The following is a 56,705-nucleotide window of genomic DNA, read 5'->3' on the forward strand; positions in this document are numbered from 1 at the left end:
CAAGGGGACATTTCTACTTTGCAGGAAAAGGGACATTTCTACTTAGCGTTGACAGCGTATTGCAGAAATTTGTCAATTCATCGAAAATCGACAAGCATTGCGTTGATTTTCCGCCAATTTGCCGCGATTCACGGTGATATCGGGTCGCGCTGCCACACAAGCGCAAACCGCAAAGCGCGGCGCGCGAACACAACGGGATTCACCCACTTGAGATTATGCAGTACTGCAGGGCTTCAAGAGTGACGCTCAGGCGGTGCCGCCGACTGTCACGCCATCGATCCGCAAGGTCGGCTGACCGACGCCGACCGGCACGCTCTGCCCTTCCTTGCCGCAGACGCCGACACCGGGATCGAGCCGCATGTCGTTGCCGATCATCGAGACCCGGTTCAGCACGTCGGGGCCATTGCCGATCAGGGTCGCGCCCTTGACCGGATAGCTGATCTTGCCGTCTTCGATCATGTAGGCCTCGCTGGCCGAGAACACGAATTTGCCATTCGTGATGTCGACCTGGCCGCCGCCGAAATTGACCGCGTACAACCCGTTCTTGACCGAGGCCAGGATCTCCCCCGGATCCTCTTTGCCGTCCAGCATGTAGGTATTGGTCATGCGCGGCATCGGCAGGTGCGCGAACGATTCGCGCCGGGCGTTGCCGGTGACCGGCATCTTCATTAGCCGTGCGTTGAGGGTGTCCTGCAGATAGCCTTTCAGAATGCCGTCCTCGATCAGCGTGGTGCACTGGCTCGGATTGCCTTCGTCGTCGATATTGAGCGAACCGCGGCGATCGGCGATGGTGCCGTCATCGACCACCGTCACGCCCTTGGCCGCCACCCGTTCGCCGATGCGACCGGCGAAGGTGCTGGAACCCTTGCGATTGAAATCGCCTTCCAGTCCGTGCCCGATCGCCTCGTGCAGCAGGATGCCGGGCCAACCCGGCGCCAGCACCACCGTCATCGGGCCGGCCGGTGCCGGCCGCGCCTCCAGATTGACCAGCGCGCCATTGACCGCATCGGTCGCGTATTTTTCCATGATCGCGTCAGTGAAATAGGCATAGCTGTAACGCCCGCCGCCACCGCTGGAACCCATTTCACGGCGTCCATTCTGCTCGGCGATCACAGTCACCGACAGCCGCACCAGGGGCCGGATGTCGGCTGCGATCACGCCGTCGCTGCGGGCCACCAGCACCACGTCGTATTCGGCGGCCAGGCCGGCCATGACCTGCACCACGCGCGGGTCTTTGGCACGCGCCATCTTTTCGACGCGCTCCAGCAATTTGACCTTGGCGGTGGCGTCGAGCGAGGCCAGCGGATCATTCGGCAGGTAGAGCGAGCGGCCGCCCACCTGCTGCATCGACGATGACACTTTCATCTTGCCCGCGCCTTGGCGTGCGATGGTGCGGGTGGCCGCGGCGGCCTCCAGTAGCGCACGTTCGGAGATTTCATCGGAATAGGAAAATGCCGTCTTGTCGCCCGACACCGCGCGCACGCCGACGCCTTGATCGATCGAAAAACTGCCGGTCTTGACGATCCCCTCTTCCAGACCCCAGCCTTCGCTCTTGGTGAACTGGAAATACATATCGGCATAATCGACGCGATGCGTAAACATCGCGCCGAGCGATTTGATCAGCTTGCTTTCATCCAGGCCGAACGGGGTAAGCAACACGTCGCGGGCAATCGCCAGCGTACTGAGATTCGGTTCAAATGGTTTCATGATGTGATTGGTTCGCGCCTCAGGGTCCAAGGTCGCCTATTTGTTTGGTGGATTATGGTGTGAATTACTGCGTCGATAGGGGATTGTAGAGCATTGGGACCGCGTCCGTGGCACCATAGCCGGTCGCCTCCCGCCGGCCGCGCGACGGCTGACCAAAACTTGCCGCCGGCGCCCCGCAAAAATCGCATTATGGGGGAGTATAGGCCGAAAACATGCATTAGCCGCTAGTAGAATAATGGTATCAAAAAATACTGCCGCCAGTATTTTTTGAGCGTCGATGACGGCTGTTGGCGGCGTCCAACCATCAGATTACAGCTTGCGATGCTGCAATGCTGGCAAACTCGCGCGCACATCGGCGATCTTGTGCGGGTCCAGTTCGCCGACCACCGCTCCCTCGCCTTCCGCCAGCATCGCCCTGACCTCGCCCCACGGATCGATCAGCATGCTGTGGCCCCAGGTGCGACGCCCGTTCTGATGCTTGCCGCCCTGCGCTGCCGCCAACACGTAGCACTGGTTCTCGATCGCGCGCGCGCGCAGCAGGATTTCCCAGTGTGCCTGCCCGGTCGTATAGGTAAAGGCTGCCGGCACCACGATCATCGCGCACTGGCCGAGCGCGCGATACAGTTCGGGAAAGCGCAGGTCGTAGCAAACCGATAGACCAACCCGGCCAAACGGCGCATCAAAGGCGACGACCTCGCTGCCACGCACAATCGTGCGCGCCTCGTCGTACGATTCCTCGCCCTTGGTGAAGCCGAACAGATGAATCTTGTCGTAGCGGCCGACGCGCTCGCCGCTGGGGTTGTAGACCAGCGTCGTATTGAGCACCTTGTCCGGTTCCGGCGCAACCAGCGGCAGCGTGCCGCCGATCAGCCAGATGCGGTGCTGTTGGGCGATACCGGCCATGAAATCCTGGATCGGCCCGCTGCCGAGCGCCTCCGCGTGCCCCACCTTGTCGGACTCGCTGTGACCCATGATGGCCCAGTATTCCGGCAGCAAGATCAGTTGCGCGCCCTGTGCCACCGCGTCGGCGATCAGCCTGCGGGCGCTGTCGATATTATCGGCCACCGACGGTGTCGACAGCATCTGGATCGCGGCCACCTTGAACCTGGCTTGGTCCGCATCGGTACGTTTATTTGGATTCATCTCAATTCACCTTTTTGATGTTGTCCGGGGCCCCGGAAGCGGCTCCATGGGTATTACCGGTCTTGCCGGCGAGCTTGGTGACGGTCGGATCTTTCCATGCGCCGGTAATCTGATATTCAAAAGTAAATGCCCGCATCAGCGGATCGCGCAAGAATAGTTGCGCCAGAAACGAGCCGAGCCCGATCACCGGGTTAATCGCCAGCGCATAGGCAACCGAGGCCGCGCCGACATTGATTTCCGGGATCACGACCACGTGCAGGTTCTGCGTTTCCTTCGCAATATCGGCGCTGCCATCCATCAGCACGGTGGCATTGATGCTGCGCATTTTCAGGTTGTCGGTCTTGACCAGGCCGTGCGCAATGTCGGCGCTGGCGGTCACCCCGTCGAACGCGAAACCTTCCGAAAACACGTCGCGAAAATCCAGTGTCAGGCGGCGCGGCAGTGATTGCAGGCTGAGCACGCCCAGCAGTTTGGCCGCGCCCGGATCGACCTTCAGGAATTGCCCGGCTGCCATGTCGAGCTGCATCTTGCCCGACAGCGTAGGAATATCGATCGAGAATGGCAAGCCGTTCCAGTTCAGCTCGCCATTCATCTTGCCCTGGCCACCGCGCAGGACACCGGCGAAGCCGAATCGATCGAGCAGCTTGCCGGCATCTGCCACCTCCAGCGTATATGCCAGGCTGGTGCTGCTGCTGTCGCCCTCCTTGCTGAGCCATTTGCCGGTACCCTTGAGCGCCGCATCGGAATTGGTCAGCGACAGCATGTTGATGCGCCATTCACGCCCTTCTGTCGCGCGCACATTATTGGCAAGCAATTCCAGCCGGCCCATTTTCTTGCCGAACAGTTCGAAGTTGTCCGCCACCACATCGAGCGCCGGAATCTGGGTCGCCGAGGATTTTCCTTCCAGTAAATCACCGACGCCGGATGCCGCCGATTTCGGAATGATCAGGGACGCCAGACGCGCTGTCACCTTGCCCAATCCCTGACCGGCGCGCCCTTCATTCCAGGTCAGGTAACCGGACGCCTGGCGCGAATCGATATTCGCCTGCCACACCCCTTTCTGATGCGACGCGCCGACCACCACATTGTCGAGCGCCTTGTCCATCAGCACCAGCTCGCTGGCGCGGGCCGCCATCGAATCCGGTTCCACGTATTGAGCGATATTGAGACTGCCGGCGTTCGCCAGCGTGGCGGGACTGACAGCACCGACATTCGCCACGACCACCCGCTTGGCACTGGCGTCTTCAGCATCGGCTTTCTCCTGGTCCGACGTATTGCCTGCGCTTGCGATCGCGGTCGCGACACTGCGCCACGCATCGAGATTGAGCGATTTCAGCTCGACGTTGGCGACCAGTCCGCTGTCCGGTTCAGGCGCCGGCACATTGACGCCAATGCCGCCGCGCACCACTCGCCAGGCGGTATTTTTTTCAACCGGTTTCTGTCGCAGATAATGGACCGCGATGGCCGATCCCAGCGAGATCCTGATTTCGTCGCGGACGCTCTGCGCATCGGCTGGCGCCAGCCCGCTCAGCTGAAATTTCAGCGGCATGCTGTCATTGGCGGCCTTGCGCAGCGGCGCCGGAAAATCCAGCGCGAGGCCTTGCAGGCTCGACTCCACCAGAATCTCGGGCTGATTATTCCTGACGTTGATGGTCGCCGCAAACGGCGTGCTGCCTCGCAAATGATCGGCCAGCTTTTGGATCGCCGGTACCGGGTAGGCCTTGCGCAACCCGTCGGCCGAGGCGCTGCCGCTGGCCTTGATGACGATCGCGCCGTCGGGCTGGCTGCCGCCGCTGACGGTGGCGGCGCCACCCAGGAAATTGGCGACGATGCCATTCAGGCTCACGCCTTTTTCATGGAATTCCAGCTTGCCGTTAGTCGCCACCAGCGGCGGCATCCCGCGCTGCAGGATCACGTCGTTATTGGCGAACTGCAATATGCCCTGCACCTTGGCGTCGTGCATATGCGCCAGCGGCAATTGCAGCTTCAGCGCCAGCTTTGCATTGCCGCTGCCCTTGCTCTCTTCGGTGAAATTGCTGATCCAGCCCGCCACCGGACTGACATTGGTATACCGCAAGAAATCCTGCAGCGCGCCGGCCGCACTGCCGTCGATCTCCAGCTGGCTATCGTTCGCCAGCAGATCGGGAATCACGGCGGTCACGTTCGACAGGGCGACGCCGCCGGTTTTGGCGCTGTCGGCCTTGACCTCGAGCCGGGTGCGATCGATCAGCAACGTGCCGTTGATCTGCTCGGCCTGGGGCCATAGCGGCGATTTGTCGTCCTTCGCGAAACTACCGGGCGTGTAATTCAGTTTGCCGTTGTTGATCTTGGCAATGACGCGAAATTCACCACTCGGCTTGTCGGTCGGCGCCTTGGTGTGAAACGGAAAATCGGCTAAATCACCCTTCAGCCGCAGCGCCACATCATCGGACTTGCCGTCTTCCAGCGCCCCGATCAGCCAGTGCTGCAGATGCTCCGGCGTCTGCAGCGGCAAATAGCGCTCGATTTTCTTCACGTCAAAACCGGAAAAATGTCCGGTCAAATCGACCTGGCTCAGCGATTTACCTTGCCGCGGCTTGAGCGGCACCAGATGCTTGCCGGACAGGCTACCGTGCAATCCGTCCTGCACGAAATCCATCCGGTCGATCTGGAACAATACCTGATCCTGTCCCTGAAATACCCAGTTTGCCTGCATGTTCAGGCTATCGAACGGCATTGCAGGTTCGGCGAAATAGCCCGGCATTTGCAGCACCAGCTTGGCGGACGCCAGGCTGAACTGACCGCCGCGATCGTTGGCATCGACCCGTCCGGTCAGATTATCGAAACCAGGAATCGCCGGCACCGCTGCCAGCGCCGGCGTGGAGGCGATTTTTGGCTGCGCCACGCGGGCTGGTTGCGCTGCCAGCGACAGGCCGCTGAACTGGCCCTTGACGTTGTAGGACACGATGTTCGGATAGCTGCCTTGCCATTGCGCCGAAAAATCCCGCAACTGGCCACGCGGCGCAAAATCGGCCAATAGCTGGCGCTGGGCCGCCGCCAGCGGCAGGTGTCCGGCAAAATTGGCTAACGTTTGCAGCTCCAGCACGCGCGCCCTGATCTCGGTTTTTTCCGGCACGCCCTTCTTGGCTGGCACAAAGCTGGTGTTGATGGTGGTGGTCGGCAGCACCAATCCGTCTTCGGTCTGCAAGGAAAAATCGGTCAATGCCAGCGCATAGCCGTGGGCACCGAAGGTTGGCATGCCACCGACCGCGTTCCGGTCGAATTTTTCCTGCGCCGAAATGCGACCGCCCACTTGGGCCAGATTCAACAGCGGCAAGTCCTTGCGCAGCCGCGCCGACACATTCGACAGCTTCAGGTCGGCGGTAAAATCGGCGACCTTGGACTGATCCAGATTGAGCCAGGCGCGCACCGATCCTTTGCCTTGCGGCACCTCGATCGGATAATCAACGTAGCGCTTCCAGACACTCAGGTCGGTCGCGCCGAGATCGAGATACAACTGCCCCTTCCACAAGCGGACATCGGAAATCCTGCGCGCAAACGCCGGATGAACGAAATTGGCGCGCACGTCGAGCGGTGCCGACAGGTCCGCCGGCGGTATCGCCTTCAGGCCGAACTGATGCCGCCGCCAGCGGTTGTGCAGCGCCAGGTTGACGCCCTCGAGCGCCAGTTCCGGCGCGTCACGTTTGGCGTCGGTCCAGCGCACGCGCCCTTCGCGGATCACTATTTCTCGCTGCGACAGCACCCAGTCAAAGCCCTTGCCGTCGCCGCCCTTGTTGGGATCGACGAACATGCCGGCCACGTACAGCTTGCCGTCGGCCTCGCGCCGGATATCGAGGTCGGGACGGATGATTTCGAGCGAATTAAAGCGCACATCGGCGGCGAACAGCGACCACCATGACAAGGTGGCTGACACGCTCGGCAACGTCAGCGCCTGGCGCCCGTCCTTGTCGCGCAGCACTACATCGCCCAGAAACAGGTTCGGCCGGATCCCGTGCCAGGACGCATAGATGCGGGCGATCGATACCGGCTGGCCGACGGCCTTGCTGGCGATCTGTTCGATATTGCCCTTGTAGCTGTCAATATTGGGCAGCACAAGATATCGCAGCGACAGGAATACGCCGCAAAACACGAAGTAGGCGACGATCAGCGACTTGAATACGAAGCCCAGCACGTGGTGACTCAGCAGATTCGCATAGCGATAGCCGTCGCGCAGCGTATGCCAGCCGATGACGAGGCGGCGGCTGGCGGACGCGGGTTGATGCGGTTCTGTGGTCATCTCTCGGGAGTGGGGTCGGACACGACGTAAAATAAAATTGCTGGGATAAAATCGATCTGGACTAACCGAGTACGGCATCGTCTTCCGACTACGCTTCAGACATATACTCATGCAATCAATGCTAAATACCGCAAATAATCACAGGCAAAGAAGTACATACTCCATAATCTGTGCATCAACGGATCGTACTTCAGCGTTTCATTGCACACGATCTGCGCCCGCCAACGTCCTTACTGCAAGCATCCAACTTAAATGATTCGATCCCTTTTGAGCAGTATTGTTGCTTCCCGATTCCAGGCCCGCTGGCTCAATGCCGATCCGGCGCGGGCCGATCAGCTGGCGACGCTTGCTGGATTATCCCTGAGCACGGTCGATTTTGCTGTTCTTTTACAAAAAGAAATAGATGCCGGCCTGCCCCAACCGCTACCGCTACAGCGCGCGATGCGTCGGCTGCGCAACCTGCTGGTGGCGAGCCTGATTGAACGTGATCTGGCCGGCCGCGCCGATCTGGCTGAAGTGGTCGATACGATGACCGGTTTCGCCGATTTTGCGATCCGCACCCATCTGGACGCCTTGCACGCCGAAATGACGGCCGCCCACGGCACGCCGATCGGCGAGGAATCCGGTCAGCCGCAACAGCTGATCGTGCTCGGCATGGGCAAACTCGGTGGCGGCGAACTGAACGTGTCGTCCGATATCGACCTGATCTTCGTGTATCCCGAAGACGGCGAGACCCGCACCGACAATCCGGAACAGCGACAATTGTCGAACCACGAATTCTTCGTGCGCCTGGGCAAGAAATTCATCGCGGCACTCTCGGAAATCACCGAAGACGGCTTCACCTTCCGCGTCGACATGGCGCTGCGGCCGAACGGCGCGTCGGGTCCGCTGGTGGCCAGCCTGAACATGGTGGAGGAGTACCTGATCGTGCAGGGGCGCGAATGGGAACGCTATGCCTGGTGCAAGGCACGCCCGGTCACCGGCAACCCGGCCGACATCGTCTTGCTGGAAGCGATCGTGCGGCCCTTCGTGTATCGCCGCTATCTCGATTTCGGTGCGATCGACGCAATCCGCAACATGCACGCGCAGATTCGCGCCGAGGTGGGACGCCAGGAACGGCTGCATCCGGATCGCAGCAACAACGTCAAACTCGGGCGCGGCGGCATCCGCGAGATCGAATTCCTGGCCCAGGTGTTCCAGTTGATCCGTGGCGGACGCGATGCCAGTCTGCGCGATCGCTCCACGCGCGCCATCCTGCGCGTCTTGGCCGACAAGCAATTGCTGGATGTCGATGTGGTGCAGCAGTTGCTCGGTTCATACACCTTTCTACGCAATCTGGAACACCGCCTGCAATACCTTGAAGATGCACAAACGCATGCATTGCCGGTCAGCGACAGCGACCGCCTGACCGTCGCGCAGATGATGGGCTTGGCCGATGTTGCGTCGCTGCTGACGGCGCTGGAAGCGCACCGGACCTTCGTTGCGGCACAATTCGATGCGATTTTCAGCGACAAGACTGCCGATGGCAGCTGCGGCAGAGGCGACGACCGGCGCCACGGCAACGAACGCGACAGCGATCGCGCCATCGATACGCATCACCACGACCAGGTGTCCGGCACCGACCAGCGCGAGGCGATCGAGGCCCGGCTAGGCGCGCTCGGATTCGACGAACCGCATGCCGCCGCGCAGCGCTTGCTGGCGACCTTGCAATCGCCACGACTGCAATCGTTGCCGGAGGCCAGCCGCAACCGCCTGGTTGCGCTGATCAATGCGGCGCTGCCGCAGATTGCCGGCAGCAGCAAGACCGGCCCGACGACACTGGCGCGCCTGTTGGATTTTCTGGAAGCGATCGCGCGCCGCTCGGCCTATCTGTCGCTGTTGACCGAATATCCGCATACGCTGGGGCGTGTCATTCGGATGATCAGTGCCAGCGGCTGGGCCGCAAAATACCTGACCAACCATCCGATCCTGCTAGATGAATTGCTGGATCACCGCACGCTGCAAGCGACGCCGGATTGGCCGGCCTTTGCGTGCGAGCTGCAGCAGCATCTGGACGCCGCCGCCGGCGACACCGAACGCCAGCTCGACATCTTGCGCGAAATGCATCACGCACAGCTATTCCGGCTGCTGGCGCAGGATCTGGAAGGCGGCTTGACGGTCGAGCGGCTGGCCGATTACCTGTCGGCGCTGGCCGACACCATGGTCGCCGCCACCGTGCAAGCGGCATGGCGGGCGATTCCGAATCACCACCGCGAGATTCCGCAATTTGCGGTAATTGCCTACGGCAAGCTGGGCGGCAAGGAACTCGGCTATGCGTCCGATCTCGACGTGATCTTTTTGTTCGATGATGATGATCCCGAAGCGCCGTTCCTGTATGCCAAGCTGGCGCAGCGCTTCATCACCTGGATGACCAGCCACACCTCGGCCGGCATCCTGTTCGACATCGACACGGCGCTGCGGCCGGACGGCGCCAGCGGCATGCTGGTGTCAAGCGTGACCGCATTCGAGCGTTACCAGACCACATCAGCCTGGGTCTGGGAACACCAGGCGCTGACCCGTGCCCGCTTCTGCAGCGGCGACGCCAGCATCGGCGCGCGTTTCGAACAGATCCGCGACACCGTGCTGCGCACGCCGCGCGACCCTGCCGAATTGAAACGGGACGTGCTGGCGATGCGCCGCAAGATGCGCGATGCCCACCCGAATCGCAGCACCCTGTTCGACCTGAAGCAGGATAGCGGCGGCATGATCGATATCGAATTCATCGTGCAGCTGCTGGTGCTGCAGCACGCGCCGCAGTATCCGGCACTGACCGCGAACATCGGCAATATTGCCCTGCTCAAGCTGTGCGGGGAACTGAGCCTGATCGATGCGGCACTGGCGGCCGAAGTGGCGGATGCGTATCGGGTATTTCGCAAACTGCAGCATCAGACGCGGCTGCAGGGAGCCGATCAGGCGCGGGTGGAGCTGGACCAGATTGGGCCGGAAGTCGCGGCGGTCGAGCGGCTGTGGGGTGCGATTTTTGGCGAGTAGCGCAGCGCATGGAGCACGGCGCGGCACTCGGACTGTTTGGCCCGTTGATCGATCCATCGGTTCGCCCCGTCGGAGGCCAGGCGGTTGCGATGGCCTGCCGCAGCGCGCATGGCGCTCAAAGAGGCGATCCAATGCGCGCCCTGCGCGATGTTTGCTCCCATGCCGTGCGCCGACCCGGTCGAATGATTCCCGACTACAGGAAGTAAACCACGCGCCCGGCCTGCGCCATTCAGGATGCTGTAGCGTTGATCGGTCGTACCGCCAGCAATTCATTGAACACCAACGCCGACAGCACCACGGCGCCACCGAGCAGCGCTTCGCGCGCCGGGACCTCGCCGGCACCGAGCCAGGCCCAGATTGGACCGAGCAACACCTCGAGCAAGGCCAGCAGCGAAATCTCGGGTGCCGATAGCGACTTCGACGCATGCACCATCAACATGCACGGAAACCCGAGCTGAAAGAAACCGAGTATCGCCAAAATCAGGACGTCGTGCAGCGAGGCGCGCATGGGCCACGCCAACGGCAGCATCAGCAGCGCCGAGAACACACCACCCAGCAGCACCGCCGGGATCAGGTCCACGCCGTGGCCAGCCTTTTTCAGCGTGATCACGTTGACCGACGCCGCCAGCGGCACACCAAATGCGATCGCCATGCCGGCCAGTTGCGCGCCGCCCGCTTGCGACATGCTGCCGGCAAACATCCAGACCATCCCGCCAAACGCAACCGCGATCGCGAGCCAGGTCCGCAGCGCGATCTGCTGGCGCAGGAACAGCCACGCAAACAACGCGGTCAGCAGCGGCGACACACTCATCACGATCAAGGTATTGGCCACCGTCGTCATCGTCAGCGCAATCATGAAACAGCAAAACATCACGGCCCACATCGCGCCCGACACCACGCCAAGGGCACCGCCGGAGCGCACCGCGGCCAGCGCGCGCGCACGTTTCTGCCACAGCAGCGCGGCAGCGACGAACAAGGCGGCAAAGCAGCTACGCCAGAACGTGACTTCAAATCCGCGCGCCGCATCAAGATGGCGCGTCAGCACGCCGGCAATACTCCATAGCGTAGCGGCGCAGACCATCAGGAACAAGGCATTGCGGTGCGAAGGTTTGGTAGGCATCTGTGGTGTCTGTCGATGAGAGGGGATGAGACGAAGGAGACGAATATGCGGCAACCACGCCGCAGACTGCAGGGTGTAGCTCGCAACAAAAAACCCGTTCTACTCAAGCCACTCACGGTGGCAGAGCAAAACGGGTTGTCTGGTGTCCCGCAATCTGAATAGTTCTAGGTCAGTCTGCGAAACGAAACGAAACGACGAGCGGCAATTATGCTGCTTCGCGCCCTGCCTTTTTACGCTCATGCTCTTTCAGGTAGCGCTTGCGCAGGCGAATGCTTTTCGGGGTGATTTCAACCAGTTCGTCGTCGTCGATGAACTCAACCGCATACTCGAGCGACATCTGGATCGGCGGCACCAGGCGCACTGCTTCGTCGGTACCGGACGACCGCACGTTGGTCAACTGCTTGCCCTTGATCGGATTGACGACCAGATCGTTGTCACGCGAGTGGATGCCGATGATCATGCCTTCGTACACCGGGTCGTTGTGGCTGACAAACATGCGGCCGCGATCCTGCAACTTCCAGATCGCATATGCCACCGCTGCGCCGTCGTCCTGTGAAATCAGCACGCCGTTGCGACGGCCGGCCATCTCGCCTCTGGTGTTATCAACCGCCGCGTATTCATCAAAAATGTGGCTCATCAAGCCGGTACCGCGAGTCAGCGTCATGAACTCGCCCTGGAAACCGATCAGGCCACGCGCCGGGATGCGGTATTCAAGACGCACACGGCCTTTGCCGTCCGGTTGCATGTCTTGCAGGTCGCCACGACGGCGGCCGAGTTCTTCCATGACCGCGCCCTGATTGACCTCTTCGACGTCGATCGACAGCATTTCAAAAGGCTCGTGGCGCACGCCGTCGACCATCTTGAACACGACGCGCGGACGCGATACCGCCAGCTCGTAACCTTCGCGGCGCATGTTTTCGATCAGGATAGTCAAATGTAATTCGCCGCGTCCGGATACTTCGAACGTGGTGTCGTCACCGGTATCGGTTACGCGCAGCGCAACGTTGGCTTTCAGTTCGCGGTCCAGACGGTCACGGATCTGACGGCTGGTGACAAACTTGCCTTCGCGCCCGGCCAATGGTGAATTGTTGACCATGAAGTTCATGTTCAGGGTCGGTTCGTCTACCTTCAGCATCGGCAACGCATCCGGCGTATCGACCGCACAGACGGTGGTACCAATGCCCAACTCGTCAATACCGTTGATCAGCACGATGTCGCCAGCGACCGCCTCGTCAACCAGTACGCGCTCCAGGCCCTTGAAATTGAGAACCTGGTTGATACGCGCCCGGCGTGGCGTGCTGTCTGGGCCGTCCATGATGATAACGTCTTGCAATGCCTTGACGCGACCGCGGGTGATGCGTCCGATGCCGATCTTGCCGACATAGGAGTTGTAATCCAGCGAGGAAATCTGCAGCTGCAGCGGGCCGTCCGGATCATCCTCACGCACCGGCACGTGTTGCAGCACCGCATCGAACAGCGGCGTCATGTCGCCGCCGCGTGCTTCAGGATCGAGGCTGGCGTAACCGTTCAACGCCGATGCATATACCACCGGGAAGTCGAGCTGCTCGTCAGTCGCGCCCAATTTGTCGAACAATTCAAAAGTCTGGTTGACCACCCACTCGGTACGCGCGCTCGGGCGGTCGACCTTGTTGACCACCACGATCGGCTTCAGTCCGAGAGCCAGCGCCTTGCGCGTCACGAAACGCGTCTGCGGCATCGGACCATCCACCGCATCGACCAGCAGCAACACGCTGTCTACCATCGACAGGACGCGCTCGACTTCACCGCCGAAATCCGCGTGGCCCGGGGTGTCGACGATATTGATGTGGGTGCCGTTGTATTCGACCGCGCAGTTCTTCGCCAGAATCGTGATTCCGCGTTCCTTCTCCAGGTCGTTGGAGTCCATTACGCGGGAGTCGACCTGCTGGTTTTCACGGAAAGTACCGGATTGACGCAGCAATTGATCAACCAGCGTGGTTTTGCCGTGATCAACGTGGGCGATGATGGCGATGTTGCGAATGGCGCGTTTTGTCGTGGACATGATTGTGCTTTTGCTTTGGGGTGATTCGGATAACCTGCGATTGTAGCATGATGCGATGCGAGAATCGGGCGGTCATGGAAAAACTCCTATTATTTCAAGGAGTTGCTACCAGCGTATGACAGCCCCATGTCAAATGGCTATCAGGAACAACAGTGTGTTGACGGTAGAGGCGCCACCATCTCTCTGATCCGTGGGGTTGGTCGGGTACCGCGCAATGCAGTTAGCCCGTTAGCTGGCAGCCGTCGCAATCAGCCGTTCCGGAGCCAGGATGCCGTATTCCTGCAAATGGGCGGAGCCTAGCAATTGACCATCCGACTCACGGTATACCCTGAAACGACCGAGGGTTTCTGGAAGGACAAGCTGTTCTTTGCCCAGCGCCAGACGCTGGCCATGCAGGAAACGTCTTGCCAGGTCATCATTCAAACTGATTGCCGGAAAGCTCGACAATAAAGCGTCGACCGGCGCCAACAAAGCCTGGCGCTGCTGCTCCGACAAGCCCTCCAGTGCTTCCATTGTGATCGATCTTGACAGGACCAGGTGTCCTACCTGGGTCCGCCGCAGCGCCTGCAAATGCGCGCCGCAACCCAGCGCCTCGCCTATTTCTTCACCGAGTACGCGGATATATGTGCCTTTGCTACAACTGACGCGCAGACGCAAATACGGAGCGTGATAATCAACAAACTCCAGCAGGTGGATCGTGACCGGTCGTGCTTCGCGCTCCAGCGTGATGCCGGCCCGCGCATATTCATACAAAGGCTTGCCATCACGCTTCAAGGCCGAATACATCGGCGGCACTTGCTGGATATCGCCGCGAAAGCGCGGCAGCACAGCCTCAATCTGCTCGCGCGTGACAGCCACCGCACGGGTGGCGATGATCGCGCCCTCGGTATCGCCAGTGGCCGTGGTCAGGCCCAGATGCAGCACCGTTTCGTAGGTCTTGTCGGCATCCAGCAAATCCTGCGAAAACTTGGTCGCCTCGCCGAAACACAAGGGCAGCAATCCGGTAGCGAAAGGATCGAGCGTGCCGGTATGCCCGGCTTTTTTGGCGCACAGCAAGCGCTTGGCGCGGATCAGCGCATCATTGCTGGAAAGCCCGACGGGCTTATCCAATAGCAATACGCCATCGATCGCGAGGCGCGGTTTTTTGTGGGGAATTTGCGCCATGGTGAATGCTTCGCGACCGTCGGCGCCAACCGGACCCGCTACAGCCGCAGTCGGCCGGAATGGGTCGGATCGCGCCGCTGATGAACGGTCGTTATTGCTCGTCAGAATCCTTGGCGCGCACCGAATTAGCCTGATCGATCAGCGCCGACAACTGCATGCCGCGCGCGGTCGAGTTATCGTGCACAAAGTGCAATTGGGGCAGTGTGTGGATCGTCAAGCGCCGGCCCAGTTGTCCGCGGATATAACCGGACGCCTTATCCAGTCCTTCCACCGTCTGCTTGATCGCGTCCTTGTCGTCGTTCAACATCGTGAAAAACACCTTGGCGTGCGCGTAGTCGGGCGTGACCTGCACTTCGGTGATCGTGATCATGCCGACCCGTGGGTCTTTCAACTCATACGCGATGATTTCGGCCAGATCGCGCTGGATCTGGTCGGCGACGCGCAGGCCGCGTCCGGGGATGGTTTTACTGTGTTTTGCCATAATTTTCACGTCGGTAGCAATTGCAATGGCGCTGTCGTTCCGGTTTTTGCCGGAACGACAAGCCTATGCTAACCGCCTTACAAGGTACGTGCGATTTCCTGTACCTCGAATACTTCCAGCTGATCGCCTTCCTTGACATCGTTGAAGTTTCTCAACGTCAGGCCGCATTCGAAGCCAACCTTGACTTCCTTCACGTCGTCCTTGAAGCGCTTGAGCGAATCGATTTCACCGGTCCAGACCACCACATGGTCGCGCAGCAAACGCACCGACGACCCGCGTTTCACCACGCCATCCAGCACGAAGCAACCGGCAATTGCACCAACCTTGCTGACCAGGATGACCTGGCGGATTTCGACCAGACCGAGCGCGTGTTCGCGTTTTTCCGGTGACAGCATGCCCGACATCGCCGCCTTGACCTCGTCGATCGCGTCGTAAATGATGTTGTAGTAGCGGATGTCGACGCCATTCGCCTCGGCCAGTTTGCGCGCCTGCGCATCGGCACGGGCATTGAAGCCGATGATGACCGCTTTCGATGCGACTGCCAGGTTGACGTCCGATTCGGTGATGCCACCGACACCGGCGTGCACCACTTGCACCCGCACTTCGCTGGTCGACAACTTGTTCATTGACTGCACCAGTGCTTCTTGCGAACCCTGAACGTCGGTCTTGATGATCATCGGCAGGTTCTTGACCTCGCCTTCGGCCATCTGTTCGAACATGTTTTCCAGTTTCGCAGCCTGCTGTCTGGCCAGTTTCACGTCGCGGAATTTGCCTTGACGGAACAGACCGATTTCGCGCGCCTTGCGTTCGTCTGCCATCACCATCACTTCTTCGCCGGCGATCGGTACTTCGGTCAAACCCTGGATCTCGACCGGGATCGACGGACCAGCTTCGGTAATGCTCTTGCCGTTCTCGTCCAGCATCGCGCGGACCCGGCCATAGGAGGAGCCCGCCAGCACCACGTCGCCGCGTTTCAGCGTACCCGATTGCACCAGGATGGTCGCGACCGGGCCGCGGCCCTTGTCGAGGCGCGCCTCGACCACCAGACCACGGGCCGGTGCTTCGGTTGGGGCATGCAGTTCCAGCACTTCGGCCTGCAGCAGCACGTTCTCCAGCAGCGCGTCGATGCCTTCGCCGGTCTTGGCCGATACCGGCACGAACGGTGATTCGCCGCCGTATTCTTCCGGCACCACCTGTTCGGCGATCAGTTCCTGCTTGACGCGGTCCAGATTGGCGCCCGGCTTGTCGATCTTGTTGATCGCCACCACCAGTGGCACGCCGGCAGCTTTCGCATGCGCAATCGCTTCCTTGGTCTGCGGCATGACGCCGTCGTCGGCTGCCACCACCAGAATCACGATGTCGGTTGCCTTGGCACCGCGTGCACGCATCGCGGTAAACGCTTCGTGACCCGGCGTATCTAGGAAGGTGATCGTGCCGCGCGGCGTTTCGACGTGATAGGCGCCGATATGCTGGGTAATGCCGCCAGCCTCGCCAGATGCCACCTTGGCGCGACGGATGTAGTCGAGCAGCGAGGTCTTGCCGTGGTCGACGTGACCCATCACGGTCACCACAGGAGCACGCGGCGACATCACGAAATCGGTCTGCTCGGTACCTTCGGCCAGAAGCGCCTCGGGATCGTCAAGCTTGGCGGCAAATGCCTTGTGCCCCATCTCTTCGACCAGGATCATTGCAGTTTCCTGATCCAATACCTGGTTGATGGTGCACATCTGGCCCAGCTTCATCAATTGCTTGATGACTTCCGATGCCTTGACCGACATCTTGTGTGCCAGTTCAGCGACCGTAATCGTTTCCGGCACATGGACATCCTTGACCACGGCTTCGGTTGGCGCCTGGAAATTGGATTCGCGGTCGTCGTGATGCGAGTTGCGACGGCCTTTCGGGCCGCTGCGCCAGCCATCGCGACCACCGCCGGTATTGCCACGCGGCTTGATGCCGCCAGGTGCGCCACGTTTCTTGGCGTCGTCTTGCCAGGTGGACGAAACATTGGCCGATTTGATCGATTTCTTGTCTGCCACCGCTGGTTTTTTGTCGTCTTTTTTCTCGCCGGGCTTCTTGTCGGTCGGCTTGTGCAGCGTACCTTCAGCAGCCTTGGCAACGGGCGCTGGCGCTGGCTCGGGCGCTTTAATAGCACGACGCGGCGCATTCATCATCGCCTTGATCTGCGCCACTTCATCGGCCACCGCCTTGCGAGCGCGTTCGGTCGCTGCCGCTTTGTCGGCCGCTTCCTTGGCGCTTTGTGCCACTTTCTTTTTCACTTCTTCCGCGGCAGCGCGTTTTTTCTCGTCGTCCGCCGCCTCGACCGCTGGTGCTGGCGCAGATGCAGCGGCAGCAGCCTTCTTGGATTCGTTTTCAGCCTCTTTTTTGGCTTCGGTCTCGGCTTTTTGCGCCGCTTTCGCTTGCGCTTCCTTTTCCGCCTCGAGTTGTGCCAGATGCTCCTGCTTCTCGCGCAGATCCGCTTCCTGACGTGCGATCAGTTCGGACTGGCGGCGAGCTTCTTCTTCGCGGCGCGCGCGTTCGGCTTCGTCGATGACGGGCGCGGCAGGTGTGGCGACCACTGGCTCCGGCGTCGGCTCGTCGCGCTTGACGAAGGTGCGCTTCTTGCGTACTTCGACCTGGATGGTGCGCGATTTACCGGTGGCATCGGCCTGCTTGATCTCGGTGGTTTCCTTGCGGGTCAGTGTGATCTTTTTCTTTTCGCCGTCGGATACTGTACCGTGGGAGCGGCGCAGATGATCAAGAAGCTTGTTCTTATCTTCATTTGACAGTGCGTCGGACGCCGAGCTTTTCTCAACGCCTGCGGAACGCAGCTGTGTCAAAAGCAAATCCGCTGGCATTTTAAGCTCGGTGGCAAATTGGGCTACATTGTTACTCGCCATTCAGTCCTCTTTTCTATGTGCTCGGGATGTTAATGAAGCCATTCGTCTCAACTGGCGTCGGCCAGACTCCATGCCTTCGCTTGCAGCGATTTGGCATGGTCGTCGTACTTGGCGTCAATCAGCTTCATCTCATCGTCCGTCACATCCTTAAATTCGTCTTTAATCAACTGCCGCGCGCGATCTGACGGCAACGCCAGGATCGAACCAAACTCGTCGTAGGCAAGACCGGTAAAGGCCTCGATCGTCTTGATACCGGCCAGGCCCAGCTTGCCGGCGGTAACGCGATCCATGCCTTCAAGATTGACCAGTGCCTCTTCCATGCCTTCCAAGCCCTCTTCCGATGCGATCGCCTCGGTCACCAGAGCATCTCGGGCACGATTGCGCAGTTCGCTGACGGTGTCCTCGTCAAATGCATCGATCTCGAGCATCTCGTTGATCGGCACATAGGCGATTTCTTCCAAGCTCGAGAATCCTTCATCAACCAGGATGTCGGCAACTTCCTGATCGACATCGAGCTTCGCCATAAACAGCGCGCGAACTGCTGCGGTTTCTACTGCGCTCTTGTCGGCCGATTCCTCCGCCGTCATGATGTTGATTTTCCAGCCGGTCAGTTCGGATGCCAGGCGTACGTTCTGGCCACTGCGGCCGATCGCGATCGCCAGGTTTTCCTCATCGACCACCACATCCATCGCGTGCTTTTCCTCGTCGACCATGATCGACGACACATTGGCCGGCGCCAGTGCACCAATCACGAACTGCGCCGGATCCTCGGACCACAGCACGATATCGACGCGCTCGCCACCCAGCTCGCCGGTCACTGCCTGCACGCGCGATCCGCGCATGCCGACGCAGGTGCCGATCGGATCGATCCGCTTGTCGCTGGTGTAGACCGCGATCTTGGCGCGAACACCGGCGTCGCGTGCTGCCGATTTGATCTCCAGCAGGCCTTGCTCGATTTCCGGCACTTCCAATTCGAACAGCTTCATGATGAATTCCGGCGCGGTGCGCGACAGAACCACTTGTGGGCCGCGCACATTGCGATCGATACGCAGGATGTAGGCACGGACGCGATCACCGATCCGCAGGTTTTCTTTCGGAATGGTCTGATCGCGCGGCAACCGCGCCTCGATCTTGCCGGACTCAACGATCGCATCACCACGCTCCATGCGCTTGATGGTGCCGGTCACCAGCGAATCGCCGCGCTCCAGGAAGTCGACCAAAATCTGTTCGCGTTCAGCATCGCGAATGCGTTGCAGCACAACCTGCTTGGTGTCCTGCGCAAAACGACGGCCAAAATCGACCGACTCGATCGGCTCTTCAATGTGGTCGTCGATTTCGATATCGGAGATCTGCTCCTTCGCCTCGAAATACAGGACTTCCTGATCCGGCAATTGCAAGCCGGCTTCGTCAGGTACCACATGCCAGCGCCGGAACGATTCGAACTCACCGGTTTCGCGATCGATCGAGACGCGGATGTCGACATCGCCCTCGAAACGCTTCTTAGTCGCCTGCGCCAGCGCATGCTCGAGCGCGCCGAAGACGATATCCTTATCAACGTTTTTTTCACGCGCTAGCGCATCGACCAATAACAAAACTTCGCGACTCATGCTTTGCGGCTCCTAAAATCCACTTGCGGCACCAAACGTGCCTTATCCACATCGGCGAGCGTAAAATCAAGCATCGCCGGACCATCCTTACCTTCAAATTCCAATTTCAATTGCTCGCCTTCCGGTGCATGCAAAATACCCTGGAAGTTCTTGCGATTTGGTGTGCCGGGCATCGGCATGCGCAGCTTGACGATCGCTTCATGTCCGGCAAAACGCAGGTAATCGGAGATTTTTTTCAGCGGCCGATCCATGCCCGGCGATGAAACTTCCAGCCGTTCGTAATTGACATCTTCGACCGTCAATACATGCGACAGCTGACGACTGACCTTTTCGCAATCCTCGATCGCGATATTGCCTTTGTCAGCATCTTCAGGACCGAAATCTATATACACGCGAAACAGCCCGCGCTCAGCACGTTCGAAATCGACCAGCTCGTAACCTAGTCCGACGACCGTTTTTTCTATCAATTCCAACAACTGCAAGGTGTTTCTCCGAATAGAGGCAAGCGCGCCATTACACTGCCGACCATGCAAAATCGCAGTTGCAAAAACTGTTCAACCATAAAAAAATGGGCATCCGCCCATCTTTTTATAATGAAGTTACCGCAGTGCTCATCGCAACATGCGTCGCAAAAATATAACGGAACAACTTTTATTAACCTGTAGATTATAAACGATAATCCATCGTATCGCAATGCAAAACGCTAGGCCAACCCAGCATCCGGGGCATGATTTATTTGGCAAACGGCAATAATTGCCGAATTGCCATTTTCACACTTGGACGGTCGCTAACGTGCACCGCCCGAAGCACTTCATCCTCGTGGACGTCGGCGCGGCATTGCCGGGCCTTGATTCGGCCCGCGTGCCTGGCCTTGATTAGTGCCACGTCCCTGGCCAGAACCACGGCGTGGCTGCCCCATATTGGCAAAGCCGAACGTCGTCTGCAGAGGATCTGGTTGCCGGCTGCGCTGTTGCCCTTGCCCTTGCCCTTGCCCCTGCCCTTGCCCCTGCCCTTGCCCCTGCCCCGACTGCCCGCCCGGTCCGCGTCCACGGCCCGGATTTTGCGACTGCCCCTGATCTCTGCCATAACCGCTAATGCCGCGCGGCTCACCGGGCATGGCACGGCCCTGGCCTTGATGATCGGGACGCCCCTGGCCCCGATGATCTCCCCGGCCCTTGAGCGGCTGGTCCTGCGCCGCGATCTTGTCCAGTCCGCTGACTTTCAGCAAATCCCGCACCGCGTTCTCTTCCAGTTCTTCCCACCGACCGCGCTTCAGGCCTTGCGGCAAGGTCATCGCACCGTAACGCGTGCGGATCAAACGTGACACGGTCAGGCCGATCGCTTCGAACATGCGGCGCACCTCGCGGTTGCGGCCTTCGCCGATCGTGACGCGGTACCATTTGTTGACGCCTTCGCCGCCGCCGTCGGCGATTTTGGCAAATTGCGCCACGCCGTCATCGAGCTCAACGCCGGCCAGCAATTTTTGCCGCATCCCCTGCTCCAGCTCGCCCAGCGTACGGACCGCATATTCGCGCTCGATGCCGTAACGAGGATGCATCAGTCGGTTGGCCAGATCGCCCGAAGTGGTGAACAACAACAGGCCCTCGGTATTGAAATCGAGTCGCCCGACCGCCAGCCATTTGCCGGCCTTCATCGTCGGCAAGCGATCGAATACCGATGGGCGACCATCCGGGTCGTCATGACTGACAATTTCTCCGGCCGGCTTGTGATAGATCAACACTCGCGGCGGACGCTTGCTGACCTTACGGTGAATCAGCTTGCCGTTGATGCGGACCTGGTCCGCCGGCAGGATGCGTTGGCCGATATGGGCCGGCTCGCCATTGACCGAAACCCGCCCCGCAACAATCAGCTCTTCCATGTCGCGACGCGAACCAAGGCCTGCTTCAGCCAGTACCTTATGCAATTTCGGCGCGTCGTCGTCGGCCGTCAGGTCGCGCCGACCGCCTTTCTGGCCGGCACGGCCGTTTCGTTGTCCTTGCGCGCCGCTGTCCGCACTGTCCGCGATCGCGTCATAGGCATCGGAGGTGACGAACGAAAATACATCTTCGGCATTGCCGGCTCTGGCTGGCGGAGCCTTGCCTTTGCCGCGCCCGTTGCTGTGCTGCGGGTTGGGCGAGCTCGCGGGCTGGTTACCATGCTTGTTGTGTGCTCGATCGGGCTTTCGCGGTCCCCTCGGATGCTGGGCTTTGCGTTCACCTCGCTCCGGGCGCGGCTCGCTGCCGCCGGCAACCACGTTCTGCTCCGCGGCGCCCGGAATATTCTGCGCTGGCGCCGCCTCGGCCTGTTGGCTCGACTGGTTTTCGGGCGCGGCCGATTCGCCTGAGCGCGGTGCTGCGCGGGGGCCTCTGGGTGCACGTGGACCGCGCGCGCCGCGCTTGGCCGGCTTGTCCTCTGAGGTAGCCTCAACCGGCGCCGCCTCGGCCTGTTGCGTCGACTGGTTTTCGATCGCGGCCGACTCGCCCGCGCGCGGTGCTGCGCGGGGACCGCGCACGCCGCGCTTGGCCGGCTTGTCCTCGGTGGTGGCCTCAACCGGCGGCACATTGTCAACGGACGGAGTGGCCGAAGCGACCGTCTTACGCGGACGTCCGCGTGGTTTTTTTGGTTCAGCCGAGGTCAGATCGACCGGCGCATCTTTGATGTCATTGGGATTCATTGTTCGTTTCTAGGTTGTGCTGAACGGGCGCAGCGACAACCGATAGTTCTGGCGCAGCGTCGTTGGGTTGAGCCTCAGCTGGTACAGCCTCGGCATGCGGGTCCGGTTCGGTCCCGGCGTCTTCGGTTACTTGATCACTCTCTATTGCTAACACCGTCTCGGCAAATTCGGCTGCCGAGGCAGTCACGTTACTCACGGTATTATCGCCGGCGAAATCCATCGCCGACTGGTCCAGGTTGGCTTGCAGTCCCGCTTCCAGCGCCTGCATTTCCATCAGCATGCCGCCCTGCACGTCTCCTTTGCTGATCTGCTGCAACGGCGGCAGCTGGTCGAGCGAGGTCAGACCCAGGTCGTCCAGAAACTGTTTGGTAGTGGCAAACAATGCCGGTCGGCCCAGTACGTCGCGATGTCCGATCGCGTCGATCCAGCCGCGGTCTTCGAGCATCTTGATGGTTTGCGAATTGACCGTGACACCACGGATTTCCTCGATATCGCCGCGCGTCACCGGCTGGCGATAGGCGACAATTGCCAGCGTCTCGAGCGTTGCACGGGAATATTTCGGCGGTTTCTCGGGATTCAGCCGATCCAGATACAGCTTCATCTCGGGCCGACTCTGAAAGCGCCAACCGGTCGACAAGCTCACCACTTCGATCCCTTTGCCAGCCCAGTCACCGCGCAAGTCTTCCAGCATCAGCTTGATGGTATCGGCGCCGACCATGTCTTCGCCATCACCTTCTTCGACAAAGAGCTTCTTCATCGCGTTGATCGACAGCGGCTCATGGGCGCAAAGCAGTGCAGTTTCGAGGACTTTTTTTGCCTCAGCAGTATTCATGTGCGAAATAGTCGGCTTGTGTTCTGAGTTGTTGTGCAACGAATGACATCATGAATGTCTATCGTCTGGAGTACTCGTTGATGCCGCATTCCGTCGCCACGGGGAAGTATAAATGGGCGGGAATGACAAGATTAGATCGGGGCAGAATCGGGTCTGCCGCCGCGGCTTGCCGGGTTGACTACACCGATGCACGCCGCCGGGTTTAAAGAATTAGGAGTATTCGCTTATCCATCCAGCCATCTGCAGCCATTAGGAGCGCAACAGGATCGGCCACTTCTGCAAACACGGTAAATTGTACATCAATATAATTACAGCGCCTTGATTTTCAAAAAACGACATCGACAAATCAACGGACTGAAAATTGCATCACATGCATAACAAAAAGCCACGCGATGCGTGGCTTTTCATCTAATTTGGTTGCGGGGACAGGATTTGAACCTGTGACCTTCGGGTTATGAGCCCGACGAGCTGCCAGACTGCTCCACCCCGCGTCTGATTTATCAAATGATACAGCGTATCGATCGAAAGCGCAACCGTCGCAGCGAGTAGAAAGACGGTGCTACACTGTTAATTAAATCCGTCATCATGCATTTATTCTGCGAACTCGTCGCGCAGCGTTCCGCCAATACAATCATCCTTGTGCCCTTCTCTTATGAAATATTGTTCCGAATGCGCCCATCCCGTCTCGCTGATCGTACCGCCGGACGACAACCGTCCGCGTTACGTGTGCGCCAACTGCGGGGCAATTCACTACCAGAATCCGAAGATGGTGATCGGGTCGATCCCGGTCTGGGAACAGGATGGCGAGGCGCGCATCCTGCTGTGCCGGCGTGCGATCGAACCGCGCCATGGCTATTGGACCTTGCCGGCCGGCTTCATGGAAAACAATGAGACCACCGCCGATGCCGCATTGCGCGAGACCGCGGAAGAAGCCGGCGCCAGGATTGAATTACATGAGCTGTTTTCCTTGCTGAACGTGGCACACGTGCATCAAGTCCATATGTTCTACCGTGCCACCCTACTCGACCTCAATTATGCGGCGGGCACCGAGAGCCTCGAAGTCAAGCTGTTCACCGAATCTGAAATTCCGTGGGACCAGATCGCGTTCCCGACGGTCGGTCAGACATTAAAATTTTTCTTCGCCGATCGCGCCAGCTTAAAAAACGGCGGCAGCTACGGGCTCCACACCCACGACATTACGACCTCGATGCGACAGCGCGATTATTGACCTAAGCAGGTCTATGCTTGTCACCCGACCACCCTGCATTTCATGAGGTATATTCAAACTCCCGTTGATATATATGCGGCACATGGCCGCGTTGAGATGAGTATATCCTTGCAACAGGAGCACAAAAGGATGCACCGCAAACCGCTGCGACGCGAGTTGGTGCGATGATTCCCTGGCTCGAGGCGGACACGCCGTTTCCCGATGTATCGACGACGTTGACCACGGCCGACGGCGCGGCCGGCTTGCTGGCCGCGGGCGCGGATCTGTCGCCGGCGCGGCTGTTGGACGCCTACCGGCACGGGATTTTCCCGTGGTTTTCGGGCGAGCAGCCTATTCTGTGGTGGAGCACCGATCCGCGCATGGTGCTATTTACCGAACAATTCAAAATTTCCGACAGCCTGAAAAAAACCCTGCGGAAATTTCATCAAAGCACCATATCCGACGGCCGCTGGCAAATCCGATTCGACAGCGCATTTGAACAGGTGATGCGCGCCTGCGCCGCCCGCAGCAATGGCGACGGCACCTGGATTTCGGAACAGATTGTCGAAGGTTACTGCGGACTGCATTGCCAAGGCTACGCACACTCCTCCGAAGTCTGGCTTGACAGCGAACTGGTGGGTGGCGCCTATGGCGTCTGCATCGGCCACATGTTTTATGGCGAATCGATGTTCGCACGGGTCAGTGACGCATCCAAGATCGCGCTGGCTTACCTGGTGCATTTTCTGAGAAATAACGGCGTCGCAATGATAGACTGCCAGCAGGAGACCTCGCATCTGGCCTCGCTCGGCGCAACCCCGATTCCGCGTGAGCAATTCATCGAGCGACTGCGGCGGGCGATCGATCAGCCGCCGATTTCGAAATGGCAACCAATTGCGCTCGACTGATGTCTACTACTAGGGCAAGTTTCATCCCGTTTTTTGACCGACCGGTACAACTAACCGTATGAGCCACCTACAGGATCTGCCTTTCGCCACCTTGCAGTTTTACGCCACGGCGCCATATTCATGCAGCTATCTGGATGGGCGTCAGGCGCGTTCGCAGGTAGCGACGCCGTCGCATCTGATCAATGCCGATATCTATTCCGAACTGGTTAAAAGCGGTTTCCGCCGCAGCGGCATCTTCACCTACCGACCGTACTGTGATGGATGCAATGCCTGCATTCCGGTACGCGTCAGGACGACCGAGTTTCATGCCAACCGCAGCCAGCGCCGCGCATGGTCCAAACATGGCAATCTGACTGCCTGGGTCACCACGCTGGCATACTCCCAGGAACACTACGAGCTGTATTTGCGGTACCAATCGCAACGCCATGCAGGCGGCGGCATGGATCAGGACAGTCGTGACCAGTATGCACAATTCCTGCTGCAGAGCCGGGTCAACACCCGGCTGGTCGAGTTCCGCGAAAGCGATGGCAGCTTGCGCATGGTCAGTCTCATCGACATCCTGAACGACGGCTTCTCGTCGGTGTATACCTTCTACGATCCCGATGTACCGGGCGCGTCTTATGGCATCTACAACGTGCTGTGGCAGATCGAACAGGCACGCCAGCTTGGCCTGCCCTATGTGTATCTCGGCTACTGGATCGAACAGAGCCGCAAGATGGGTTACAAAATCAATTTTCGCCCGATCGAAGCGTTGCAGCAGGGGCAGTGGCAGCTATTACCCTAGGGCTTTGTCGTTGCCGGCCGGCACTGTAAAATGCCGCTGCACCATCGTGCGATGGGCACTGCGCCATCCCGCGACTCCCCACCCTCTGCCGCCAAGACGATCCATGCCCGACAAATTCCTGTACGCCCTGACCCGCCCGCTGCTGTTTTCGCTCGATCCGGAAGCCGCCCACAACCTGACCTTGCCGGCATTGCAGCGCGCCGCTGCGTGCGGACTGGCCAAATTGCTGGCGCGCCCGGCGCCCGATGCGCGTCATGTGATGGGAATCCGGTTTCCCAATCCGGTGGGACTGGCTGCCGGGCTGGACAAGGACGGCGCCTATATCGACGGCCTGGCGGCCCTTGGCTTCGGTTTCATCGAAGTCGGGACCGTGACACCCCGTGCGCAGCCCGGCAATGCACGGCCGCGCATGTTCCGCCTGCCCGCGGCCAAGGCCATCATCAATCGGATGGGCTTTAACAATGGCGGCGTCGACGCCTTCGTCGCCAATGTGCAGGCGTCGAAGTTTTACCAGAACAAGGAAGGCGTACTCGGACTGAACATCGGCAAGAACGCCGACACACCGATCGAAAATGCGGCCGATGACTACCTGTTGTGTCTGCAAAAGGTATATCCGTATGCAAGTTACGTGACGGTGAACGTCTCGTCGCCGAATACCAAGAATCTGCGTCAGCTGCAGGGTGCCTCGGAACTGGATGCACTGCTGTCGCGCCTGAAGGACGGGCAACAGCGGCTGGCCGACCAGCATCAGCGCTATGTGCCGATCACGCTGAAGATCGCACCCGATATCGATGGCGAGCAGATCAAAAACATCGCTGACGCGCTGCTGCGGCACAAGATCGATGGCGTGATTGCGACCAATACCACGATCACGCGCGATGCAGTCGCGGGCTTGCCGCATGCCGAAGAGATGGGTGGACTGTCCGGCGCGCCGGTACGCGACCTGTCGACCGCCGTGATCCGTTGCCTGAAGGCAGAACTGGGCGACGCGCTGCCTATCATCGGCGTCGGCGGCATCCTGTCGGGCGCCGACGCGAAGGCCAAGATCGATGCCGGCGCCAGCCTGGTGCAGTTATACAGCGGCCTGATCTACCAGGGCCCGGCGCTGATACGCGAATGCGCGGCGGCGCTGCGCCAACCGCACGCATGACACGTTGCGGGGACGCGGTTACGGGGTGATTACTCGGCGCCGCTGACCGCCCGTTCAATCTCGGCGCGGGTCAGGCCCGGCGCGAACTGCAGAATGAAATCATAGGCATACGAGCGCAGATAGGTGCCTCGCCGCACCGCCAGCCGCGTCACATTCGGCGCGAACAGATGGGTCGCCTCGACCGCGCGCAACCCTAGGTCGCGGGCATGATCAAACGCCATTGAGGCGACCAGCCCGACCCCCAAGCCAAGCGACACGTACTGCTTGATCACGTCGGAATCCATTGCAGTCAATACGACATCGGGCTCGAGGCCGGCTTTGGCGAACGCTTCGTCGATGTGGCTGCGGCCGGTAAAACCGACGTCGTAGGTGATGAGCGCATACGCCGCCAAGTCTTCCAGCCGCACCGGGTTGTGCGCCAACAAAGGATGCCCTTCCGGCACCACGATCAGATGGCTCCAGCGGTAGCACGGGAATGACACCAGATCGGGAAACTGGCTCAGGCCCTCGGTCGCGATGCCGATATCGGTACGACCCGACAGCACCCATTCGGCGATATGTTCCGGTGCGCTCTGCTGCAGCGCGATCCGGACCTCCGGGAACGCGGCGCGAAACCCCTGCACCACTTCCGGCAGCACGTATCGCGCCTGCGTGTGCGTGGTCGCGACCGACAGCGTGCCGCTGGTCTTACCCGCATATTCACGACTGGCCTGCTGCAGATTTTCAGCCTCGATCAGCAAGCGCTCGATGATTTTCAAGATCCCCTTGCCCGGTTCGGTCAACCCGGTCAGGCGCTTGCCGTTACGCTCGAAAATATCGACCCCGAGTTCCTCTTCCAGCTCTCGGATCTGACGGCTGACGCCCGGTTGCGAGGTAAACAGCACATTCGCCACTTCGGTCAGGTTATAACCGCGGCGCGAGGCTTCGCGGATCGATCGTAGTTGTTGAAAATTCATAATGAGCCGCCTTTAAATTCCGTTTTCAATCTTTAATTCGCAATCTCTGACGGTCCTGTCATCGCGCGCAGATAGGGTCCGAGTGCGCGGAGAATGGCATTGCCGCTGGCACGGGGTGGACCATGCCCCCTATTGCGTGACGCCATCGACGAATACGTGCAGGCGCTTTGGGCGCACTACCAAGGTCTCACCCTCTTTCAGCTTGAGGTGCGCATAGCGTTCATTCGATATCACCGCCTCGATCATTTCCGCATTGTCGTCGCGTTCCAGTTCCAGTTGCGCCAACGGGCCTATCGCGTGGGCGCGGCGCAACTGCACCACGATCCCTTGCGCCCCGGGCGCATAGCGGTCGACCTCGAACTCGTGCGGCCGCACATAGCCAATGCCGGTCGCATCCTGCGCGTCGGCATGGGACGGCACGTCGAAACTTGCGCCGCCGGTCGCCAATACTCCCTGATGCACGCGACCGTGAAACAGGTTGACGTTACCCAGAAAGCCGTACACGAAGGGCGATGCCGGGTGGTTATAGACCTCGTCCGGCGCGCCGATCTGCTCGACCCGACCCCGGTTCATCAGCACGATCTGGTCGGCCACTTCCAGCGCCTCTTCCTGATCGTGCGTGACGAAGATGCTGGTCACGTGCAACTCGTCATGCAGGCGGCGCAACCAGCGCCGCAACTCCTTGCGCACCTTGGCATCCAACGCACCGAACGGCTCGTCCAGCAGCAGCACCCGGGGCTCGACCGCCAGCGCGCGCGCCAGGGCGATGCGTTGCCGCTGGCCGCCGGATAGCTGCGGCGGCGTGCGATCGGCCAGCCAGTCGAGCTGCACCAATTCCAGCAATTGCGTGACCTTGTCGCGAATCTGCGCTTCCGACGGTCGCACTTTGCGCGGCTTGACGCGCAAGCCGAATGCGATGTTCTCGAATACCGTCATGTGCTTGAACAGCGCGTAGTGCTGAAACACGAAGCCGACCTGGCGCTCCCGCACATGACGCGCCGCAGCGTCCTCACCATCCAGCAAGACCTGCCCCGAATCCGGATGCTCCAGCCCGGCGATGATGCGCAGCAAGGTGGTTTTGCCGCAGCCGGACGGACCGAGCAGCGCGGTCAGTTCACCGGCCGGAAAATTCAGCGATACCTCATCGAGCGCGATGAAATCGCCGAACCGCTTGTTGATCTGCTTGACTTCGATCGCCATGATCATTGCTCCTGAAACTGTGGGTGCTGGGGCACGATGTCTGCACTGACATCATGCAAGCGCCATTCGATGAAGGACTTCAATGCCAGCGTCACCAGCGCCAGCAATGCCAGCAGCGAGGCCACCGCAAACGCGGCAGAGAAGTTGTATTCGTTGTACAAAATTTCCACCTGCAGCGGGATCGTATTGGTCTCGCCGCGGATATGACCGGACACCACCGACACCGCGCCGAATTCGCCCATCGCCCGCGCATTGCACAGGATGACGCCATACAGCAGACCCCACTTAATATTCGGCAACGTCACGTGCCAGAATGTCTTCCATCCCGAAGCGCCCAACACCAGTGCCGCCTCTTCCTCCTCGCTGCCCTGTGACTGCATCAGCGGAATCAGCTCACGCGCAATGAACGGAAAGGTCACAAAAATGGTCGCCAGCACGATACCCGGTACCGCAAACAGTATCTTGATGTCATGTTCACGCAGCCACGGTCCGAACCAGCCTTGCGCGCCGAACAGCAGCACGTAGATCAGCCCGGAAATTACCGGCGACACCGAAAAAGGCAGGTCGATCAGGGTCAGCAGGATGCTCTTGCCACGGAATTCGAACTTGGCGATGGTCCACGCTGCGGCCACCCCGAACACCAGGTTCAGCGGCACCGCGATTGCGGCGGTCGTCAAAGTCAGACGGATCGCCGCCAAGGCATCCGGCTCGATGATTGCAGCCAAGTACACCGACCAGCCTTTCTTCAGCGCCTCGGCAAATACGGCAGCCAGCGGGACGAACAGGAATAGCGTCAGAAACGTCAGTGCGACGCCGATCAGCAGGACGCGTACCCAAAGCGGTTCCAGCGTCGCCGCCGGCATCGGAATCGGTTCGCCGCGCGGACGCACGGCCTCCGGCAACTGGGCCGGACCGGCAAATGGGTTAGATGCGATGGCAGTCATGTCAGACCTTGTCCGCCCGGCCGCGCTGACGGCTCCAGGCTTGCAATAAATTGATGCTCAGCAACAGCAGGAACGACGCGGTCAGCATTACCAGCGCAATCGCGGTTGCGCCGGCATAATCGTACTGTTCGAGCTTGGTGATGATGAAGAGCGGTGTGATTTCCGACACCATCGGCATATTGCCTGCGATGAAGATGACCGAGCCGTATTCGCCGGTGGCGCGGGCGAACGCCAGCGCGAAACCGGTCAGCAGGGCCGGCAACACGGACGGGAAAATGACGCGGGCAAAGGTCTGCCAGTTGCTCGCGCCGAGACTGACGGCGGCCTCTTCCAATTCGCGCTCGGCATCTTCCAGCACCGGCTGCACGGTGCGCACCACGAACGGCAGGCCGATGAAAGTCAATGCCACCACCACACCCAGCGGCGTGAAGGCGACCTTGATACCGGCCGGCTCCAGGTAACGTCCGAGCCAGCCGTTGCTCGAATACAAGGCAGTTAAGGCAATCCCTGCCACCGCGGTCGGCAGCGCAAACGGCAGGTCGACCAGTGCATCGATGATTTTTTTGCCTGGGAAGCGGTAGCGCACCAGCACCCATGCGACGACGCCGCCAAACAATACGTTGAGCAACGCGCCGATCAGCGACGCGCCGAAACTCAATTTATAAGAAGCCAGCACGCGCTCCGACGTCACCGCGCTCCAGAAAGCGTCCCAGCTCAGCGTGAATGTCTTCAGAAAGACCGCCGACAGCGGAATCAGGACGATCAGGCCGAGGTAAAACAGCGTAAAGCCCAGCGTGAGCCGGAACCCGGGCATGACCCGCGTCATCCTGGCCTTTGGCGCCGTTATTTTGTCGGCGATTGGCATTATTGCGACTTGCATCGAACCCTCGTTATTACAAATACGACTAACAAGTAGCAATAATTACATTTGATCGTTATAAAGCGAACGAATCTTTTGGTATGTCGATAGACGGGTTTTGAATATACGAAGAAAGATGATGGAGACGGGGAGATGGGCCAAGGCAGGACTGACCATTTAGGCAGAACATCGCTAGACCGCCCCCAGATGCTAGTCGGCGGCCCCGATCTGCGCCAATGCTTGGCGAATCGCATTGGCGTCGCCCGGCCGCACCAGGCGCACCACTTCCCTGCCGTTGCTAAGAAACACCAAGGTCGGCCACAGCGTCACCCGGAACGAGCGCCCCAGTGGTCGGCCCTTGCCGTCCTCAATCTTGACGTGACGTACCTCAGGACGTTCAGCAAAGGCAGTGGCAAGCAGCGGTTGGGCGGCCTGACAATAGCCGCACCAAGAGGTACCAAATTCGATCACGGTTGGCCCGTCGAGCCTATCGATTTCTGCACGCGCCGGTTCAATCGACGCATATCTGTCGTTCATTGTCATGTTGCCATTCTCTTATCTTGCGCACTTCTTCCGTTAACAACCATTCAACCATTTGCGAATCGGCGCGAACTGTCTCGGTATCAATCGACACGCGGCCCATCCCAGCGTGCGGCGTGGACCAAGGCAATCCGGATTCATACGCCTGTGTACTTGTAAGCAACAACACACTCGCAATCACAGGGTTGGCCGAGCGCTGTGGCTCCGGGTTCTCGCTTGGACGAACCCGAAGCCGCACGGCTCGGCAGCCACTCAATAACATTGTCCTTTGATTTCACCCGGATCATGCCGTCAAGTGCCGCCCTGCCCGGCAATTCCTATGCTGGTGCACTGCCCATTTTCTGCATCGCCTGTTGCATTTCTTCCGGGCTGACATCGCGCATATGTGTTGCAACCGACCAACTATGACCAAACGGGTCTTCGAGCTTGCCATACCGATCGCCCCAGAACATGTCCTCGATCGGCATGGTGATCTTCGCGCCCGCGCCGACGGCACGTTCGACGACCGCGTCGACGTCGTCGACGTAGAGGTGGATCGTGACTGGCGATCCTTTGAGCGACTTCGGTCCGAATGAGCCCCAGTCCGGAAACTCGTCGACCAGCATGATGGAGGAATCGCCGATACGGATCATGGCGTGCATGAGTTTGCCCTGTGGCCCCGGCATCCGCCCCATTTCCACTGCATTGAACGCTTTTTTGTAAAACTCGATGGCATCGGCCGCGCCGGCACACACCAAGTGTGGCGTGACCGTGTGCATACCTTCGGGGATAGACTTCACTTGCGGCATGGTTGACCTCCTGTGAGAAAAGTTAGTGGATCCGGGGGTATGGCAGGTACGGCTTGGCGCCGAACTGTGCGGCTTTGGACCCGCCAAGACGACAGGTTAGTATATTTTTCAAAGATACATTTGCGAAATTTCGGTAACGCAGTGACTTTGCCGGTCTGGCGCTGGTAATGATCTACTCGCCGGTCGCATGCTTCAGTCGCCGGCAACTATCGGGATCGACTACACCGTATGCATTCAGCGCATCGCGAGCCTGATTCGATACGGATACTAGCTGGCTGAACCGGCCGATATAAATGCGCGTCCAATGACGGCAGGTGATGATTTTTTCGACTTGCTCCATCGATGGGATAGCGCCATGTCTGACCGCACACTTAACCTGGACGATACTCTGTACCAATATCTGTTGGATGCCTCTCTGCGTGAGCATCCGGTCCAGGCCGAACTGCGCGCCGTCACGCACAGCCATCCACTCGCGGGCATGCAGATATCCCCCGAGCAAGGCCAGTTCATGATGCTGCTCATCAATCTGATCGGCGCCCGCAGGACTCTCGAGATCGGCGTGTTCACTGGCTACAGTGCCCTTGCGGTAGCATTGGCGTTGCCGCACGATGGTCGCATCATTGCCTGCGATGTGAGTCAGGAGTTCACCGACGTCGGTCGCACTTATTGGGAAAAAGCCGGGGTGGCGCACAAGATCGATTTGCGTCTCGCGCCGGCCGTCGACACGCTCGACACGCTGATCGCCGAGAGCCAGGCAGGCCATTTCGACTTCGCCTTCATCGACGCCGACAAGGCCAACTATGATGCGTATTACGAGCGCTGCCTGACGTTATTGCGCCACGGAGGCTTGATCGCCATCGACAACGTGCTGTGGGGCGGTCGTGTCGCGCGACCGGCCGAGGATGTCGACACGGCGGCGATCCAGGCGCTCAATCGCAAGCTCCTCGGCGATGCGCGGATCGAGCTTTCGATGTTGCCGGTCGGTGACGGCCTGACCCTCGCCAGGAAGCGTTGATATTGTCAGCGTCGGACCAATAATGCCGCGAAGACGCGCCTCCGCCGTTGTGGCCAACCGTATTAACACCGGATGTCTGGTATGCGCCGGTTTTTCCGGTTCGCGAAAGCGCTGATGACAATTCCTCCCGCTTGGCTGGAGTAGGCGTTGCGCGTTGTACTATTCCGGTCCGATATATAGATACCAAGGTAGCCCATGTTACTCATCCCGGAGCAGTTTATTGGTTTTCTACTTGCCGCCATGCTGATCACGATCTCGCCGGGGCCGGACAATCTGATGGTTCTGGGTGTCGGCATTTCGCGCGGACGCACGCAGGGCATGGCATTCGGTCTTGGCTGTGCGTTGGGTTGCCTGAACCACACGATACTGGCAACCGTCGGCGTCAGCGCGTTGATTGCCGCGTCACCGGTTGCGTTCATCACGCTGAAGGTGTGCGGCGGCCTCTACCTGATCTGGCTGGGCATTCAGGCATTGTGCAGTCGCGGCGGCACGAAAGTGGACAGCAGCAAGGCGCCGACCGAATCGCCGCGCAAATTATTCGTCAAGGGTCTGTTTGCGAACAGCATCAATCCCAAGGTCGTGTTGTTCTTTTTGTCCTTCCTGCCCCAGTTTGTCATCGCCGAAAATGGCAATGTGGGCTGGCAGACCGCGCAGTTGGGACTGACATTTACGCTACAAGCTGCGGTGCTATTCGGGTTATTGGGGTATTTCTCCGGCACGGTGGGGCAATGGCTGAACCGTCATCCGCGTGCCGGGTTATGGCTCGACCGCACCGCTGGGACAATTTTTGTGGCGCTGGGATTGCGGCTAATTGTTTCCCGCTAAGGCAAAGCTGGGGTGCATAACAATCGCAAGTAACCGAATCACTTGATCGCACCGACGGTGAATCCCGCGACGAAACGGTCCACGAAGAAATTGTAAAGTACCGCGATCGGTACACTCACGATCAGGCAGGCCCCCATTAGCGAACCCCAGAAATACACGTCGCCACGTACCAAGAAAGTCGGCACGCCGACGCTCACCGTGTATTGCGATGAACTGGTGATGAAGGTCAGGGCGTAGATGAATTCCTGCATCACCAGGGTGAGCGTGAAAATGATGACGGTCAGGATCCCCGCCGACGACACCGGCACCACGACTTTCAGAAATGCACCGAAGCGGCTCAGGCCGTCCATCATCGCCGCTTCCTCGATATCGCGCGGCACGGCCTTGAAGAACCCCATCATCAGCCAGGTGCAGAACGGCACCGTGAAACTCGGATACACCAGCACCAGCGACCCGTCTGGCCGATCTGGCTCGGCCAGCCGAATCTGGCGATGGCGTCGATCATCCTGGTCGACGTGTGGCGCCTGCTGCCGCTGGCGACGGTGATCATCCTGGCCGGCTTGAGTAGGATTCCGCAGGATATCCACGATGCGGCGGCGATGGATGGTGCCGGTTCGGCGGGGGGATGATGTGTGGGTGATGTCCGGTAAACGTGCATTATCTGTACCCACGGACGTAGGTATTGACCCGTTGCGCGCACGTTTTCGCTCTAGGCGTAGAGTAAAACATGCCAACACTGAGCACGGTCAAATCGGACCAAATCGACTTGCCTTCATGCCTCCTGTATCCTTCCCTCCTTATTTATGTTTATTGCCCTTCCAAGAAATTTCCAGTAAGCAATAATCCTTGGCGTCGACGCCAGCGACTATAGAACCTGTTCCCATGAGGTAGCGCGTGGCCTAAGATCGGGGTGATGAAAGTATCGATACGCTTGGTGTGGCACGCAACTCGTGCAGCAAAGCGCCCGCCTGCGATGGGTGCATTAACGCGCAGGTGCCGCAAAATGGACCCATCGCAGCCTCGAGATTGGCTTTCACTACATAATCAGCAACACCTAAGGACGCATGAACAACCATTACGCCGTTCTCGGCATAGACAGCGATGCGTCGAATGCCGCGATAAAAAATGCCTATCGTAAGAAGGCATCAGAGTTTCATCCTGACAAGAACCTTGCGCACGATGCTGCCGTCAGGTTTCGGGAAATTCAGGAGGCCTATGACCTCCTGTCCGATCCACTAAAACGCCGCGATTACGACGAAAACCGGCGTCGAAGCTTGCTGGAGAACCCGCTTGAAACCGCGCAAGAAATCTGGACAACCTACATGAACAAAGCCTTGCAATGACCCTTTCCTATTTCTTTGAAGACTTGAAAAAGTCCTATCAAGTCGAGCTTGAAGACTTGCAAAACGACTCCGAGGGCAACAACGTACTGGCAGCGAGGTTGAGAGACAAGCGATCACAATTCCCGTTGCTGATGCCGATGATCGACAGCGCTCCCGAAATGGTCGCAGTCGCGTTCCATGGTGGCGTGACGTTTCTCAATCTGCAGGCTATGTACCTGCTGTCAACCACCGAGCCGGATGAATTCCCGGCGTGGGACGATTTGGCGCACGCCGTGCATTTCGAAGCGTCGACCAAAAAACTCGCGGAAACAGCGCTCAAGGAACGCGGCGGCGAGCGCTTTCTGATCACCGCCGTTTGCCTCGAATATCTTCATGGAAAACCCGTCATCAACTACGGCGATGCGCGTGACGATGACACACACGACCCAGCCGAGTCCGAACCGGGCGATGACGAAGAAGAGCAGGATCTGGAAGAAGCCGGCGCCGACTGGCTTGCCGAGCAGGGTTTCGATCGACGCGGCTAGGGCTGAGCCCACTTGAAACAACGGGAAAGTAGTGCAGGCTTCGGTGCCGGCGCTACTGGCTGTTACGCCCGTTCACATGGGCTGGATACAAGATTCCTATCAACCATTTTTATAGATTAATAGTTCATGTCACATTCACTCGTGGTGAAAGCAGCAAATCTGGTCCGCGCCGGTGATATTGCCGGTGCAGAATTCGCACTAGTCTCTCTGGCAGAAACAGAGGGCGATCGCGCGCTGGTCGCGGTGCTCGAGGAGCTGCCGCCAAAAGATCTGCTCGCGGTCATTCGCGAATACGACACGTCCAAGGAGTCGGTAGTGAACCTGCTGGTGACGCCGGAGCAGTTCGCCCGCGCCATGGTGATGGAAAAACTCTACGGCGACCATACCCATGCCCATCTGCGCGGCATGATCAATGCGGTCTTGTTCCGTGACAATGCGCAAACCGGTGACTTCCTCGATGCGATCGGCGACATTGACGGTGGCTGCGAAGCGTTAGTCGACTATTTATCCGATCGCGACGAGGCAGTCGTCCATTTCGCGCAGTTCGGCACCTTCAACCACTATCACACTGAAGACAGTGATGAAGTTGAACGCTCCGAGGCGAGCGACCACGACTGGCGCGAGCTGACGTGGTTGCTCAAGCATGAACACCTCGATATGTTCGAACAGATCCTGCCCGTTCTGAAAACCCGGTTGAAGACACGCTTGCGGCTGGAAGCCGAGCTGGAGAACGAGGAACAGCAAAGGACCGAGCTCGATTTGTCGGAACCCAAAATCGTCGCTAAGGAAACCAAAGTTAGCCTCGACCAATCGGAGGAGTCGGCGCTGTAGCGCGGCAACCGCACCTGCGCACAGGAGCGCTGCGCGACTAGCAAGGCTCCATTGTGCGCAGCGAAGGGATTTTTCTGACGCCCATCGACCTCATCCTCGACCTCACCCTCGAGCTCGACCTTGCAACCCGGCCGCCCCTACCCTGCTACTCATGACCGACAACAAACAGCACATTGCGCTCGTCGATAAGCGACCTTTTTTCGAAAAGGCGCTTTGTTTTGGCGTGCTGCACGGCATCATCGACCCCGCAAAATGCCATGCCATCATCAGCGACGGCGCCAAGGGTACGGTGCAGGTCGCCGATCATTTCGGGACCAGCCACCTCTACGCCGATCTTGAGAATGCGCGCAAACGAATTGTCAGCCTGGTGAGTCTTTATCTTGAAGACAGTTACGGCAACGATTTGGAACAGGCGGCCCGCTCGCTGCAAGACAACACCCTCCTGTTTCATTCGCGCAGCGGCAACGACATGCTGAAAAAATTGCACGCGATGCCTGAATCCACCGTCTACGGCGACATAAAAGGGCAGTCACTCAAGGACTTCCAGAATCAGCGCACCCTGACGAAACCGTTTTCGTTGGGCGCCTACAGGAAAGAACTCAAGCGACGGCAAGACAACGCCGCAATCATGAATGCAGCGCTCTGGTTTGCCGATGACATGGGCGTAGCGCGATCGTCGCTCGATTTCATTGCCGTCGACACAGTGATCCGCACCGCGATCCTGGTGCGATTCGGTGGCGAGCAGCGATGCGCGAGTCGGAGTCAATTTGCCAAACTGGTCGAGGCTGTCCGATCAAAGGTTCTGGCCAGCGGCAAGATGCGCATTCCAAAGGCAGTGTTGCATGACGTTCCAGATGAATACACAGAGATCGCCGACGGAATCCGGCGCGAGATGGAAAAACACGACGCGCCGTTGCTGCTCAATCCCGCCATGGCGCTCGACGGTTTGCTGAATGTCTTTGAGTCGCGTTACTTCATGCGCGAAACCGGACTGGAGGACGTCGACAGCTTCGATGCGTTTGTATCGAAGGAATGGCACGAAGCGACTGGCGGCAAGGAGGATCCCTACTCCCGCCTCACGCTCTTCATGTGCCTGGCTGCAGGTGTGAAACCAAAGACGACGCTGTCAGACGTTGAGGCTCGCGCGATGTTGCGTCGGGTCCGTAAAAATGGATTTGATAGCGCGGCAGTCTCGACTTTCATCGAGCAGTCGGCGCCGTTTGAGATCAAGCACAACTTAGTGGCGCTCTGGGACGAGGAATTCTTGCCAGAGGCGATGGAGAGGCTGCTTGATGAGTCGGACACGACCTATGTGCGGGCGATGCGGTTTTTGGCCGAGAATTGCAACGTCAGTACCAAGGTAAAAAATCCGAAGAGCGCGCAAGCATAAAAGCTCCGCGACGACCAGTGTAGCGGGACCCAATTATTGGCTATTCGGGAACCATAAACTGGTAAACGATGCAGGAGCTTCATGGCTCCTACAGGTAGCCCGGCTGCGGTCAGACGAAAGAAAGGGACTTTCCCGTACCAAGCTCACCGCTAGTGAAATTACTTGCGGCAAATAACACAGTCACCACATACCGATGCATGATTTTTGCCACCCTTCGTCATCTGTCAAAATGGCTTCAGAAAAACCTTCAGAGCGCAGCAGGGAGTTTCGGAGTGATATTTTTCAGGGGTCGCGCGAAGCCGTATATGCGGCAATCGACACCATATCGTCCATGGTTAGGTTAGCAACGCTCTCCTTCATCTGTGAGCTTAGCTGCCCTGCGCGGGCCCCGCTCTGGAAGTCGTACAACTGGCGTAAGGTATAACTCGGCGAGCGACCCGCCAGCGGTGGTATATCCCCGCGGCCTTTTAGGTCCTGACCATGGCAGGTTACACACATTGTCGTCGTGCCGCGTCCGCCATTGATTACCAGCTTCTCGCCTTTCTTTATGCTCCCTATCGGAACGTATGCGATGAATCCAGACTTTGGATCGCGAAGGGAGGTCCGTGCCAAGTCTTCTGCTACTTCGATAATGCGCTGACCGATCGCTTCCATTCCTGCTCCCTCTAAGGGAACATGCATAAAGCCCGCCACGAAGGTCTTCGGTACGGTCTGCGTTTCGACGACTCGGATCCAAGGCTTGTATTTTATGCTGGCAAAATATTGGGCGGAAATTTTTATGTCTTCCTCGGTGACGCTCTTTGCGTTGGCAATCATCAATGCCGGCGGCTTCATGTTCGGTTCCGAACTCTTTCGCAAACCGTTCTTGTAATCCGCCATTTGCTGCGTGATGTAGCCGGCGCTTAGACCGGCAAGGCTGGCGTTTTCAGGGCGACCTTGACCATTCGGATAATGGCAGTAGCCGCAGGCAAACACATCCGGTTTTCTCCCGCGCCCAACGACTGTCGGCATCGGCGGGTGATCGCCAGGATGCCAATCCGGTGGAGCGTAGAGATCGCGAACCTGAGTGAGCGTCATAGCTGCAGTGCTTCCCGGCACATGCCTAGGAACGCCATCATCCGGTGGCAAAGTGGCAGGGTTCTGAATTGGGTACGACGATGGCGGAGGTGGTTGTTGCGACGCTACAGGCAGGGGGGGTTCTTCTGTCTGGGTTCGAGCGCAACCCGTTACGCCAAGTATGCAAACAACAACGAATCCTGACACCAAATGCCTGTCGTTGGCGATCAAATTCGAGCTCAGACTTTTATCAAATTGGCATCTCATTATTTCCCCCTTAAGAGAATAAGTGGACTCGACTCGCCTTGATCATTTGCCGGTACGCGAGTATCAAGACCATCGGCTCGCTAACCGTATTGTTCAGATTTTCGTTTTTTGGATAACAAGGGCGACGATCTCACTTGCAAACCAATTTCGATGCCCGGCATTACGTAATTAAATTCTTGTCATTACAATATTGCACACAAAGGTCGTTCTTTCAATGAGCATCTCACTGGTGACTGCGACGCTAACCTTCGAGCAGCACGAGAGTCGCATCGTACATACTGAAAACTCGCGCACGAAAGTGGGCGCCTTGGCAGGACTAAACGTGCGTGTTGCTTGTCAGCGCAGGCACCGGCGGTAGAAAAATAGGCTTGACTCCCACGTCGATCCATACCGGAAAAAGGGAGTACTCAGCCGTCCCCATCTTAGGTACGCCGCTGACCCAAGTCGGTTTGGGATGAAGTTAGGGAGCACGTCAATATGAATATAATCATTACTTTTCATGCGCTACTATTGAGCGAGCACGTCCCAGCTATGAGAAAAAACCTCTGCCAGTTTATTGGTATAGCTGCAACCAGTTAGACCCGAAGCGGTCGGTCGAACCCTGACGGCTTGTTAATATATTACGGCCTGCATGTAGCAAGACTGAATATTCTGAATGTCCGTTTGTGGCCGCTAGAGACTGTCGGGTCAGATCGGACGGAGAAAGCGGGCCAGCAATGGCAAGACTTGTTCTGCAGGTTTCTCGATTTTGAGGGACAGGAGATGATCGGCGCGCGTTTTTCCGAGATTGATTGCAGCAATCGGCTTGCCGGTCTCCGCGGCGATCTTGCACAGCCGATAGCCCGAGTACACCATCAGTGACGATCCCACCACAAGCAAGGCATCGGCATGCTCCAGCGTTTTTTCCGCTGCCTCGGTACGTGCGCGCGGCACGCCATCGCCGAAGAAAACAACATCCGGTTTGAGCACGCCTGCGCAGTGCAGGCAATCAGGAATCCGAAAATCGGTCAGGCAATCCGGTTCCAGATGCGCATCGCCATCGGGGGCGGGAACAGCCATTGCTCCTGCCAGACCAGGATTGGCTTCCTGAAGCAGCGACTGCATGAATCCGCGCGAGAAATGCATACCGCATTCAACGCATACGACTGAATGAATGTTGCCGTGGAGTTCTACAATACGTACACTTCCCGCACGCTGATGAAGGCCATCAACATTCTGTGTGACGACGGCGGCAAGATTGCCATTCGCCTCCAGTTCGGCAATGGCGCGATGCCCCGCATTAGGCTCTGCCCGGGCCAATGTCGGCCAACCCACCATACTGCGAGCCCAGTAACGCTTTCGCACTGAATCGTAGCCTCGAAAATCCGGTCCTTGCACCGGCGCCTTGCCGCGTCGCACGCCGTCCCTATCCCGGTAATCCGGAATACCGGATGCAGTGCTCATTCCCGCGCCCGTCAACACAAGTACATTGGGATAACGCTGCAGGAAGCCGAGCAGTTCGTTCACACTGTCGCTTCCAGTCATGCCGACACCCATTGTTCTCCTCATATGAATTGACTGGTACAAATTGCCTGGTACAAGTTCTATCCGATTGCCTTGCTTTCCTCTCGAAGCGCCACGGCAAAAAAGCACTGAGCGGTTTGAACGGAATTGGCCTTCGCTTGCCTTGCGCTCAATCTGCATGAGAATGCGGACGTATCACCAACTCGCCGAAACCTGAATCCAGATCCTGCTCCCGAGCAAACTGATGCTCCGGTAGCAGCGCCAGCAGCACCTCGACCGTCGTGCGCACGAAACATCCTGCCGTCACATGCCCACCCACCACACGACCTTGTGCGTCAGCCACAGCGATATGGAGGTGCGCACCATCGCGTGAGAGCGATCCGGCAAGCGTCAGTATCTCCAGGTCGCCGCGAAATTCGGTAGACTGCTTCGCCCCGGCAAGCCTCAGTTGCGCCACGCTCAGGCTGCCAATGCCCTGAAGTACGAAGGCCGCGCGCACGTCATGTTTGACCAGCACGGCTTCGAGAGCGGCACGCAAGTCTTGTCCGGGGGTAAGGCGTAGAGGAAGTGTTTTCATGGCAGCGGCAAGGCTAACGGATTAATAGTTCAGGCTAATAGTGCAGGCTAATAGTTCAGCGGGGTACGTATTTATCAAGTCTTCTGCGGTTCTGCCTTTATCTGGCCCATGGCTGACATATAACAAATATAGCGCTAATCCAAGATTCGGATTTTTCCGCTAAACAGAGCAGGACTTGCTGTCCGGCATGAGGTTGCCAGCACGCAGGATGATGGTCAGGCAGTCCCGATTTAATTGGCGCTCATTGTTGCGAGATTGCATCCCAGACCTCGGCCACTGCTAACCACGACGACTGCTCCGATCTTGTGTACCAAACCCGGAAGGAGATTCAAATGCCAAAATATCTGATTGAAGCCAACTATGTCGGCGAAGGCATCAACGGTCTGCTCAAAGAGGGCGGTACCAAGCGACGTGCCGCTGTTGATGAATTATTCAAGTCGATGGGTGGTGCCGTTGAGGCATTTTATTATGCCTTTGGCGACAAGGACGTTTTCATTATTGGCGAACTGCCAGACAACGCCACTGCCGCGGCACTCGCGCTCAGGGTCAATGCATCGGGCGCGGCCACGTGCAAAACCATCGTGCTGATGACGCCTCAGGAAGTCGACGAGGCCGTGAAAAAGACCGCCATTTACCGACCACCCGGGTATGAACTTGACCAAGCCGAAGTCGCGAAATGGGATAACGAGGGCGGCCAACTTCCGCAAAGTTCGCCTGGCGCAAAGAACAGAAAATGAAATCTATCGGTCCGTAAGCTTGTCGGCCACATTACGGAGCGGATTTATTGCCAACGGCGTCTCACGGACACGTGCTTGTTCTGTCGATTGCTGTCAGTATCGTGATGCTTGCCGCAAATACTGCACTTCACTATGAGACCGTCAGACCGCCCGTCAACATTACTGCCATGATCATGCCGATTGAAGCCGCCTCCGCCACTCGGCCTTCCATGCTCGTTGACGGTGCAGTCTTGACGGGGCCGATGGTCGCTGGCAGATCCCTGACTTTACTGGCATCAGCACTCAAGGTGGCATTAGAGGGGCAAAGGCGGTCGGCGCCTCTGCCGCAGCCGTCGTTAAATTTCCATTGTGTGGAATGTTTGCCATGATGAGCGACAGGACCGACAAGCTGACGGCACTGGTACTTGCGGGTGGAGGGAGCTTCGGCGCAGTCCAGGTGGGAATGCTGCGTGCAGTGGTTGCTCATGGCTTGGTGCCTGATCTCGTGATCGGCTCATCCGTAGGCGCAATCAACGGCGCCTACTTCGCCGGTGCGCCGAACGCGCACGGCGTCGCGCAGTTGGAGGCCATTTGGGGCGGGATGCGCCGAAGCACAGTATTTCCGCTGGCTTGGCGCGGCTTCCTGGGACTGTTGGGTGACCACCGTTTTGCGGTCGATCCCTCTGGACTGCGCCGCATCCTCGAACAATGCCTTCCGTACCAGACGTTTGAGCAGGCAAGCATTCCCTTGCACGTGGTGGCGACCGACTTGCTTGGAGGAGGTGCGGTGCGGCTGTCGAGCGGCCCTGTGGTCGATGCTGTCCTGGCGAGCTGCGCCATTCCCGCTATATTTCCTCCGGTTCGCATCGGCGAGCAGTATCTGATGGATGGAGCGATCGCCAGCAACACGCCCATCAGCGTCGCAATCGAACTCGGCGCAAGGCGAGTCATCGTGCTGCCGACCGGTTTCGCCTGCGCTCTCGAGGCGCCGCCGCGCAGCACAATCGCCAGTGCACTGCACGCGGTCACCCTGCTCATCGCGCATCAGTTGGTGATGGAGCTCGAGCGCTATCGCGAGCAGGCTGAGATCATCACCGTGCCGCCTCTGTGCCCCCTGACGGCGTCGCCGTACGACTTTTCTCATGCTGGTGAGTTGATCGAGCGCGCGGCCGATCAGACGGTCCACTGGCTCGCACGCGGCGGGTTCGCACGTCAGCGTGTTCCCGGAGCATTACATGCGCACGCCCATTGATGCACACCGATGAATCGGACACAGATTCAGGCTTCCACGAGTTGCTACGAAGCTTGTCTGGTCAATGCCGAACGTGGACCACGCTTAAAGCGGACGTACTCCACTAACGATCGGATTGCTCGGATCACTACTCCACTCGCACCAACCGCCGTCATACACGCTGATCCGCTCCCAGTTCATTAACCACGCATAGAAAAAAGCGAGGGAGGCGCGCCAGCCGGTGCCACAGTAAAACGCCGTCTTCTGCCCGGAATGAATGCCGGCCTTGCCCCAAAATGCGCAAATTTCATTGGGCGCCTTCATGGTGCCGTCCGGGTTATGGAAGTCGCTCATGCTGTTGACGTCGTCGTCATCGCCGGCGCGCCCCCAGCGGGTTCCTGGAATATCGCCTTTGGCTTCGATATAACTGTAGCCAGATGTCTTGCCAATAAATTCATTCCAGGTGCGAATACTCACCAGAGCGCCATCCTTCTGCTGTAATAGCGCTTTGGCCTGGTGGGTCTCGATCAGGTACTCTGGATGCGCCGGAAAATCGGCGCCAAAGTCGCTCACCGCGCGATATTGAAGGGGGGCCCCTCGTGCCACCGGTAAAGCCATGTCATTCCAGGCAGCGAAGCCGCCATCCAGCAAGCGCACATCCTTTACGCCGGCATACAACATCAGATGCGCGGCACGCGCTGCGGCCAGGTTATTCCGGCCATACAGCATCACAGTCGTGTCGTGACGAATGCCATTGTCGAGCAAAAGCTGCAACAGCGCCTGGTCAGGAACCTTGTTCCATAGCGGCCCATGCTCCAACTGATTGGTATCGAGGTAGCCGGCACCAGGAATATGGCTGAGCAGGAACAGCGCTGCGGCATCGCATCCGACTTCAAATAAGCGCCAATCGCTGGATGGAGCAGCGGCGATCGATTCCCCGGAAATTAGTCCGACCAGCCAGCTTGACGTCACCAGCTGCTGCCATCGCGTCAAATGCCGGGACACCAAAGGGGGAGTTGTGATGCGAATATCGTTTAATTTCATTTAACGCAGGAATGACAGAATGTCGCGATTGGACATCGAGTGAAATAAACCCCGTATTGTAATACCTCGCGTAGGTCGAGATGGATTGGCCGATGACGACTCGGTGGTGCGAATCAACGACCTGAAAGCGCAGTGCTCGTCAAACACACTCAGAATTGGCACCAAGGTCAACAGCATCCGCTTGAACGGAAGACACCACGGGGTGGACCGTAAGATGAATGCAGGCAACTTTATGCTCAAGGCCCGCCACCTGAGGACGGGATAAAAACCCTGCCTTTGCCCGCAATCGGCCATTCCGGAAAGCCTAGGTCAAAGTCTTTGCGAAGCTAAGCTCATGACCATCCGGATCAACAATATGAAAGTAGCGTTCGCCCCAAGGTGCATCGCTGGGCGCAAACATCGGAGCAAGCCCTGCGTCAAGCGCTTTTTGGTACATGGCGTCGACATCGGAGACATGGATAATCACGCGGCCCCACCAGTTTATTGGTCCATGCGTTTCGGCGATCAGGTTCAAAAACGAAGATCCCAGCGCGAATGAGGTAAATGCGGCATTAGCTCCTCCGGCTGTTAACGGAAAACCGAGCGCCTCGTAGAAGCATACGGCGCGCACCATGTTCCGCGTCGCCAGGGTAACCGCGCTCAACGCTTCAATAGTCGGTTTCGTTTTACCTGCAGCGGCCTTCAATGGCTAGTCCTCAATAGACGGGACGCATCCTGATCAAGCATGGTTCGCTTGCGTTCTACGCACCCGGCGGCTGGGGTCCCTTGGCATTCGCCAGCACGGTGAAAATATCCATCGGCATTGGAAAGATGATGGTCGAACTCTTGTCGCCGGCGATATTGGTCAGTGTTTGCAGATAGCGTAACTGCATCGCCTGTGGCTGCTTCGCAAGCATCTGCGCCGCTTGCAGCAGTTTTTCTGACGCCTGCAATTCTCCTTCGGCATGAATTACCTTGGCGCGCCGTTCGCGCTCAGCCTCGGCTTGCCGTGCGATGGCGCGGATCATTGTTTCATTGATGTCGACATGTTTGATTTCGACGGTGGACACCTTGATGCCCCAGGCGTCGGTTTGCGTATCGAGCACGCGCTGGATATCGAGGTTGAGCCGTTCGCGTTCGGATAGCAGTTCATCCAGTTCGTGCTTGCCCAGTATCGCGCGCAGCGTAGTCTGCGCCAATTGGCTGGTCGCATCGAGAAACTTGACGACCTGGATCACCGACTTTTCGGGATCGACCACGCGGAAATAGACGACCGCATTCACCTTGACCGACACGTTGTCGCGCGTGATCACATCCTGCGGTGGCACATCTAACACTACGGTGCGCAAATCCACTTTCACCATCTGCTGCACGACGGGAATGAGGAATATCAGGCCCGGTCCCTTTACCTTCCAGAATCGGCCCAGCATGAATACCACGCCACGCTCGTATTCGCGCAGAATGCGAATCGCCGACAACATCAGCATCGCGATCACCAGAAACAGAATGCCGCCAAATCCGAGTGTGAGTCCCATGGCTATTTTCCTTGTTCAATGATTGGCACCACCATCAACACCAGACCGTTACGTGCGATAACCCGCACCGGTTGTCCCTGCTGCAGCGGCACCGTGCTTCGCACCCGCCATTGCTCGCTATGAACACGAGCCCAGCCTTCGCCGTCCGCCACATCGGGTTGCAGAGTGCTCAGCATGAGGCCGGCACTACCGAGCAAGGCTTCTTGCCCGCTGACAACCGGTCGGCGCCGGGCTTTCAGTACGATGCCTGAAACGAAGAAAATGAAGAGTGCAGTGACCCCGCTCAGCACCGCAATTAATGACAGCGGGATGCCAAAGCCAGGCAAGTCAGTATCGATCAGGATCAACATGCCGAACGCGAACGCAATGATGCCGCCGATGCCGATCACGCCAAAACTTGGCAGAAACGCCTCTGCCGTTATGAATCCTGCGCCCAGCAATATCAGTGCTAGACCGGCGTAATTGACCGGCAGCATTTGCAATGCAAATGCGGCGAGCAACAGGCAGATCGCCCCGACCACGCCAGGCAGTACGAAACCCGGATTTGAGAATTCGAAAATCAAACCGTAAATGCCGACCATCATCAGGATCACGGCAATACTCGGATCAGTGATGGTGGTCAAAAACTTGTTCCGCCAATCCGGCTCCAGCGTCACTAGCTTTGCCCCTGCAGTATGCAGCACGTGTTCGCCATTGGCGGTGGCGACCTTGCGGCCATTGAGCTTGATTAACAATTCCGGTACATCGCGCGCCGTGAGGTCGATCACTTTCTGGGCCAGTGCTTCATCGGCCGACAAGCTCACGGCTTCCCGAACCGCGCGTTCGGCCCATTCCGCATTGCGTCCGCGTAGCTGTGCCAGGCCACGGATGTATGCCGCCGCATCATGCATCTGCTTTCTAGTCAGCGTGCTTTGGGTGTCCGATTTCAAATCCGGGGCGGACGGAGCACTAGCCTGGTGGTCCGGCCCGGAAGCATCGCCGGGCTTTTGTGGCCGCTCCGGCGTCATTGGATCTGGCATGCCAATCCGGACCGGGCTGGCAGCGCCCAGATTGGTACCGGGCGCCATCGCAGCGACATGGCTGGCATACAGGATGTAGGTCCCGGCGCTGGCGGCGCGGGCACCGCTTGGTGCCACAAAGCCGACCACCGGCACGGGAGACGCCAATATCGTTTGGATGATTTGCCGCATCGACAGATCGAGTCCGCCCGGCGTATCGATACGCAGTACGACCAATTGCGCACCGTCCTTGTCTGCACGCGCGATGCCACGGCCGACGAAATCCGCGCTGGCAGGGCCGATTGCGCCGGCCAACGGTATCACCACAATAGGCGCAGCAATGACCATCTTCAGGAAAAACCCGAAGCAGAGCATCACCATGATTTGCAGCAGCCTCATCATGTCCCAGTGAAGTACTGAAGTACTGAATTGAATAGGCAATTTAATTATTGCAGAAATTTCAATAACTGAAAGTTCTGTTTATTTGGTTCTTCAGACTTTTGTGTGGGTCAAAAATTTGTCTTTTTCTACATGGCAATTCTATGTTTCAAAGGCATTGTCCTGAAACCCGCATGCTGCTTGAGTTTCCACGAATACCGCAGTGCGGCAGGGCTTGCCAAGCCGATTCTGCGGGGTCAAGCGGTAATACAGATTTCACCCGTGACCCACAGAAAACCCAGATGAATCGTTTATTTAGGTGTGCCACATTGCGTGTGGACGGCAAGTTGCGGACAGCAAGATTCTGGTGTTTATCGCTTCTGCGCGAATATATTTATGCCATCGCAAGATCGGAAGGGGCGGAAGGGGCGGAAGGGGCGGAAGAAATCATTGACCAATACGGCTTCGCGCAATAGACGAGATCGACTCCTGGCCAAAGATTTTCGACTGCTCCGGCTTGACAAACAATCGATGGTCGCTATAATTTACCTACAGGTTAATTAACCAATTGGTTTTTAAAGATGTCCACTGATCACCTTAGCGCTACCTTTGCGGCACTCGCCGATCCGACGCGTCGTGCGATCCTGGCCCGGCTTGCGTCGGGCGCGGCATCGGTGGCCGAGATCGGCAAGCCGTTCGAGATGAGCGCACCGGCGGTTACCAAGCACCTCAAGGTCCTGCAGCGCGCCGGGCTGATCACGCAGGGCCGGCAGGCGCAGTGGCGCCCGTGCCGGCTGGAGGCAAAACCGCTCCATGATGTGGCGGATTGGGTCGAACAGTACCGCCGTTTCTGGGAACAAAGTCTGGATCGTTTAGATGAATACCTGCAGCAATTACAAACAAAGGAGAAGGAAGATGGCCGAACAGAATAATCTCACCACGCAGTCCGCACAGGCTGGCGACTTTGTCATCACACGCACCGTCGACGCGCCGCGTGCGCTGGTGTGGAAGGCGTATACAGAACGCGAGCACCTGATGCAATGGTTTGGACCGAAAGGTTTTACCATGCCGTCCTGCAAACTCGACTTGCGGCCGGGTGGCGTGTTTCACTACTGCATGCGATCGCCCGACGGTTTTGACATGTGGGGCAAATGGATTTTTCGCGACATCGTGAAGCCGGAACGGCTGGTCAACACCGTTTCATTTTCGGATGCACAGGGTGGCGTGACAAGGCACCCGATGAGCCCCACCTGGCCGCTGGAAACGCTCGCGACGGCCACGTTTACCGAGCATGAAGGCAAGACCACCATCACCATCCACTGGGCCGCGATCAACGCAACGGCGGAAGAACAGAAGACCTTCGACGACAGCCACGAAGGCATGCGGGTCGGCTACTCGGGTACCTTCGATCAGCTCGAAGCATTCCTGGCGAACACCATGAGAGAGCAGAAACAATGAACACCGCGACCACGCCGCAAGCGCCAGCAGCAGGCAACGAATTCGTGATTAGCCGCCTGCTCGATGCGCCGCGAACGCTGGTATTTCAGGCGTGGACCGATCCCACCCAGATGGCGCGATGGTTCGGGCCGCACAACTTCACGAATCCGGTGTGCGAAATCGACTTGCGCGTCGGCGGCGCGCATCGCATCGTGATGCGCAGCCCCGACGGCGTCGATTATCCGATCAAGGGCGTCTACCGGGAGATTGTGGCACCCGAGCGACTCGTCATGACGCTCGACTGTTCCGAACACCCGGACGCGTGGCACGACATGGTCAAGCCGAACCGTGCGCGGGACGAGCGCAATCCAGCCGGGGAAATGCTCTCGACGGTGACCTTCGAGGACGTCGACGGCAAGACCAAGTTGACGATCCGGACCCGCTTCGAATCGGCAACGATTCGTGACGCGATGCTGAAGATGGGAATGACCGAAGGCTGGACCGAAAGCCTGGAACGGCTCGCAGCGCATCTGGCGAAAGCCTGACGACAGGCTGGCAGGAAGCTGATCACGGGCTCAGGCAACAACAAACGGAGAACAACATGAACCAGAAAAATGACGCGATGACGAGCACGGCCAATCGCGAAATCGTCATCAGCCGCGTCATCAACGCGCCGCGCGAACTGGTATTCAAGGCGTGGACCGATCCGCAACAGGTGGCGAAATGGTGGGGACCGAAGGGCTTTACCAACACCATCCACGAAATGGACGTAAAACCGGGCGGCATCTGGCGCTTCGTCATGCACGGTCCCGATGGTGTCGACTACAACAACAAGATCGTGTTCATCGAGATCGTGCCACCCGCGCGCCTGGTCTACTCCCATGGCGGGGATGACGAGCGCGAGTCCGAACAATTTCACGTCACAGTGAGCTTCGACAAGCAAGGCAGCAAGACCGCGCTGACGATGCGGTCGCTGTTCCCATCGGTAGAGAAATGCGAACAAATCAAGCAATTTGCCATCGAAGGCGGCAATTCGAGCCTTGATTGCCTTGAGGAGTACTTGGCGACGATGTAAGCGCCGATCCCGAAGAACGCGCTTTCCGTCGTGGGAATGGGCTAGTTCGGGAGCGCTGGTGGCAGCACCATCTGGTGCACCAGAGTCATTGGCTGGCGCTGCGATCCTGACGATCGCGGCCGTTTACCGCATGCAGCCCTTTATCGCATGCGGCCCTTCGCGAGTAAGTGCGACGCACCGGCCCGAATGCTGACACCAGCAGGTCACGTGCATGCGGCGTTCAATTGCGCACTGCCGCCATCACCGCGGCGAACCCGATGAAGACACCGCCAGTGAGCCGGTTAAACGCCTTCAACACCGCGGCGCGGCGCAGATAGCTCGCCAATCGTTGGCCGCTGCCGGCATACACCATGTACCAGCTGATTTCAATCACCGCGAAGGTCGCGAGCAGAATCGCGAACTGCGGCAGCTTCGGCAGCTCCGGATGGATGAACTGGGGCAGGAAGGCTGCCGCGAACAGGATTGCCTTCGGGTTGCTGGCAGCCACCAGCATGCCTTGGCGGAACAGCACGCCGGACTTGGTCGGCTCTGCCAGGCGAGGCGCGTCCACCGCGGTGGCGGCCACCGCGTTGGCGTCCACCGCGTTGGCGGCCACCGCGTTGTCCTGCACCGGTGAGCGCCAGCTCTTGATCCCGAGGTACGCCAAATAGGCGGCGCCGGCCCAGCGCAAAGCGTCGAACACCGCCGGGAATGCCTGCAGCAAGGCGCCCAGACCGGCAGCGGAAATGCTCATCATGGCCAGCAGTGCCGCCATGCAACCGGCCATGGTCGCGATCGCAGCGCGAAAACCGAAACGTGCACTGCTGCTCATCACCAGCAGCATATTGGGCCCCGGTGTCGCTGACACGACGAAGGTCATCATTACGAACAGCCACCAGGTCTGCAAACTCATGTTGTCATTACTCCAATGTGAGCGGCCCTTGCCGCTCCATGTGTGATTATAAGGACGCGGGCACAAAGCTGCTTGCTGCTTGCTGCTTGCCCCCTTCATCAAACGATCACGCGAGTAACCACCTGACGACAACGATTATCGGGTGGGCGCAGCCACCGTGCCCGCACCCGCCCGGACATGCGCGGGCAGCAACTTGACAAGGTAGTGCAGTATCAACGGGACCAGCACGAAGTCATCGACGATCCCGACCAGCGGCAACACCAGGTTGAACGGCGCGAAGAAATACAGGGTGAGCAGGATGATAGCCGGCAAGAACCAGCGCGGGCGATCCGCATGCCGCAATGCAAACGACGCCGTGCGCAGGTCGGTCTTGCTGATGCGCCAGAAAATGAAGAGCAGCTTCTTCATGCAACTTCCTCCTGATCCAACATTACTTGCCGCGACTTGGGTGCCGTCGGCAGCGAACAACCAGTTCAGATCGCCGCGGCGATCTGCCTGAGCGCCTGTTCAAATACCTCGGCCGGTTGCCCGCCCTGAATCAGGTGGCGATCATTGATAATCACCGCAGGGACCGAATGGATGCCCTGGCCGTGGTAGAACCGTTCTCTCTCGCGTACCTCGGCGGCGTAGGTGTCGGATGACAGAATCTCGCTGGCGCGCGTGCTGTCCAGCCCGACCTGCCCTGCTACCCGGATCAGTAGCTCATGGTCGCCCGGGTTCTCGCCATTGGTAAAATAAGCCTGAAACAGCGCGTGTTTTAACGCCGTCTGGCGCCCTTCCAGCGCGGCCCAATGGAGCAGCCGGTGGGCATCGAAGGTATTGTAGATCCGGTCGCGCTTGTCCATCTTGAACGTGAATCCGACTTGTTCGCCGCGGGCGCGAATCGCTTCGCCGTTGCGCATGATCTGCTCCGGGTCGGCGCCATATTTTTGCGCCAGATGTTCGACTATCTCCTGCCCTTCGGCCGGCATGTCGGGATTGAGTTCGAATGGCTGGAAATGCAGTTCGGCACTGACCTGCTCGCCCAGGCGACCGAGCGCGAGCTCCATCGAATTGAGCCCGATCGCGCACCACGGACAGCTGACATCGGACACAAAATCGATCTGGAGTTCGGGTTTCTGAGGGTTCACGGGTTTCATTTAAATATCATGCTTCAATCGGACATCCATCGCGTATACCGTCATATTGGACCACCTAGCCGAAAATCAACCGGGACATCGATGGTCGGGATACCACGCCCCGCCAGCATCGTAAAATCTGTTGTCACGTCATGTGAGTGTATAGAAGCGCAACATTTCGCGCTGGATCCCGCTCATCGAATTTGAAAGCAAGACACGGAGTGCGAACCCATACCGGCACGGATAAACTTTCAGTCATCAGATAGATCGTTGAAAGGAAAGCATCATGACCGCATCCACAAAAAATGTGCAACTCGCCGCCGCGACGGTCAGTGACCCGCGTTGGGCCAGTGTCATGGCGCGTGATGCCAAGGCTGACGGCAGGTTTTATTACTCGGTCGGCACTACCGGCGTGTACTGCCGCCCGTCCTGCGCCGCGCGGCTGGCACGGCCGGAAAACGTTCGTTTCCATGCCACCTGTGCGGATGCCGAGAAGTCCGGATTCCGTCCCTGCAAACGCTGCAAGCCGGACCAGGCTTCGCTGGCAGAGCAATACGCGGCCAAGGTCACCGAGGCCTGCCGCATCATCGAGGCATCGGAAACCGTGCCGACGCTGGACGAGCTGGCGCTGCGCGTCGGCGTCAGCAGTTTTCATTTCCATCGCGTGTTCAAGCAGCTTACCGGCCTGACGCCCAGGGCATATGCCGTCGCGCAGCGCGACCAACGGCTGCGCCAGGGACTCGGCGGCCATGGCCATGACCGTGACCACGGCCGCAGCACCAGCATCACGGAAGCGATCTTCGACGCTGGCTACAATTCAAACGGCCGTTTCTACGAAAAATCGAATGCGGTGCTGGGCATGACGCCGACCAATTACCGTGCCGGCGGCGCCAACACGGAAATGCGCTTCGCCATCGGCGAATGTTCGCTCGGCGCGATCCTGGTAGCCCAGAGCGAGCGCGGCGTGTGCGCGATCCTGCTGGGTGATGACCCGGATGCGCTGGCACGCGAACTGCAGGACTGTTTCCCTCGTGCCAAGCTGATCGGTGGTGACCGTGAATTCGAACAACTGGTGGCCAAGGTGGTCGGCTTGGTCGAAGCGCCGCAGTTTGGCCTGGACCTGCCGCTCGATGTACGCGGCACCGCGTTCCAGCAGCGTGTCTGGCAGGCGCTGCGCGAGATTCCGGCCGGCCAGACTGCGAGTTACACCGAGATTGCACGCCGCATCGGCTCGCCCACAGCGGTGCGCGCGGTGGCGCAGGCCTGCGCCGCCAACATGCTGGCGGTTGCGATTCCCTGCCATCGCGTGGTGCGCCACGACGGCGGCCTGTCCGGCTATCGCTGGGGCGTGGAACGCAAGCGCGCGCTGCTCGACAAGGAGGCGCACGCATGAACGCACCGCTCGCATTGGCCGCCGCCATTGGCGAGGTGCAAGAGATTGCCGATCGGATCAAGGCAGTCGATTGGCAACGCGTATCGACCGACCTCGACGCGCAGGGATGCGCCCAGATCGACGGCCTGCTCAGCGCGCAGGAATGCGCTGCGCTGGCCGCGCTGTATCCGCTGGAGGGCATGTTCCGCAGCCAGGTCGTGATGGCCAGGCACGGCTTCGGCCGCGGCGAATACAAGTATTTCAGCTATCCGCTGCCCGACCTCGTTGCCGGCTTGCGCACCGCGATTTATCCGCAGCTGGCGCCGATTGCCAATCGCTGGAATATGGCGATGGAGATCGATGTGCGCTACCCCGCGCGGCATGCCGACTTAATCGCGCGCTGCCATGATGCTGGCCAGCTGCGGCCGACGCCGTTGCTGCTGCAATACGGCGCGGGCGACTATAACTGCCTGCATCAGGATCTGTACGGCGAGCATGTTTTCCCGTTGCAGGTGGCGATCCTGTTGTCGGAGCCGGGCCTGGATTTCAGCGGCGGCGAGTTCGTGCTGACCGAACAGCGGCCGCGCATGCAGTCACGGCCGGAAGTGGTGCCGCTGCGGCAGGGCGACGCGGCGGTGTTCGCGGTGCACCACCGGCCGGTGCAAGGCACGCGCGGGGTGTACCGGGTCAATCTGCGGCATGGCGTGAGCCGGCTGCGCTCCGGCCATCGGCACACGCTTGGCATCATTTTTCATGACGCGACGTGAGAGCGATGACATGACTTTCGACCTGTTTGCCGATGCCGAACCGGACCGGATGTGGTGCGAGCAATTGTGTACCGGAGCGGTCGTGCTGCGGCGGTTCGCGCTGGCGCATGAGGCGGCGATCCTGACCGCGCTCGACGGCATCACCGGCGCGGCGCCGCTGCGCCACATGATCACGCCCGGCGGCTTTCGCATGTCGGTGGCGATGACCAATTGCGGTCGCTATGGCTGGGTCACGGATCGCACCGGTTACCGTTACGACACCACGGATCCGGCCAGCGGCAAGCCTTGGCCTGGCATGCCGGAGGTGTTTCTGGCGCTGGCGCAAGCGGCGGCGAGCAGCGCCGGATTTGATGGATTTACGCCGGATGCGTGTCTGATCAATCGCTACGAGCCGGGCACGCGGCTGTCGCTGCATCAGGACCGCAATGAGCGCGACTTTGATGCGCCGATCGTGTCGGTGTCGCTTGGCATCCCGGCGGTGTTTCAGTTCGGCGGCGCGCGGCGCGAGGACAAACCGATGCGGGTGCCGCTGACGCATGGCGACGTGGTGGTATGGGGCGGTCCGGCAAGATTGCGCTATCACGGCGTGCTGCCGCTGAAGGAAGCGACCCACCCGCTGGTGGGTCATCATCGGATCAATCTGACGTTTCGCAAGGCCGCCTGAGAGGCGGCGTGCCAGCTATTCCTGTGTGACGAACGACGCCACGCGCCGCTCGCGAATTGGAAATTCTAATGGAGTATATTAAAAATCCGCTTTATTTTTAAGCGGAATAGCCAATCATCTTTATGAGTATCCTGGAAGTGCGGGAGCGCCGCACCGCATTCACTGTTTCGATTTGGGCGTCGCCAGATCCAGCATATGTCCCAGCTTCTGCTGTTTGGCCAGCAGATAGCGCAGATTCTCGCTGTTCGGCGCAATGTGCAGCGGAATCCGCTCCGCCACCGGCAGGCCACTCTTTTCCAGCGCGGCGATCTTGCGCGGGTTGTTGCTCATCAGGCGCACCGAGCGAATGCCCAGATCCTTCAGTATCTGCGCCGCGACCTCATAGCTGCGGGTGTCGACCGGCAGGCCAAGTTCCACATTCGCTTCGACCGTATCGCGTCCTTGATCCTGCAGGCTATAAGCCTTGATCTTGTGGCCGAGCCCGATGCCACGCCCTTCCTGGCCGCGCAAATAGAGCAGCACGCCACGGCCGGCATGGCCGACCTTCTCCAGCGCCACTTCCAGTTGTTGGCCGCAATCGCAGCGCAGCGAGCCGAGCACGTCGCCGGTCAGGCATTCGGAATGCAGCCGTACCAGTACGTCCTCCTGGCCGCTGACATCGCCGGCGACCAGCGCCATGTGCTCGCAGCCGTCGAGGCGGGATCGGAAAACGTGGGCCGCAAATTCGCCGTGCCGGGTCGGCAGGCGGGACACGGCGACTTTATCGACCAGCGCATCGGCGTGATTGTCGGCGTGGGTGTCGGAATGAAAATCTGGCATGGGCTTGTTCTTGTTCGGGTAAATGGAAAGGCTGGCGGGCAAGTCTGGCGGACCATCAGCGCCATCGGCACGGTCGCGCGGGACGCAGCGCACCGACGTCACAACTAGTGGAAGGATACCCGATTCAGCCGCAGGATTCAGGGCGCGACGACGCGATGCGTGATGCGGCGCGCACGCGGATGCCGGAACAGACGTCCCACGGAGCGACGTGCTGCACGCCATGACAACATCAATATGAATGGCCGGCAACACAGATTGCCGCCAGTATATGCAAAGTCAGATGGATTAATTTACGTAATTAAGCCATGCATGACTGAGTATATTGAAATGAACGGCGGTAAACGACCTTGCCCTCCATCTGCACGGAGGGCAAAGTTAGCCGAAATGTCCAGAAATCCGTTTTAAATACCCGCTATTTCTGCCCCGGCGCGTACACCTGGTCGAACACCCCACCATCGGCGAAATGCGTTTTCTGCGCCTGGGTCCAGTTGCCTGCGATCTCGCTGAGCGTGACCAATTTGATTTTGGGGAACTGCGCCGCGTACTTTTGCGCGATCTGGTCGGAAGTCGGCCGGTAATAATTCTTGGCCGCAATTTCCTGCCCTTCATCGCTGTACAGGTATTGCAAGTAAGCCTCCGCCAGCTTGCGGGTACCGCGCTTGTCGACCACCTTGTCCACCACCGCGACCGGCGGCTCGGCCAGGATGCTGAGCGACGGCGCGACGATCTGCACCTTGTCCGGACCGAGTTCCTTGATCGCGAGGATCGCCTCGTTCTCCCACGCGATCAGCACGTCGCCGATGCCACGCTCGACGAAGGTGGTGGTCGCGCCGCGTGCGCCGGAATCGAGCACCGGCACGTTCTTGTACAACTTGCGAATGAACTCTTTCGCGCTCGCTTCATTGCCGCCCGGCTGCTTCAACGCATAGGCCCAGGCGGCCAGATGGTTCCAGCGCGCGCCGCCCGAGGTCTTCGGGTTCGGCGTGATGACGGCCACGCCCGGCTTGACCAGATCGTTCCAGTCCTTGATCCCTTTCGGATTGC

At 59.0% G+C, this 56,705-nt stretch carries 53 protein-coding genes, 1 tRNA gene and 2 pseudogenes (1 of these 56 running past the window's edge); 24 read left to right on the forward strand and 32 right to left on the reverse strand.

Going from position 1 to position 56,705, the window contains the following annotated elements:
* Positions 1–243 (forward strand): hypothetical protein (locus ACFOFO_RS02940; RefSeq protein ID WP_390330815.1); only part of this gene is annotated, 243 nt, incomplete at its 5' end.
* Positions 244–246: 3 nt separating this feature from the next.
* Here the strand turns inward: ACFOFO_RS02940 and tldD are convergent.
* The 3 genes from tldD to ACFOFO_RS02955 form a co-directional block, all read right to left on the reverse strand.
* Complete coding sequence (gene tldD / locus ACFOFO_RS02945; RefSeq protein ID WP_390326110.1) at positions 247–1,707, reverse strand: metalloprotease TldD; 1,461 nt, start codon at positions 1,705–1,707, stop codon at positions 247–249.
* A 309-nt stretch (positions 1,708–2,016) separates the two neighbouring features.
* Positions 2,017–2,850, reverse strand: coding sequence for a carbon-nitrogen hydrolase family protein (locus ACFOFO_RS02950; RefSeq protein ID WP_390326112.1), 834 nt, complete (start codon positions 2,848–2,850; stop codon positions 2,017–2,019).
* A gap of 1 nt (position 2,851) precedes the next feature.
* Entirely contained in the window at positions 2,852–7,126 is a 4,275-nt protein-coding gene (locus tag ACFOFO_RS02955; RefSeq protein WP_390330817.1) for a YhdP family protein, read from the reverse strand.
* 252 nt (positions 7,127–7,378) lie between these two features.
* Between ACFOFO_RS02955 and glnE the strand changes: the two genes are divergently transcribed.
* Positions 7,379–10,156, forward strand: coding sequence for a bifunctional [glutamate--ammonia ligase]-adenylyl-L-tyrosine phosphorylase/[glutamate--ammonia-ligase] adenylyltransferase (gene glnE / locus ACFOFO_RS02960; RefSeq protein WP_390326118.1), 2,778 nt, complete (start codon positions 7,379–7,381; stop codon positions 10,154–10,156).
* A gap of 229 nt (positions 10,157–10,385) precedes the next feature.
* On the opposite strand, the gene ACFOFO_RS02965 is transcribed toward glnE, so the two are convergent.
* From ACFOFO_RS02965 to ACFOFO_RS03010, 10 genes are all read right to left on the reverse strand, one after another.
* Positions 10,386–11,276 carry a DMT family transporter gene (locus tag ACFOFO_RS02965; protein WP_390326119.1) on the reverse strand — a complete coding sequence of 297 codons (891 nt, stop codon included), beginning with the start codon at positions 11,274–11,276 and terminating at the stop codon, positions 10,386–10,388.
* Between the two features lie 205 nt (positions 11,277–11,481).
* Positions 11,482–13,317, reverse strand: a complete 1,836-nt coding sequence (gene typA / locus ACFOFO_RS02970) for a translational GTPase TypA (RefSeq protein WP_390326120.1) — start codon at positions 13,315–13,317, stop codon at positions 11,482–11,484.
* 228 nt (positions 13,318–13,545) lie between these two features.
* Complete coding sequence (gene truB, locus ACFOFO_RS02975) at positions 13,546–14,481, reverse strand: tRNA pseudouridine(55) synthase TruB (protein WP_390326122.1); 936 nt, start codon at positions 14,479–14,481, stop codon at positions 13,546–13,548.
* A 91-nt stretch (positions 14,482–14,572) separates the two neighbouring features.
* Entirely contained in the window at positions 14,573–14,962 is a 390-nt protein-coding gene (gene rbfA / locus ACFOFO_RS02980) for a 30S ribosome-binding factor RbfA (RefSeq protein ID WP_390330818.1), read from the reverse strand.
* A gap of 77 nt (positions 14,963–15,039) precedes the next feature.
* A complete protein-coding gene (gene infB, locus ACFOFO_RS02985) occupies positions 15,040–17,859 on the reverse strand; it encodes a translation initiation factor IF-2 (RefSeq protein ID WP_390330820.1) in 2,820 nt (939 codons plus the stop codon).
* A gap of 47 nt (positions 17,860–17,906) precedes the next feature.
* Positions 17,907–19,466 carry a transcription termination factor NusA gene (gene nusA / locus ACFOFO_RS02990; RefSeq protein ID WP_390326125.1) on the reverse strand — a complete coding sequence of 520 codons (1,560 nt, stop codon included), beginning with the start codon at positions 19,464–19,466 and terminating at the stop codon, positions 17,907–17,909.
* Positions 19,463–19,948, reverse strand: coding sequence for a ribosome maturation factor RimP (gene rimP, locus ACFOFO_RS02995; RefSeq protein WP_390326126.1), 486 nt, complete (start codon positions 19,946–19,948; stop codon positions 19,463–19,465). Before rimP ends, nusA begins: the two co-directional genes overlap by 4 nt.
* A 329-nt stretch (positions 19,949–20,277) precedes the next feature.
* Positions 20,278–22,140, reverse strand: coding sequence for a 23S rRNA pseudouridine(2605) synthase RluB (gene rluB, locus ACFOFO_RS03000; RefSeq protein ID WP_390330822.1), 1,863 nt, complete (start codon positions 22,138–22,140; stop codon positions 20,278–20,280).
* Entirely contained in the window at positions 22,127–22,972 is an 846-nt protein-coding gene (gene scpB, locus ACFOFO_RS03005) for an SMC-Scp complex subunit ScpB (RefSeq protein ID WP_390326131.1), read from the reverse strand. Before scpB ends, rluB begins: the two co-directional genes overlap by 14 nt.
* A 414-nt stretch (positions 22,973–23,386) precedes the next feature.
* Positions 23,387–23,463, reverse strand: a tRNA-Met gene (locus tag ACFOFO_RS03010).
* Positions 23,464–23,624: 161 nt separating this feature from the next.
* Between ACFOFO_RS03010 and ACFOFO_RS03015 the strand changes: the two genes are divergently transcribed.
* The 4 genes from ACFOFO_RS03015 to ACFOFO_RS03030 all read left to right on the forward strand — a co-directional run bounded on the left by ACFOFO_RS03015 (position 23,625) and on the right by ACFOFO_RS03030 (position 27,018).
* Positions 23,625–24,200 carry an NUDIX hydrolase gene (locus ACFOFO_RS03015; RefSeq protein ID WP_390330823.1) on the forward strand — a complete coding sequence of 192 codons (576 nt, stop codon included), beginning with the start codon at positions 23,625–23,627 and terminating at the stop codon, positions 24,198–24,200.
* Between the two features lie 164 nt (positions 24,201–24,364).
* Positions 24,365–25,084, forward strand: a complete 720-nt coding sequence (aat, locus tag ACFOFO_RS03020; protein ID WP_390326133.1) for a leucyl/phenylalanyl-tRNA--protein transferase — start codon at positions 24,365–24,367, stop codon at positions 25,082–25,084.
* Positions 25,085–25,142: 58 nt separating this feature from the next.
* Complete coding sequence (locus ACFOFO_RS03025; protein WP_390326135.1) at positions 25,143–25,868, forward strand: arginyltransferase; 726 nt, start codon at positions 25,143–25,145, stop codon at positions 25,866–25,868.
* 103 nt (positions 25,869–25,971) lie between these two features.
* Positions 25,972–27,018, forward strand: a complete 1,047-nt coding sequence (locus tag ACFOFO_RS03030; protein WP_390326137.1) for a quinone-dependent dihydroorotate dehydrogenase — start codon at positions 25,972–25,974, stop codon at positions 27,016–27,018.
* Positions 27,019–27,047: 29 nt separating this feature from the next.
* Here ACFOFO_RS03030 and ACFOFO_RS03035 read toward each other — a convergent pair whose 3' ends face one another.
* The 6 genes from ACFOFO_RS03035 to ACFOFO_RS03060 all read right to left on the reverse strand — a co-directional run bounded on the left by ACFOFO_RS03035 (position 27,048) and on the right by ACFOFO_RS03060 (position 32,305).
* Entirely contained in the window at positions 27,048–27,974 is a 927-nt protein-coding gene (locus tag ACFOFO_RS03035; RefSeq protein WP_390326139.1) for a CysB family HTH-type transcriptional regulator, read from the reverse strand.
* A gap of 129 nt (positions 27,975–28,103) precedes the next feature.
* Positions 28,104–29,174, reverse strand: a complete 1,071-nt coding sequence (locus ACFOFO_RS03040; RefSeq protein WP_390326140.1) for a sulfate/molybdate ABC transporter ATP-binding protein — start codon at positions 29,172–29,174, stop codon at positions 28,104–28,106.
* Positions 29,175–29,176: 2 nt separating this feature from the next.
* The gene (gene cysW, locus ACFOFO_RS03045) at positions 29,177–30,118 is read right to left on the reverse strand and encodes a sulfate ABC transporter permease subunit CysW (protein WP_390330825.1); all 942 of its coding nucleotides are present in this window, start codon (positions 30,116–30,118) and stop codon (positions 29,177–29,179) included.
* A 1-nt stretch (position 30,119) separates the two neighbouring features.
* Positions 30,120–30,998 carry a sulfate ABC transporter permease subunit CysT gene (gene cysT, locus ACFOFO_RS03050; protein ID WP_390326142.1) on the reverse strand — a complete coding sequence of 293 codons (879 nt, stop codon included), beginning with the start codon at positions 30,996–30,998 and terminating at the stop codon, positions 30,120–30,122.
* Between the two features lie 189 nt (positions 30,999–31,187).
* A complete protein-coding gene (locus tag ACFOFO_RS03055; protein WP_390326143.1) occupies positions 31,188–31,520 on the reverse strand; it encodes a thioredoxin family protein in 333 nt (110 codons plus the stop codon).
* 314 nt (positions 31,521–31,834) lie between these two features.
* Positions 31,835–32,305 (reverse strand): VOC family protein, encoded by a 471-nt coding sequence (locus tag ACFOFO_RS03060; protein ID WP_390330827.1) that lies wholly within the window; start codon positions 32,303–32,305, stop codon positions 31,835–31,837.
* A 355-nt stretch (positions 32,306–32,660) separates the two neighbouring features.
* Between ACFOFO_RS03060 and ACFOFO_RS03065 the strand changes: the two genes are divergently transcribed.
* Together ACFOFO_RS03065 and ACFOFO_RS03070 are read left to right on the forward strand one after the other, a co-directional pair.
* Positions 32,661–33,320, forward strand: a complete 660-nt coding sequence (locus ACFOFO_RS03065) for a class I SAM-dependent methyltransferase (RefSeq protein ID WP_390326145.1) — start codon at positions 32,661–32,663, stop codon at positions 33,318–33,320.
* A 195-nt stretch (positions 33,321–33,515) separates the two neighbouring features.
* Positions 33,516–34,145: a LysE family translocator gene (locus tag ACFOFO_RS03070; RefSeq protein ID WP_390330829.1), complete on the forward strand. Its 630-nt coding sequence runs from the start codon at positions 33,516–33,518 to the stop codon at positions 34,143–34,145.
* 38 nt (positions 34,146–34,183) lie between these two features.
* On the opposite strand, the gene ACFOFO_RS03075 is transcribed toward ACFOFO_RS03070, so the two are convergent.
* Complete coding sequence (locus ACFOFO_RS03075) at positions 34,184–34,591, reverse strand: carbohydrate ABC transporter permease (RefSeq protein WP_390326147.1); 408 nt, start codon at positions 34,589–34,591, stop codon at positions 34,184–34,186.
* A 12-nt stretch (positions 34,592–34,603) separates the two neighbouring features.
* Here ACFOFO_RS03075 and ACFOFO_RS03080 point away from each other — a divergent pair.
* The 5 genes and pseudogenes from ACFOFO_RS03080 to ACFOFO_RS03100 form a co-directional block, all read left to right on the forward strand.
* Positions 34,604–34,759: pseudogene (locus ACFOFO_RS03080) on the forward strand (sugar ABC transporter permease); the annotation flags it as partial.
* A gap of 450 nt (positions 34,760–35,209) precedes the next feature.
* Positions 35,210–35,488, forward strand: coding sequence for a DnaJ domain-containing protein (locus tag ACFOFO_RS03085; protein ID WP_390330831.1), 279 nt, complete (start codon positions 35,210–35,212; stop codon positions 35,486–35,488).
* On the forward strand, positions 35,485–36,012 hold the full coding sequence (locus ACFOFO_RS03090; protein ID WP_390330833.1) for a hypothetical protein: 528 nt from the start codon (positions 35,485–35,487) through the stop codon (positions 36,010–36,012). The genes ACFOFO_RS03085 and ACFOFO_RS03090 overlap by 4 nt, the downstream gene beginning before the upstream one ends.
* Positions 36,013–36,138: 126 nt before the next feature.
* On the forward strand, positions 36,139–36,843 hold the full coding sequence (locus ACFOFO_RS03095; RefSeq protein WP_390330835.1) for a hypothetical protein: 705 nt from the start codon (positions 36,139–36,141) through the stop codon (positions 36,841–36,843).
* A gap of 151 nt (positions 36,844–36,994) precedes the next feature.
* Positions 36,995–38,233, forward strand: coding sequence for a hypothetical protein (locus ACFOFO_RS03100; protein WP_390326155.1), 1,239 nt, complete (start codon positions 36,995–36,997; stop codon positions 38,231–38,233).
* A 282-nt stretch (positions 38,234–38,515) separates the two neighbouring features.
* On the opposite strand, the gene ACFOFO_RS03105 is transcribed toward ACFOFO_RS03100, so the two are convergent.
* The 3 genes from ACFOFO_RS03105 to ACFOFO_RS03115 all read right to left on the reverse strand — a co-directional run bounded on the left by ACFOFO_RS03105 (position 38,516) and on the right by ACFOFO_RS03115 (position 41,636).
* Positions 38,516–39,310, reverse strand: coding sequence for a c-type cytochrome (locus ACFOFO_RS03105; protein WP_390326157.1), 795 nt, complete (start codon positions 39,308–39,310; stop codon positions 38,516–38,518).
* Between the two features lie 933 nt (positions 39,311–40,243).
* Positions 40,244–41,092 carry an NAD-dependent protein deacetylase gene (locus tag ACFOFO_RS03110; RefSeq protein ID WP_390326159.1) on the reverse strand — a complete coding sequence of 283 codons (849 nt, stop codon included), beginning with the start codon at positions 41,090–41,092 and terminating at the stop codon, positions 40,244–40,246.
* A 136-nt stretch (positions 41,093–41,228) separates the two neighbouring features.
* Complete coding sequence (locus tag ACFOFO_RS03115; protein ID WP_390326160.1) at positions 41,229–41,636, reverse strand: PPC domain-containing DNA-binding protein; 408 nt, start codon at positions 41,634–41,636, stop codon at positions 41,229–41,231.
* A gap of 332 nt (positions 41,637–41,968) precedes the next feature.
* Between ACFOFO_RS03115 and ACFOFO_RS03120 the strand changes: the two genes are divergently transcribed.
* Together ACFOFO_RS03120 and ACFOFO_RS03125 are read left to right on the forward strand one after the other, a co-directional pair.
* The gene (locus ACFOFO_RS03120) at positions 41,969–42,373 is read left to right on the forward strand and encodes a GYD domain-containing protein (protein ID WP_390326162.1); all 405 of its coding nucleotides are present in this window, start codon (positions 41,969–41,971) and stop codon (positions 42,371–42,373) included.
* Between the two features lie 367 nt (positions 42,374–42,740).
* Positions 42,741–43,604, forward strand: coding sequence for a patatin-like phospholipase family protein (locus ACFOFO_RS03125; RefSeq protein ID WP_390328210.1), 864 nt, complete (start codon positions 42,741–42,743; stop codon positions 43,602–43,604).
* An 84-nt stretch (positions 43,605–43,688) separates the two neighbouring features.
* On the opposite strand, the gene ACFOFO_RS03130 is transcribed toward ACFOFO_RS03125, so the two are convergent.
* A complete protein-coding gene (locus ACFOFO_RS03130; protein ID WP_390326163.1) occupies positions 43,689–44,627 on the reverse strand; it encodes a sulfurtransferase in 939 nt (312 codons plus the stop codon).
* An 85-nt stretch (positions 44,628–44,712) separates the two neighbouring features.
* Here ACFOFO_RS03130 and ACFOFO_RS03135 point away from each other — a divergent pair.
* Positions 44,713–44,892: pseudogene (locus ACFOFO_RS03135) on the forward strand (PhnA domain-containing protein); the annotation flags it as partial.
* A 39-nt stretch (positions 44,893–44,931) separates the two neighbouring features.
* Here the strand turns inward: ACFOFO_RS03135 and ACFOFO_RS03140 are convergent.
* From ACFOFO_RS03140 to ACFOFO_RS03150, 3 genes are read right to left on the reverse strand one after another with little or no spacing between them, the layout of a single operon-like run.
* Positions 44,932–45,312 carry a VOC family protein gene (locus ACFOFO_RS03140; protein WP_390326165.1) on the reverse strand — a complete coding sequence of 127 codons (381 nt, stop codon included), beginning with the start codon at positions 45,310–45,312 and terminating at the stop codon, positions 44,932–44,934.
* A gap of 55 nt (positions 45,313–45,367) precedes the next feature.
* Positions 45,368–46,141 carry a slipin family protein gene (locus ACFOFO_RS03145; RefSeq protein WP_390326167.1) on the reverse strand — a complete coding sequence of 258 codons (774 nt, stop codon included), beginning with the start codon at positions 46,139–46,141 and terminating at the stop codon, positions 45,368–45,370.
* A gap of 2 nt (positions 46,142–46,143) precedes the next feature.
* Positions 46,144–47,520, reverse strand: a complete 1,377-nt coding sequence (locus ACFOFO_RS03150) for an NfeD family protein (RefSeq protein ID WP_390328212.1) — start codon at positions 47,518–47,520, stop codon at positions 46,144–46,146.
* A 299-nt stretch (positions 47,521–47,819) separates the two neighbouring features.
* On the opposite strand from ACFOFO_RS03150, the gene ACFOFO_RS03155 reads away from it, so the two are divergent.
* From ACFOFO_RS03155 to ACFOFO_RS03175, 5 genes are all read left to right on the forward strand, one after another.
* Positions 47,820–47,993, forward strand: coding sequence for a hypothetical protein (locus ACFOFO_RS03155; RefSeq protein ID WP_390326169.1), 174 nt, complete (start codon positions 47,820–47,822; stop codon positions 47,991–47,993).
* 105 nt (positions 47,994–48,098) lie between these two features.
* Positions 48,099–48,449: an ArsR/SmtB family transcription factor gene (locus ACFOFO_RS03160; RefSeq protein ID WP_390326171.1), complete on the forward strand. Its 351-nt coding sequence runs from the start codon at positions 48,099–48,101 to the stop codon at positions 48,447–48,449.
* Positions 48,433–48,975 (forward strand): SRPBCC family protein, encoded by a 543-nt coding sequence (locus ACFOFO_RS03165; protein ID WP_390326173.1) that lies wholly within the window; start codon positions 48,433–48,435, stop codon positions 48,973–48,975. Before ACFOFO_RS03160 ends, ACFOFO_RS03165 begins: the two co-directional genes overlap by 17 nt.
* A complete protein-coding gene (locus tag ACFOFO_RS03170) occupies positions 48,972–49,499 on the forward strand; it encodes an SRPBCC domain-containing protein (RefSeq protein ID WP_390326176.1) in 528 nt (175 codons plus the stop codon). Before ACFOFO_RS03165 ends, ACFOFO_RS03170 begins: the two co-directional genes overlap by 4 nt.
* Before the next feature lie 56 nt (positions 49,500–49,555).
* The gene (locus tag ACFOFO_RS03175) at positions 49,556–50,029 is read left to right on the forward strand and encodes an SRPBCC family protein (protein ID WP_390326178.1); all 474 of its coding nucleotides are present in this window, start codon (positions 49,556–49,558) and stop codon (positions 50,027–50,029) included.
* A gap of 220 nt (positions 50,030–50,249) precedes the next feature.
* Here ACFOFO_RS03175 and ACFOFO_RS03180 read toward each other — a convergent pair whose 3' ends face one another.
* The 3 genes from ACFOFO_RS03180 to ACFOFO_RS03190 all read right to left on the reverse strand — a co-directional run bounded on the left by ACFOFO_RS03180 (position 50,250) and on the right by ACFOFO_RS03190 (position 52,051).
* Positions 50,250–50,921, reverse strand: a complete 672-nt coding sequence (locus tag ACFOFO_RS03180) for a LysE family translocator (RefSeq protein WP_390326181.1) — start codon at positions 50,919–50,921, stop codon at positions 50,250–50,252.
* A 135-nt stretch (positions 50,922–51,056) separates the two neighbouring features.
* Positions 51,057–51,329: a YkvA family protein gene (locus ACFOFO_RS03185; RefSeq protein WP_390326183.1), complete on the reverse strand. Its 273-nt coding sequence runs from the start codon at positions 51,327–51,329 to the stop codon at positions 51,057–51,059.
* Between the two features lie 65 nt (positions 51,330–51,394).
* Positions 51,395–52,051 (reverse strand): DsbA family oxidoreductase, encoded by a 657-nt coding sequence (locus ACFOFO_RS03190; RefSeq protein ID WP_390330837.1) that lies wholly within the window; start codon positions 52,049–52,051, stop codon positions 51,395–51,397.
* A gap of 274 nt (positions 52,052–52,325) precedes the next feature.
* Between ACFOFO_RS03190 and ada the strand changes: the two genes are divergently transcribed.
* The 3 genes from ada to alkB are packed head-to-tail and all read left to right on the forward strand — an operon-like array spanning position 52,326 to position 54,842.
* A complete protein-coding gene (gene ada / locus ACFOFO_RS03195) occupies positions 52,326–53,432 on the forward strand; it encodes a bifunctional DNA-binding transcriptional regulator/O6-methylguanine-DNA methyltransferase Ada (protein WP_390326186.1) in 1,107 nt (368 codons plus the stop codon).
* Positions 53,429–54,178 (forward strand): 2OG-Fe(II) oxygenase, encoded by a 750-nt coding sequence (locus ACFOFO_RS03200; protein WP_390326187.1) that lies wholly within the window; start codon positions 53,429–53,431, stop codon positions 54,176–54,178. The genes ada and ACFOFO_RS03200 overlap by 4 nt, the downstream gene beginning before the upstream one ends.
* Positions 54,179–54,188: 10 nt before the next feature.
* The gene (gene alkB, locus ACFOFO_RS03205) at positions 54,189–54,842 is read left to right on the forward strand and encodes a DNA oxidative demethylase AlkB (RefSeq protein ID WP_390326189.1); all 654 of its coding nucleotides are present in this window, start codon (positions 54,189–54,191) and stop codon (positions 54,840–54,842) included.
* A 159-nt stretch (positions 54,843–55,001) separates the two neighbouring features.
* Here alkB and ribA read toward each other — a convergent pair whose 3' ends face one another.
* Together ribA and ACFOFO_RS03215 are read right to left on the reverse strand one after the other, a co-directional pair.
* A complete protein-coding gene (gene ribA / locus ACFOFO_RS03210; protein ID WP_390326191.1) occupies positions 55,002–55,661 on the reverse strand; it encodes a GTP cyclohydrolase II in 660 nt (219 codons plus the stop codon).
* Between the two features lie 412 nt (positions 55,662–56,073).
* Positions 56,074–56,705 carry the 3' portion of a sulfate ABC transporter substrate-binding protein gene (locus ACFOFO_RS03215; RefSeq protein WP_390326193.1) on the reverse strand. The gene runs 397 nt beyond the window's last position, so 632 of the gene's 1,029 nt are visible here — the last part of the coding sequence; the start codon falls outside the window, past its right edge; its stop codon occupies positions 56,074–56,076.

Origin of the sequence: Pseudundibacterium arcticum (assembly GCF_042646465.1) — a bacterium.
GTDB classification, from domain to species: domain Bacteria; phylum Pseudomonadota; class Gammaproteobacteria; order Burkholderiales; family Burkholderiaceae_D; genus Undibacterium_A; species Undibacterium_A arcticum.

Excerpts from the sequence above, each read along its gene's own strand:
- tldD (WP_390326110.1), bottom strand. The coding sequence starts at position 1,707 with ATGAAACCATTTGAACCGAATCTCAGTACGCTGGCGATTGCCCGCGAC.
- ACFOFO_RS02950 (WP_390326112.1), bottom strand. The coding sequence starts at position 2,850 with ATGAATCCAAATAAACGTACCGATGCGGACCAAGCCAGGTTCAAGGTG.
- ACFOFO_RS02955 (WP_390330817.1), bottom strand. The coding sequence starts at position 7,126 with ATGACCACAGAACCGCATCAACCCGCGTCCGCCAGCCGCCGCCTCGTC.
- glnE (WP_390326118.1), top strand. The coding sequence starts at position 7,379 with ATGATTCGATCCCTTTTGAGCAGTATTGTTGCTTCCCGATTCCAGGCC.
- ACFOFO_RS02965 (WP_390326119.1), bottom strand. The coding sequence starts at position 11,276 with ATGCCTACCAAACCTTCGCACCGCAATGCCTTGTTCCTGATGGTCTGC.
- typA (WP_390326120.1), bottom strand. The coding sequence starts at position 13,317 with ATGTCCACGACAAAACGCGCCATTCGCAACATCGCCATCATCGCCCAC.
- truB (WP_390326122.1), bottom strand. The coding sequence starts at position 14,481 with ATGGCGCAAATTCCCCACAAAAAACCGCGCCTCGCGATCGATGGCGTA.
- rbfA (WP_390330818.1), bottom strand. The coding sequence starts at position 14,962 with ATGGCAAAACACAGTAAAACCATCCCCGGACGCGGCCTGCGCGTCGCC.
- infB (WP_390330820.1), bottom strand. The coding sequence starts at position 17,859 with ATGGCGAGTAACAATGTAGCCCAATTTGCCACCGAGCTTAAAATGCCA.
- nusA (WP_390326125.1), bottom strand. The coding sequence starts at position 19,466 with ATGAGTCGCGAAGTTTTGTTATTGGTCGATGCGCTAGCGCGTGAAAAA.
- rluB (WP_390330822.1), bottom strand. The coding sequence starts at position 22,140 with ATGAATCCCAATGACATCAAAGATGCGCCGGTCGATCTGACCTCGGCT.
- scpB (WP_390326131.1), bottom strand. The coding sequence starts at position 22,972 with ATGAATACTGCTGAGGCAAAAAAAGTCCTCGAAACTGCACTGCTTTGC.
- ACFOFO_RS03015 (WP_390330823.1), top strand. The coding sequence starts at position 23,625 with ATGAAATATTGTTCCGAATGCGCCCATCCCGTCTCGCTGATCGTACCG.
- aat (WP_390326133.1), top strand. The coding sequence starts at position 24,365 with ATGATTCCCTGGCTCGAGGCGGACACGCCGTTTCCCGATGTATCGACG.
- ACFOFO_RS03025 (WP_390326135.1), top strand. The coding sequence starts at position 25,143 with ATGAGCCACCTACAGGATCTGCCTTTCGCCACCTTGCAGTTTTACGCC.
- ACFOFO_RS03030 (WP_390326137.1), top strand. The coding sequence starts at position 25,972 with ATGCCCGACAAATTCCTGTACGCCCTGACCCGCCCGCTGCTGTTTTCG.
- ACFOFO_RS03035 (WP_390326139.1), bottom strand. The coding sequence starts at position 27,974 with ATGAATTTTCAACAACTACGATCGATCCGCGAAGCCTCGCGCCGCGGT.
- ACFOFO_RS03040 (WP_390326140.1), bottom strand. The coding sequence starts at position 29,174 with ATGGCGATCGAAGTCAAGCAGATCAACAAGCGGTTCGGCGATTTCATC.
- cysW (WP_390330825.1), bottom strand. The coding sequence starts at position 30,118 with ATGACTGCCATCGCATCTAACCCATTTGCCGGTCCGGCCCAGTTGCCG.
- cysT (WP_390326142.1), bottom strand. The coding sequence starts at position 30,998 with ATGCAAGTCGCAATAATGCCAATCGCCGACAAAATAACGGCGCCAAAG.
- ACFOFO_RS03055 (WP_390326143.1), bottom strand. The coding sequence starts at position 31,520 with ATGACAATGAACGACAGATATGCGTCGATTGAACCGGCGCGTGCAGAA.
- ACFOFO_RS03060 (WP_390330827.1), bottom strand. The coding sequence starts at position 32,305 with ATGCCGCAAGTGAAGTCTATCCCCGAAGGTATGCACACGGTCACGCCA.
- ACFOFO_RS03065 (WP_390326145.1), top strand. The coding sequence starts at position 32,661 with ATGTCTGACCGCACACTTAACCTGGACGATACTCTGTACCAATATCTG.
- ACFOFO_RS03070 (WP_390330829.1), top strand. The coding sequence starts at position 33,516 with ATGTTACTCATCCCGGAGCAGTTTATTGGTTTTCTACTTGCCGCCATG.
- ACFOFO_RS03085 (WP_390330831.1), top strand. The coding sequence starts at position 35,210 with ATGAACAACCATTACGCCGTTCTCGGCATAGACAGCGATGCGTCGAAT.
- ACFOFO_RS03090 (WP_390330833.1), top strand. The coding sequence starts at position 35,485 with ATGACCCTTTCCTATTTCTTTGAAGACTTGAAAAAGTCCTATCAAGTC.
- ACFOFO_RS03095 (WP_390330835.1), top strand. The coding sequence starts at position 36,139 with ATGTCACATTCACTCGTGGTGAAAGCAGCAAATCTGGTCCGCGCCGGT.
- ACFOFO_RS03100 (WP_390326155.1), top strand. The coding sequence starts at position 36,995 with ATGACCGACAACAAACAGCACATTGCGCTCGTCGATAAGCGACCTTTT.
- ACFOFO_RS03105 (WP_390326157.1), bottom strand. The coding sequence starts at position 39,310 with ATGACGCTCACTCAGGTTCGCGATCTCTACGCTCCACCGGATTGGCAT.
- ACFOFO_RS03110 (WP_390326159.1), bottom strand. The coding sequence starts at position 41,092 with ATGGGTGTCGGCATGACTGGAAGCGACAGTGTGAACGAACTGCTCGGC.
- ACFOFO_RS03115 (WP_390326160.1), bottom strand. The coding sequence starts at position 41,636 with ATGAAAACACTTCCTCTACGCCTTACCCCCGGACAAGACTTGCGTGCC.
- ACFOFO_RS03120 (WP_390326162.1), top strand. The coding sequence starts at position 41,969 with ATGCCAAAATATCTGATTGAAGCCAACTATGTCGGCGAAGGCATCAAC.
- ACFOFO_RS03125 (WP_390328210.1), top strand. The coding sequence starts at position 42,741 with ATGAGCGACAGGACCGACAAGCTGACGGCACTGGTACTTGCGGGTGGA.
- ACFOFO_RS03130 (WP_390326163.1), bottom strand. The coding sequence starts at position 44,627 with ATGAAATTAAACGATATTCGCATCACAACTCCCCCTTTGGTGTCCCGG.
- ACFOFO_RS03145 (WP_390326167.1), bottom strand. The coding sequence starts at position 46,141 with ATGGGACTCACACTCGGATTTGGCGGCATTCTGTTTCTGGTGATCGCG.
- ACFOFO_RS03150 (WP_390328212.1), bottom strand. The coding sequence starts at position 47,520 with ATGGTGATGCTCTGCTTCGGGTTTTTCCTGAAGATGGTCATTGCTGCG.
- ACFOFO_RS03155 (WP_390326169.1), top strand. The coding sequence starts at position 47,820 with ATGAATCGTTTATTTAGGTGTGCCACATTGCGTGTGGACGGCAAGTTG.
- ACFOFO_RS03160 (WP_390326171.1), top strand. The coding sequence starts at position 48,099 with ATGTCCACTGATCACCTTAGCGCTACCTTTGCGGCACTCGCCGATCCG.
- ACFOFO_RS03165 (WP_390326173.1), top strand. The coding sequence starts at position 48,433 with ATGGCCGAACAGAATAATCTCACCACGCAGTCCGCACAGGCTGGCGAC.
- ACFOFO_RS03170 (WP_390326176.1), top strand. The coding sequence starts at position 48,972 with ATGAACACCGCGACCACGCCGCAAGCGCCAGCAGCAGGCAACGAATTC.
- ACFOFO_RS03175 (WP_390326178.1), top strand. The coding sequence starts at position 49,556 with ATGAACCAGAAAAATGACGCGATGACGAGCACGGCCAATCGCGAAATC.
- ACFOFO_RS03180 (WP_390326181.1), bottom strand. The coding sequence starts at position 50,921 with ATGAGTTTGCAGACCTGGTGGCTGTTCGTAATGATGACCTTCGTCGTG.
- ACFOFO_RS03185 (WP_390326183.1), bottom strand. The coding sequence starts at position 51,329 with ATGAAGAAGCTGCTCTTCATTTTCTGGCGCATCAGCAAGACCGACCTG.
- ada (WP_390326186.1), top strand. The coding sequence starts at position 52,326 with ATGACCGCATCCACAAAAAATGTGCAACTCGCCGCCGCGACGGTCAGT.
- ACFOFO_RS03200 (WP_390326187.1), top strand. The coding sequence starts at position 53,429 with ATGAACGCACCGCTCGCATTGGCCGCCGCCATTGGCGAGGTGCAAGAG.
- alkB (WP_390326189.1), top strand. The coding sequence starts at position 54,189 with ATGACTTTCGACCTGTTTGCCGATGCCGAACCGGACCGGATGTGGTGC.
- ribA (WP_390326191.1), bottom strand. The coding sequence starts at position 55,661 with ATGCCAGATTTTCATTCCGACACCCACGCCGACAATCACGCCGATGCG.